Annotated in this window: 60 protein-coding genes and 2 pseudogenes (2 of these 62 running past the window's edge); 28 read left to right on the top strand and 34 right to left on the bottom strand. The window is 68.1% G+C overall.

Annotated elements, in window-relative coordinates; all coding sequences use genetic code 11:
- Positions 1–136, top strand: the final stretch of a protein-coding gene (locus ACTJLD_RS02505; RefSeq protein WP_440657894.1) for a multidrug efflux RND transporter permease subunit. It extends 3,026 nt beyond the left edge of the window; only the last 136 of its 3,162 coding nucleotides appear in the window; its start codon lies beyond the left edge, outside the window; it ends in the stop codon at positions 134–136.
- A gap of 128 nt (positions 137–264) precedes the next feature.
- Positions 265–912: a glutathione S-transferase family protein gene (locus ACTJLD_RS02500; RefSeq protein WP_060074665.1), complete on the top strand. Its 648-nt coding sequence runs from the start codon at positions 265–267 to the stop codon at positions 910–912.
- A 108-nt stretch (positions 913–1,020) separates the two neighbouring features.
- Here the strand turns inward: ACTJLD_RS02500 and ACTJLD_RS02495 are convergent, their stop codons facing one another.
- From ACTJLD_RS02495 to ACTJLD_RS02430, 14 genes are all read right to left on the bottom strand, one after another.
- Complete coding sequence (locus ACTJLD_RS02495) at positions 1,021–2,052, bottom strand: extracellular catalytic domain type 1 short-chain-length polyhydroxyalkanoate depolymerase (RefSeq protein ID WP_440657893.1); 1,032 nt, start codon at positions 2,050–2,052, stop codon at positions 1,021–1,023.
- An 86-nt stretch (positions 2,053–2,138) separates the two neighbouring features.
- Positions 2,139–2,393: a GlsB/YeaQ/YmgE family stress response membrane protein gene (locus ACTJLD_RS02490; protein ID WP_021160949.1), complete on the bottom strand. Its 255-nt coding sequence runs from the start codon at positions 2,391–2,393 to the stop codon at positions 2,139–2,141.
- Positions 2,394–2,625: 232 nt separating this feature from the next.
- Complete coding sequence (locus ACTJLD_RS02485; protein ID WP_048022765.1) at positions 2,626–2,937, bottom strand: hypothetical protein; 312 nt, start codon at positions 2,935–2,937, stop codon at positions 2,626–2,628.
- On the bottom strand, positions 2,937–3,308 hold the full coding sequence (locus ACTJLD_RS02480; RefSeq protein WP_048022763.1) for a hypothetical protein: 372 nt from the start codon (positions 3,306–3,308) through the stop codon (positions 2,937–2,939). The genes ACTJLD_RS02485 and ACTJLD_RS02480 overlap by 1 nt, the downstream gene beginning before the upstream one ends.
- 52 nt (positions 3,309–3,360) lie before the next feature.
- Entirely contained in the window at positions 3,361–3,609 is a 249-nt protein-coding gene (locus ACTJLD_RS02475; protein WP_021160952.1) for a CsbD family protein, read from the bottom strand.
- A gap of 360 nt (positions 3,610–3,969) precedes the next feature.
- Positions 3,970–4,503, bottom strand: coding sequence for a chalcone isomerase family protein (locus tag ACTJLD_RS02470; protein WP_059488456.1), 534 nt, complete (start codon positions 4,501–4,503; stop codon positions 3,970–3,972).
- Position 4,504: 1 nt separating this feature from the next.
- On the bottom strand, positions 4,505–5,722 hold the full coding sequence (locus ACTJLD_RS02465) for an SAM-dependent methyltransferase (RefSeq protein ID WP_060196334.1): 1,218 nt from the start codon (positions 5,720–5,722) through the stop codon (positions 4,505–4,507).
- A complete protein-coding gene (locus ACTJLD_RS02460; protein WP_021160955.1) occupies positions 5,719–6,573 on the bottom strand; it encodes a DUF1365 domain-containing protein in 855 nt (284 codons plus the stop codon). Before ACTJLD_RS02460 ends, ACTJLD_RS02465 begins: the two co-directional genes overlap by 4 nt.
- A complete protein-coding gene (locus tag ACTJLD_RS02455; protein ID WP_060084915.1) occupies positions 6,570–7,877 on the bottom strand; it encodes an NAD(P)/FAD-dependent oxidoreductase in 1,308 nt (435 codons plus the stop codon). The genes ACTJLD_RS02460 and ACTJLD_RS02455 overlap by 4 nt, the downstream gene beginning before the upstream one ends.
- 91 nt (positions 7,878–7,968) lie before the next feature.
- Positions 7,969–8,580, bottom strand: a complete 612-nt coding sequence (locus ACTJLD_RS02450; protein WP_060084914.1) for a lipocalin family protein — start codon at positions 8,578–8,580, stop codon at positions 7,969–7,971.
- An 8-nt stretch (positions 8,581–8,588) separates the two neighbouring features.
- A complete protein-coding gene (locus tag ACTJLD_RS02445) occupies positions 8,589–9,689 on the bottom strand; it encodes an SAM-dependent methyltransferase (protein WP_060084913.1) in 1,101 nt (366 codons plus the stop codon).
- Positions 9,686–10,519 (bottom strand): DUF1295 domain-containing protein, encoded by an 834-nt coding sequence (locus tag ACTJLD_RS02440; protein ID WP_060084912.1) that lies wholly within the window; start codon positions 10,517–10,519, stop codon positions 9,686–9,688. The genes ACTJLD_RS02445 and ACTJLD_RS02440 overlap by 4 nt, the downstream gene beginning before the upstream one ends.
- 155 nt (positions 10,520–10,674) lie before the next feature.
- Entirely contained in the window at positions 10,675–11,409 is a 735-nt protein-coding gene (locus ACTJLD_RS02435) for an anti-sigma factor (protein WP_060084911.1), read from the bottom strand.
- Positions 11,406–12,002 carry a sigma-70 family RNA polymerase sigma factor gene (locus tag ACTJLD_RS02430; RefSeq protein WP_042975896.1) on the bottom strand — a complete coding sequence of 199 codons (597 nt, stop codon included), beginning with the start codon at positions 12,000–12,002 and terminating at the stop codon, positions 11,406–11,408. Before ACTJLD_RS02430 ends, ACTJLD_RS02435 begins: the two co-directional genes overlap by 4 nt.
- A 238-nt stretch (positions 12,003–12,240) precedes the next feature.
- On the opposite strand from ACTJLD_RS02430, the gene ACTJLD_RS02425 reads away from it, so the two are divergent.
- Entirely contained in the window at positions 12,241–12,813 is a 573-nt protein-coding gene (locus ACTJLD_RS02425) for a lipocalin family protein (protein ID WP_059858425.1), read from the top strand.
- A 169-nt stretch (positions 12,814–12,982) separates the two neighbouring features.
- Here the strand turns inward: ACTJLD_RS02425 and ACTJLD_RS02420 are convergent, their stop codons facing one another.
- Both ACTJLD_RS02420 and ACTJLD_RS02415 read right to left on the bottom strand, forming a co-directional pair.
- On the bottom strand, positions 12,983–13,642 hold the full coding sequence (locus ACTJLD_RS02420) for a carbonic anhydrase (RefSeq protein WP_021160963.1): 660 nt from the start codon (positions 13,640–13,642) through the stop codon (positions 12,983–12,985).
- A 70-nt stretch (positions 13,643–13,712) separates the two neighbouring features.
- Positions 13,713–13,952, bottom strand: coding sequence for a hypothetical protein (locus ACTJLD_RS02415; RefSeq protein WP_440657959.1), 240 nt, complete (start codon positions 13,950–13,952; stop codon positions 13,713–13,715).
- Between ACTJLD_RS02415 and ACTJLD_RS02410 the strand changes: the two are divergent.
- The 7 genes and pseudogenes from ACTJLD_RS02410 to ACTJLD_RS02380 form a co-directional block, all read left to right on the top strand.
- A pseudogene (locus tag ACTJLD_RS02410) lies at positions 13,894–14,100 on the top strand (helix-turn-helix domain-containing protein); the annotation flags it as partial. The gene ACTJLD_RS02415 and the pseudogene ACTJLD_RS02410 sit on opposite strands and share 59 nt — an antisense overlap.
- A 371-nt stretch (positions 14,101–14,471) precedes the next feature.
- Entirely contained in the window at positions 14,472–15,611 is a 1,140-nt protein-coding gene (locus ACTJLD_RS02405) for an acyl-CoA dehydrogenase family protein (protein WP_440657891.1), read from the top strand.
- Between the two features lie 47 nt (positions 15,612–15,658).
- Entirely contained in the window at positions 15,659–16,561 is a 903-nt protein-coding gene (locus ACTJLD_RS02400) for an HpcH/HpaI aldolase/citrate lyase family protein (protein WP_146252748.1), read from the top strand.
- Positions 16,562–16,568: 7 nt separating this feature from the next.
- Complete coding sequence (locus ACTJLD_RS02395) at positions 16,569–17,222, top strand: pyridoxine/pyridoxamine 5'-phosphate oxidase (RefSeq protein WP_063807470.1); 654 nt, start codon at positions 16,569–16,571, stop codon at positions 17,220–17,222.
- A gap of 47 nt (positions 17,223–17,269) precedes the next feature.
- Positions 17,270–18,466, top strand: coding sequence for a cystathionine beta-lyase (metC, locus tag ACTJLD_RS02390; RefSeq protein WP_060357969.1), 1,197 nt, complete (start codon positions 17,270–17,272; stop codon positions 18,464–18,466).
- A complete protein-coding gene (locus ACTJLD_RS02385) occupies positions 18,460–19,104 on the top strand; it encodes a glutathione S-transferase family protein (protein WP_021160969.1) in 645 nt (214 codons plus the stop codon). Before metC ends, ACTJLD_RS02385 begins: the two co-directional genes overlap by 7 nt.
- Positions 19,105–19,167: 63 nt before the next feature.
- A complete protein-coding gene (locus ACTJLD_RS02380) occupies positions 19,168–19,950 on the top strand; it encodes a glutamine amidotransferase (protein ID WP_081073586.1) in 783 nt (260 codons plus the stop codon).
- On the opposite strand, the gene ACTJLD_RS02375 is transcribed toward ACTJLD_RS02380, so the two are convergent.
- The 5 genes from ACTJLD_RS02375 to ACTJLD_RS02355 all read right to left on the bottom strand — a co-directional run bounded on the left by ACTJLD_RS02375 (position 19,873) and on the right by ACTJLD_RS02355 (position 25,557).
- Positions 19,873–20,607, bottom strand: coding sequence for an autoinducer binding domain-containing protein (locus ACTJLD_RS02375; protein ID WP_080982137.1), 735 nt, complete (start codon positions 20,605–20,607; stop codon positions 19,873–19,875). The two genes, ACTJLD_RS02380 and ACTJLD_RS02375, sit on opposite strands and share 78 nt — an antisense overlap.
- An 86-nt stretch (positions 20,608–20,693) precedes the next feature.
- Positions 20,694–21,188 (bottom strand): hypothetical protein, encoded by a 495-nt coding sequence (locus tag ACTJLD_RS02370; RefSeq protein ID WP_334067127.1) that lies wholly within the window; start codon positions 21,186–21,188, stop codon positions 20,694–20,696.
- Complete coding sequence (locus ACTJLD_RS02365) at positions 21,185–22,723, bottom strand: DHA2 family efflux MFS transporter permease subunit (protein ID WP_021160973.1); 1,539 nt, start codon at positions 22,721–22,723, stop codon at positions 21,185–21,187. The genes ACTJLD_RS02370 and ACTJLD_RS02365 overlap by 4 nt, the downstream gene beginning before the upstream one ends.
- On the bottom strand, positions 22,720–24,099 hold the full coding sequence (locus ACTJLD_RS02360; protein ID WP_440657889.1) for an HlyD family secretion protein: 1,380 nt from the start codon (positions 24,097–24,099) through the stop codon (positions 22,720–22,722). Before ACTJLD_RS02360 ends, ACTJLD_RS02365 begins: the two co-directional genes overlap by 4 nt.
- A gap of 9 nt (positions 24,100–24,108) precedes the next feature.
- Positions 24,109–25,557: an efflux transporter outer membrane subunit gene (locus ACTJLD_RS02355; RefSeq protein WP_226129736.1), complete on the bottom strand. Its 1,449-nt coding sequence runs from the start codon at positions 25,555–25,557 to the stop codon at positions 24,109–24,111.
- Between the two features lie 154 nt (positions 25,558–25,711).
- Between ACTJLD_RS02355 and ACTJLD_RS02350 the strand changes: the two genes are divergently transcribed.
- Both ACTJLD_RS02350 and ACTJLD_RS02345 read left to right on the top strand, forming a co-directional pair.
- Entirely contained in the window at positions 25,712–26,548 is an 837-nt protein-coding gene (locus ACTJLD_RS02350; RefSeq protein ID WP_060317777.1) for an AraC family transcriptional regulator, read from the top strand.
- A gap of 114 nt (positions 26,549–26,662) precedes the next feature.
- Positions 26,663–28,030 carry a glutamate--cysteine ligase gene (locus tag ACTJLD_RS02345; protein ID WP_027787357.1) on the top strand — a complete coding sequence of 456 codons (1,368 nt, stop codon included), beginning with the start codon at positions 26,663–26,665 and terminating at the stop codon, positions 28,028–28,030.
- 19 nt (positions 28,031–28,049) lie between these two features.
- Here ACTJLD_RS02345 and ACTJLD_RS02340 read toward each other — a convergent pair whose 3' ends face one another.
- Complete coding sequence (locus tag ACTJLD_RS02340) at positions 28,050–29,162, bottom strand: 3-deoxy-7-phosphoheptulonate synthase (RefSeq protein ID WP_063803055.1); 1,113 nt, start codon at positions 29,160–29,162, stop codon at positions 28,050–28,052.
- Positions 29,163–29,543: 381 nt separating this feature from the next.
- Here ACTJLD_RS02340 and ACTJLD_RS02335 point away from each other — a divergent pair, with 381 nt between their 5' ends.
- The 4 genes from ACTJLD_RS02335 to ACTJLD_RS02320 all read left to right on the top strand — a co-directional run bounded on the left by ACTJLD_RS02335 (position 29,544) and on the right by ACTJLD_RS02320 (position 32,474).
- On the top strand, positions 29,544–29,954 hold the full coding sequence (locus ACTJLD_RS02335; protein ID WP_021159585.1) for an acyl-CoA thioesterase: 411 nt from the start codon (positions 29,544–29,546) through the stop codon (positions 29,952–29,954).
- A gap of 28 nt (positions 29,955–29,982) precedes the next feature.
- The gene (locus tag ACTJLD_RS02330; protein WP_060196356.1) at positions 29,983–30,630 is read left to right on the top strand and encodes a hypothetical protein; all 648 of its coding nucleotides are present in this window, start codon (positions 29,983–29,985) and stop codon (positions 30,628–30,630) included.
- Entirely contained in the window at positions 30,627–31,190 is a 564-nt protein-coding gene (locus ACTJLD_RS02325; RefSeq protein WP_440657886.1) for a shikimate kinase, read from the top strand. The genes ACTJLD_RS02330 and ACTJLD_RS02325 overlap by 4 nt, the downstream gene beginning before the upstream one ends.
- Positions 31,191–31,766: 576 nt before the next feature.
- A complete protein-coding gene (locus tag ACTJLD_RS02320; RefSeq protein WP_119337037.1) occupies positions 31,767–32,474 on the top strand; it encodes an SDR family NAD(P)-dependent oxidoreductase in 708 nt (235 codons plus the stop codon).
- Between the two features lie 31 nt (positions 32,475–32,505).
- Here ACTJLD_RS02320 and ACTJLD_RS02315 read toward each other — a convergent pair whose 3' ends face one another.
- Positions 32,506–33,471 carry a LysR family transcriptional regulator gene (locus tag ACTJLD_RS02315; RefSeq protein ID WP_060357921.1) on the bottom strand — a complete coding sequence of 322 codons (966 nt, stop codon included), beginning with the start codon at positions 33,469–33,471 and terminating at the stop codon, positions 32,506–32,508.
- Positions 33,472–33,685: 214 nt separating this feature from the next.
- Here ACTJLD_RS02315 and ACTJLD_RS02310 point away from each other — a divergent pair, with 214 nt between their 5' ends.
- Positions 33,686–34,150, top strand: coding sequence for a RidA family protein (locus ACTJLD_RS02310; RefSeq protein WP_440657884.1), 465 nt, complete (start codon positions 33,686–33,688; stop codon positions 34,148–34,150).
- A gap of 42 nt (positions 34,151–34,192) precedes the next feature.
- Here ACTJLD_RS02310 and ACTJLD_RS02305 read toward each other — a convergent pair whose 3' ends face one another.
- Positions 34,193–35,569: an alpha-hydroxy acid oxidase gene (locus ACTJLD_RS02305; RefSeq protein ID WP_371142089.1), complete on the bottom strand. Its 1,377-nt coding sequence runs from the start codon at positions 35,567–35,569 to the stop codon at positions 34,193–34,195.
- On the opposite strand from ACTJLD_RS02305, the gene ACTJLD_RS02300 reads away from it, so the two are divergent.
- Positions 35,550–36,437, top strand: coding sequence for a LysR family transcriptional regulator (locus tag ACTJLD_RS02300; RefSeq protein ID WP_060084902.1), 888 nt, complete (start codon positions 35,550–35,552; stop codon positions 36,435–36,437). The genes ACTJLD_RS02305 and ACTJLD_RS02300 overlap by 20 nt on opposite strands.
- 56 nt (positions 36,438–36,493) lie before the next feature.
- Here ACTJLD_RS02300 and ACTJLD_RS02295 read toward each other — a convergent pair whose 3' ends face one another.
- Positions 36,494–37,813 carry an MFS transporter gene (locus ACTJLD_RS02295; protein ID WP_059621064.1) on the bottom strand — a complete coding sequence of 440 codons (1,320 nt, stop codon included), beginning with the start codon at positions 37,811–37,813 and terminating at the stop codon, positions 36,494–36,496.
- Between the two features lie 388 nt (positions 37,814–38,201).
- Between ACTJLD_RS02295 and ACTJLD_RS02290 the strand changes: the two genes are divergently transcribed.
- The 4 genes from ACTJLD_RS02290 to ACTJLD_RS02275 all read left to right on the top strand — a co-directional run bounded on the left by ACTJLD_RS02290 (position 38,202) and on the right by ACTJLD_RS02275 (position 39,814).
- A complete protein-coding gene (locus ACTJLD_RS02290) occupies positions 38,202–38,621 on the top strand; it encodes an organic hydroperoxide resistance protein (RefSeq protein WP_027787366.1) in 420 nt (139 codons plus the stop codon).
- A gap of 69 nt (positions 38,622–38,690) precedes the next feature.
- Positions 38,691–39,017, top strand: coding sequence for a DUF4148 domain-containing protein (locus ACTJLD_RS02285; protein WP_301827086.1), 327 nt, complete (start codon positions 38,691–38,693; stop codon positions 39,015–39,017).
- Between the two features lie 80 nt (positions 39,018–39,097).
- Positions 39,098–39,412, top strand: a complete 315-nt coding sequence (locus tag ACTJLD_RS02280; RefSeq protein WP_440657881.1) for a DUF4148 domain-containing protein — start codon at positions 39,098–39,100, stop codon at positions 39,410–39,412.
- Between the two features lie 72 nt (positions 39,413–39,484).
- Positions 39,485–39,814 carry a DUF4148 domain-containing protein gene (locus ACTJLD_RS02275; RefSeq protein ID WP_091925411.1) on the top strand — a complete coding sequence of 110 codons (330 nt, stop codon included), beginning with the start codon at positions 39,485–39,487 and terminating at the stop codon, positions 39,812–39,814.
- A 260-nt stretch (positions 39,815–40,074) separates the two neighbouring features.
- Here the strand turns inward: ACTJLD_RS02275 and ACTJLD_RS02270 are convergent.
- Positions 40,075–40,437, bottom strand: a pseudogene (locus ACTJLD_RS02270) (phospholipid methyltransferase); the annotation flags it as partial.
- 222 nt (positions 40,438–40,659) lie between these two features.
- On the opposite strand from ACTJLD_RS02270, the gene ACTJLD_RS02265 reads away from it, so the two are divergent.
- The gene (locus ACTJLD_RS02265) at positions 40,660–41,385 is read left to right on the top strand and encodes a GNAT family N-acetyltransferase (protein WP_060084900.1); all 726 of its coding nucleotides are present in this window, start codon (positions 40,660–40,662) and stop codon (positions 41,383–41,385) included.
- Positions 41,386–41,433: 48 nt separating this feature from the next.
- Here the strand turns inward: ACTJLD_RS02265 and ACTJLD_RS02260 are convergent, their stop codons facing one another.
- From ACTJLD_RS02260 to ACTJLD_RS02235, 6 genes are all read right to left on the bottom strand, one after another.
- Positions 41,434–41,889, bottom strand: a complete 456-nt coding sequence (locus tag ACTJLD_RS02260; RefSeq protein ID WP_059682567.1) for a MarR family winged helix-turn-helix transcriptional regulator — start codon at positions 41,887–41,889, stop codon at positions 41,434–41,436.
- A 112-nt stretch (positions 41,890–42,001) separates the two neighbouring features.
- Complete coding sequence (locus ACTJLD_RS02255; protein ID WP_440657879.1) at positions 42,002–42,130, bottom strand: hypothetical protein; 129 nt, start codon at positions 42,128–42,130, stop codon at positions 42,002–42,004.
- Positions 42,127–42,498 (bottom strand): GFA family protein, encoded by a 372-nt coding sequence (locus ACTJLD_RS02250; RefSeq protein ID WP_048022703.1) that lies wholly within the window; start codon positions 42,496–42,498, stop codon positions 42,127–42,129. The genes ACTJLD_RS02255 and ACTJLD_RS02250 overlap by 4 nt, the downstream gene beginning before the upstream one ends.
- Positions 42,499–42,681: 183 nt before the next feature.
- The gene (locus ACTJLD_RS02245) at positions 42,682–43,782 is read right to left on the bottom strand and encodes an NAD(P)H-dependent flavin oxidoreductase (protein WP_440657877.1); all 1,101 of its coding nucleotides are present in this window, start codon (positions 43,780–43,782) and stop codon (positions 42,682–42,684) included.
- A 240-nt stretch (positions 43,783–44,022) separates the two neighbouring features.
- A complete protein-coding gene (locus tag ACTJLD_RS02240; protein ID WP_440657876.1) occupies positions 44,023–45,279 on the bottom strand; it encodes an MFS transporter in 1,257 nt (418 codons plus the stop codon).
- Positions 45,280–45,554: 275 nt separating this feature from the next.
- Positions 45,555–46,481, bottom strand: a complete 927-nt coding sequence (locus tag ACTJLD_RS02235) for a LysR family transcriptional regulator (protein WP_060172273.1) — start codon at positions 46,479–46,481, stop codon at positions 45,555–45,557.
- A 236-nt stretch (positions 46,482–46,717) separates the two neighbouring features.
- Between ACTJLD_RS02235 and ACTJLD_RS02230 the strand changes: the two genes are divergently transcribed.
- Positions 46,718–47,350, top strand: a complete 633-nt coding sequence (locus ACTJLD_RS02230; protein ID WP_027787377.1) for a hypothetical protein — start codon at positions 46,718–46,720, stop codon at positions 47,348–47,350.
- A 13-nt stretch (positions 47,351–47,363) separates the two neighbouring features.
- Positions 47,364–48,047, top strand: coding sequence for a hypothetical protein (locus ACTJLD_RS02225; protein ID WP_226230923.1), 684 nt, complete (start codon positions 47,364–47,366; stop codon positions 48,045–48,047).
- A gap of 72 nt (positions 48,048–48,119) precedes the next feature.
- On the opposite strand, the gene ACTJLD_RS02220 is transcribed toward ACTJLD_RS02225, so the two are convergent.
- Both ACTJLD_RS02220 and ACTJLD_RS02215 read right to left on the bottom strand, forming a co-directional pair.
- Positions 48,120–49,253, bottom strand: a complete 1,134-nt coding sequence (locus ACTJLD_RS02220) for an AAA family ATPase (protein WP_440657873.1) — start codon at positions 49,251–49,253, stop codon at positions 48,120–48,122.
- Between the two features lie 41 nt (positions 49,254–49,294).
- Entirely contained in the window at positions 49,295–50,164 is an 870-nt protein-coding gene (locus tag ACTJLD_RS02215; protein ID WP_440657872.1) for an RNA ligase family protein, read from the bottom strand.
- A gap of 737 nt (positions 50,165–50,901) precedes the next feature.
- On the opposite strand from ACTJLD_RS02215, the gene ACTJLD_RS02210 reads away from it, so the two are divergent.
- From ACTJLD_RS02210 to ACTJLD_RS02200, 3 genes are all read left to right on the top strand, one after another.
- Entirely contained in the window at positions 50,902–52,050 is a 1,149-nt protein-coding gene (locus ACTJLD_RS02210) for an RNA ligase RtcB family protein (protein ID WP_440657871.1), read from the top strand.
- Positions 52,044–52,658, top strand: coding sequence for a peptide chain release factor H (gene prfH, locus ACTJLD_RS02205; protein ID WP_021159612.1), 615 nt, complete (start codon positions 52,044–52,046; stop codon positions 52,656–52,658). The genes ACTJLD_RS02210 and prfH overlap by 7 nt, the downstream gene beginning before the upstream one ends.
- Positions 52,659–53,040: 382 nt before the next feature.
- Positions 53,041–53,721, top strand: partial view of an MFS transporter gene (locus ACTJLD_RS02200; protein WP_440657870.1) — the beginning only. The gene runs 780 nt beyond the window's last position; only the first 681 of its 1,461 coding nucleotides appear in the window; its start codon is at positions 53,041–53,043; its stop codon lies beyond the right edge, outside the window.

Raw genomic sequence — 53,721 nt, 5'->3', positions numbered from 1 at the left:
TGTGCTGGCGGCAACGGTGTTCGGGCTCGTGTTCGCGCCGGTGGCGTTTCGTGTCGTGGCGTCGGCCGGGCGACGCGGCCGGCGTGCGGCGGTGGCGACGCGCGACGATCGTCAGGCTGAGGCGGTGGGGGAGTGACGACGTGCCACGCAGTGCCGGCAGGTGGATTTCGTGCGTTGCGTTGCGTTGATTGAATGCGATCGTCGTGCGGACGTCTCGCAGACGGCGCGATGTTCAATTCGAATTCCAGGAGACGGATTCAAACGATGTCCTACGTTCTGTATTACTCGCCCGGTGCGGCAAGCATGGCCGTGCACTGGATGCTGATCGAACTCGGTGTGCCGTTCGAAACGCGTCTCGTCGATATCGATGCGGGTGCGCAGCATACGCCCGAGTACCTGCGGATGAATCCGGCCGGCAGAGTGCCGACGCTGGTCGTCGACGGCATACCGCGGACCGAATCGGCCGCCTTGCTGATGCTGCTTGCCGAACGCCATCCGCAGCCGTCGCTGGCTCCCCGTCCGGGCGCGCCCGAACGTCCCGAGTGGTTCGAGATGATGGTCTATCTGGCCAATTCGGTATTGCCTGCGATGCGAAACTGGTTTTATGCGGAAACGGATGGCGATCCGCGATGCGCCGAGATGGTGAAGACGTTTTCGCGGGGGCAAATCGAGGAGTCGATGGCGCATCTCGACAATCTGCTGTCCGACGGTCGTTCGTACCTGATCAACAATCGGTTGAGTACGGCGGACTTCCTTGCGTTGATGCTCATGCGCTGGACGCGCAACATGCCGCGCCCGGCAACGACATGGCCGCATCTTGCGAGGTACATACAGCACCTTCGCGGGATGCCGACGTTTGTCGAGTTGAACGCGCGGGAAGGGTTGACTGAGTGGATGAATCCGGTTTCTTGAGTGTTCTTGAAAAGTGAGGCAGCAGTCGATTGGGGGGCTGCTCGTCTGTTTGAGCAATACCCGCGGTCCTGCCTCGAACGACGTGGGACCGGCGGCGAATATCCGGCGTCAGGTGCCCGCGCTCGCCGGAGCGTCGCGGCGGCGGTATCTGAAAAACGACCACAACATCGCGGTCGCATCCGGGCCCTCCGCCGCGTGAAACGGCACGCGAGCGTCGCCGCCGCTCCACGCGTGACCGAGCCTGCGTACGATGCAGACACGCACGACGCAGCGGCCGCTGCGCCGATGGTCGATCACCAGCCGGTCGCCTCGATCCGACACGGTGCGCGTACCGCTGATGGGCTCACCCTCCGCGTCGATGAAACGATTGACACGCAACCACTGGCGCGCGGCCTGTTCCGCATTGATTTTCGCAACGACGCCGTCCCGTTCGCCATGCACGATCAGCGCCGGCATGCCGGGGTAGTCCCGCACGCTGACGGCCGCATCGATGAGTTGCACCGGGTCGCTGCGGCTGCCGTACTGCATCACCTTCAATGCGTCGAGCGACGAGCGGGCAGCCGCCGAAACGGCGCCCGAATGAAGCGCTACGGCCGCAAATAGCGTCGGGGCGTGCAGCGCGAGTTGCGCGGCAAGCCCGGCGCCGGCGGACATGCCCGCGACGTAGACACGGGCGGGATCGAACGCGTGCTGCCGGACGATCGCCCGGATCAGCGACGCGATTGCATCCGCGTCGGAGCCGGCGGTCGGCTCGGGCGGGTCGAACCAGTTCCAGCAGCGATGGGGGTACCTGCTTTTCGATTGCTCGGGCAAGAGCACGGAGAAGCCGAAACGATCGGCGGCACGATCGATCCGCGTGCCGAGCGCGAACGACTCGGCCGTCTGCTTGCAGCCGTGAAGCAAGACGACGAGCGGGCCATGGCGCGGCGCGTTTCGCGGACGATACAGCGAGTAGGTGACGTGATTGACGAAACGGCCGGGCGCCGGCAGCGACGAGAAGAACGAGCGGGCCCACACGCCGTCGGTGGACAGCGCGGGCTGCTTGCGGGAAGCGGGCTTCGTGCGCGGGGCCGCTGTGCGCCGCGTCGCCGTTCTCTTGGGCAGCGAAGCGAACGGATTCAATCTCAGCCAATGACTCACCGGTTTTCGCGGCATGATCGGTAAGCGGCATGCGGGGTCGCATGCCGGATGGTGACGAAGAACACGCGGTCGGCCGTCAGACCCCGTCAGACCGCGCGATTGAACAGACGGATCACGAACAGCAGGATCACGGCGCCGATGACGGCGATGACGATCGAGCCGAGAATGCCGCTGAAGCCGATGCCGAGCAACCCGGCGAGCCAGCCGCCGATCACCGCGCCGACGATGCCGACCACGATGTCGATCAGCAAGCCGAAGCCTCCGCCCTTGACGAGTACGCCCGCGAGCCATCCTGCGACTGCGCCGATGATCAGCCATACGATCAAACCATGTACATCCATGATGTTTCCCCTCTCCTTTGGATTGATAGCAGATTCGTGAAACGGGATCTGCCCGACCGTCCGCGCAACGGGACAGAACGCGAAACGGAACTGCTCGTTTTTGCACTACCCTGAAGCCGTCCAGCACGATTGAAGTGGTCCGAAGAAATCGGACCGGTCAGCCGGCCGGGCCTCTCGTGGAAGCGGCCGCTCCGGCAACTCGCCCGGACGTTTCGCGCGGGTCTGCGCCGGTTTACTTCTCCACCATGTCCCGCGTCATTCGCCCGATCAACGCGACCAGCCCGGCGCGAACGGCCGTCGTCACGATGCGCCGCGGCCCAAGGATCACGAAACCGGCCAGCGCCACCGCGACGGCCGCGACGGCCGAGCCGCCGAGGGTCGGCAGCTTCATCGCCGGATAGTCCGCGATGTCGCCGGAACGCGCTCGCCGGGCCGTTTCGACGACGTGGTTCGACGCGGACAGTTCGGCCCGGGTCGCCGCCATGCGGGCCAGCAGGACACGCCGCCTCGATTCCGGCGAACCATCGGAGATTCGTCGTTTCATCACAGGCTCTCTCTGGCGGTCTGGATGTCGCGCTGCAATTCCTCGGTCAGGACGGAAAACGTGCCGTGTTTGTCACGCATGCGCACCGCCGCAAAGGAGGCGATCGACACGCACACCCAGAACCCGGCGACGACCCATGACGTCTCGATCAAATACGGCGTTCGTGCGGCGCTGACGATCGCTGCCACGCACACGAAAGCCAGTCCGAACGTCACGCTCAGGCCGAGCAACGCATACAGCATCAGATCGCGCAGGAAGTACTTCCTGGCGAGGTCGAATTCGATTGCCGCGAGACCCGCGTAGTCGGCCAGACGCGCGACCGAGAATTGCGCGACATCCTGCCATTTCCTGATTCTCGAAAGCAAAACCATGACATGCTCCGATGATGACCTCAACGCATGCCGTCGGGCTCGTGACAGCCGATCAGCGCTTCGACCACATTGCGCCGATGATGAAACTCACCGCTGCGACGGTCGCCAGCGTCGCAATCGGATTGCTTGCGGCAACGTCGCGCACCTGCTCGAGCGCCTCGCCATAGGTTTGCTGAACCGCGCCGGCCACCTGGCGCGCTTTTCCGTCGAATTGCATGTCGGCACTTCCCGTGGCGTCACCCACCGCCTCCTGCGCTTTGCCCGCCAGCTTCTGCACCGTGCCTTCCGTCTTTTCGAACATGATCGACCTCGTCGTTCAATCGGGTTGCGTGACCATTGGGACAATGCTGGATCACATTCGTGACGCCATTCGATATCCCGGGGCTCAGTGTAGAGGGGGCGCAGCGTGCAGGGCATGTTCAAATGCACTGGGCGGCGTAGTGCATTTGAGGGGGCGCGCGGGTGCGCAGCAGGTGTGCGCCCGCGAGCAGCCCCGCACGGAACGTGCCGATCCAGCGTTGCCGGTGCGCGGTGCTCGGGACGCAGACGAGCCAGCCGGCCTGCGACAGCATGAGACAGGCGGCGGTTTCGGCGATGGCGGAATGGCTCCGGGGCCGATCCGGGAGACGCGCGGCGGTGGCGATCGTTGCGCGTTCCGCCGTCAACGTGCGGTGTCGCCGAGCAACTGGCGGCGCAACGATTGTGCACGGGTGCGCGGATCGAGCCAGATGTCGAAGAAGGCGCGCGCGAAGACCGGATCGGGGATGTCGGCCGTGAGGCGGCCGTTCGTGTAGAAGCGCGCACCCTGATCGGGCAGGTAGACGCCGCAGAGTACGTCGCCGCGCGCGACGTCGGTAAATGCCCGTGCGATGTCGGCGCGCCACGCGTCGCGGGTCGCCGCGGGCAGCGGTGCGGGCGCGAGGCGCTCGATTTCGGCCATGCCGGTGGCGACGAGCCGCGCGCCGCTCACGTCGTGGCGATACGTGAGCGAAAGTGCGAACGGCGTGTCGAATCCCGCGGGCGGGTGGGGCGCCCACAGCTGCGCGTCGTACAGACAGACGCCGAATACGCAGAATTGGCCGGCCCCGATCATCCGTGCCGACGCGACCTCGTCAACGCAACGCGCGCCGGCCTCCGGCGCCGCGGAAAGCACCGCCGCCAGCGCGAGGATCGCAGCCCGGTGTCTCGCGTTCATGTCAGCGTGCCGACGACACGACGAAATGCATCACGTCGGTGCGCCGCTCGGCGAACCCCGCCTCGCAATAGGCGAGGTAAAGCCGCCACGTTCGGATGAAGGTCTCGTCGAACCCCAGTGCACGCACGGCGTCGACGTGATCCTCGAACGCCTCCCGCCAGGCGCGCAACGTGCGTGCGTAGTCGAGTCCGAACGCGAGCACCGGCTCCGCGGCGAGACCCGCGCGGCCAGCCGCGTCGACGAAGCGCTCGGCGCTCGGCAGCATGCCGCCCGGAAAGATGAACTCGCGAATGAAGTCGCTCGAAGCCCGGTAGGCCTCGAACTGCGGCTCGGCGATCGTGATCGACTGGATCAGCGCCCGCGCGCCTGCCTTCAGATGCTGCCCGAGCGTGTCGAAATACACCGGCCAGAACGCTTCGCCCACGGCCTCGAACATCTCGATCGACACGATCGCGTCGTACTGTCCGTCGATGTCGCGGTAGTCGCGCAACTCGACCGTCACGCGATCGGACAGCCCCGCACGCGCGATGCGCTCGACCGCCAGCGCGTATTGCGCCTCCGAGATCGTCAGCGCACGCACGCGGATGCCCTGGCGTGCGGCGTACATCGCGAAGCCGCCCCAGCCGCAGCCGATTTCGAGCACGTGCATGCCGGCGCGCAGCCCGAGCGATGCGACGATGCGTTGATATTTCGCCGCCTGCGCATCGGCGAGCGAGCGCTGCTCGTCGCCGTCGAAGCAGGCGCTCGAATACGTCCACGTGTCATCGAGCCACAACCCGTAGAAGCGGTTGCCGAGATCGTAATGCGCGTGGATGTTGCGGCGGCTGCCGGCGCGTGTATTCATCCGCAGCCGGTGGCGTAGCGCATACCAAAGGCGGGCGAGCCGCCCGCCCGTCAGCGTCTGCGCGATCGCCGGCTCGTTGCGGATCGCCAGACGCAGCAGCGCGACGAGGTCGGGGGTGTCGACCTGGCGTGCGCGATACGCTTCCGCGAACCCGATGTCGCCCGCGCGCAGGATCGCGCGGCACGCCCGCCAGTCGCGGATCTGCAGCGTCGCGGCCGGCTGGCAGTGCGGATCGCCGAACACGTATTGCGCGCCTTCGGGCGTCACGAGTATCACGTGGCCGTGCCGCAGCCGCCGCAGCAGCGCGACGAACAACCGCGAAGAAAGCGGCAGCGCGGGTTGCGATGCATTCGATAACAGGCGCAGCAGGGTCATGGGCGGACCTCGTGGTCGGACACCGCAGGGCGGCAGGGCGGCGACACCCGTGCCGACGGGGGCGGCGGTGCATCGGCGCAGGACGGCCGGGCAGGGGGCGTCCTGCCGTGGAACGGCACGCGCTTGAGCCAGAGCCGCAGCGCCTGCCAATGGATCCGGACGATCACACCGATCGCGTTGAACGGCTGCCGCGCGAGCGCGCGCCACGCCCGCGCGGCGCTCAGCGGGCCGGCCTGCATGACGAGCGCCGTCCGCAGCAGCAGGCCGTCATCGTCGCGGTAGTCGATGGCGACCCGCAGGTGGTCGCCGCGCTGGCGCACGCGAAACGCGTATGTCCCGACGACGTCGCAAAACGGCGATACGTGAAACGTCTTGCGGCAGACGAGGACGGTGTCGTCCCCGATCGGCGCGTGCCGCCTCGCGCTCAGCAAGTAGCCGTGGTGCGCGCCGAACGTATTGCGCACGTCCGCGTACAGCGCGCGAAGGCGACCCGCGCGGTCGTAGCAGTACCAGAAGCTCACGGGGTTGAACGCATGGCCGAAGAGGCGCGGGATCGTCTGCAGCCAGATCGGGCCGTCGGCCGGAATGCCGGCTTCGGCGAGGCGGGCGCGCAGCCACGGCGCAAGCGGCTGTCCGTCACGCGGCCCGTAGTCGCGCGACGCGAGTCCGAACGGCCGCCAGCGATCGACGCCGAACCAGTTGCCGTCGATCTCGTGAAGCCGCTCGATATCGCAGCAGATCTGGAACAGCGGATACGTGAACGCATGGTGCACGGGCCGCAGCCGCTCGTGCATCACGTGCCCTACGAGCAGCCGCGCGGCGCTGCCGTCGCTCGCGAACGGCGCGTTCATGACGTGGCCCAGGCCGGCTTTACGCCGAAGTCGCCGGCCACGCGCAAGGCGGATTTCAGGCCGTCTTCATGAAAGCCGTAGCCTGTCCACGCACCCGCGAACCACGTGCGGCGCTGCCCTTGCAGCGCGGGCAGGTGTTGCTGCGCATCGACGGCGGCGAGATCGAGCAGCGGATGCTCGTAGTCGTAGCGGCCGAGCTGCGTGCCGGGCGCGGGCGCGTCGACGGGATTCAGCGTGACGACGACCGGAGTGTGGAAAGGCAGCGGCTGCAGCTGGTTGATCAGGTAGCTGACACACACGGGCGATGCTCCGCCGGCGGCCGGCGCCGCACGGCGGCTCAGGTAGTTCCACGCCGACCAGACGCGCCGCCGGCGCGGTAGCAACGCCGTATCGGTATGCAGCACCGCGACGTTGCGCTGGTAGCGCACGGCGCCCAGCACGCGGCGCTCGGCGTCGCTGGTGTCCGCGAGCAGCCGCAGGCTCGTCGGCGCGTGGCACGCGAGCACGATGGCGTCGAACCGCTCATGGCCGGCCGCGTCGGTCGCCACCGTGACGCCGTGCTCGTCGCGCCGAATCGTGCGGACCGGCGTGTTCACGCGTACGTCGTCGAGCGTCGCGGCGATGCGCTCGACATACTGCCGCGCGCCACCGGCGATCGTGCGCCAGGGCGGTCGGTCGTTGACCTGCAGCAGCGCGTGGTTCAGGCAGAAGCGCAGGAACGTCGCCGCCGGAAACCGCAGGATGTCGTCGGCCGCGCTCGACCAGATCGCGGCCGCCATCGGCAGCAAGTAGTGCTCCTGGAACGAGGTGCCGTAGCCGCCCGCGGCGAGCAGCTCGCCGACCGACAGACGCTGGCGGTGTGCCGTTTCGAGGTGATGCTGCGCGGACGCGTTGAAGCGCAGGATGTCGCGCAGCATGCCGAGGAACGACGGCGAGAACAGGTTGCGGCGTTGCGCGAATACCGTGTTGAGATTGCTGCCGGCCCATTCGAGCCGGCCGCCGTCGATCGAAACCGAGAACGACATGTCGCTCGGATGCGCGGCCACGCCGAGTTCGGCGAGCAGCGCGATCAGATTCGGATAGGTGCGGTCGTTGAACACGAGGAACCCGGTATCGACCGGGTGGCTCGCGCCGTCGAGTTCGACATCGACGGTGTGCGTGTGGCCGCCGAGGTAGCCGGCCGCCTCGAACAGCGTCACGCGGTGGCGACGGGCCAGCAGGTAGGCGCTCGCCAGGCCGGCGATGCCGGCGCCGACGACGGCGATCCGCCGCCCGGGCGGCAAGGCAGTGAGGGGCTGGTGCATCGCGAAGGGTCTCCGTCAGGCGGGTCGGCGGTCTCGGGAACGGTTTTTCAAGATACGGAGCAAAGCGGTCGGCGGATGCGCCGGGCCCGCTTCAGTCGCGCTCGCCGGGCGAGGCGAAGCCCGGTTGACCGATCTGTCCGGGTGTTTGCGGCACGCGCCTGAAGCGCGACGTGTCGTAGCCCATCGCATCGAGCCGCGCGAGCAGCGAGCGATACGTCGCGTCGTCCATCGTCGGCTCGCGCGAGAAGATCCATCCGAGCGTCTTTCCCGGGTAGCCGAGGATCGTGTAGCGGTAGTCGGGATCGACATAGAGCGTCAACTGCGTGACGTATACCGGCCAGAACAGCCGCACGCGCCATTCGCCGCCCCCGCTGCCGGGCTTTGCCGTATCGACGAAGCGATAGCGTTTCTCGGGTCGGTCGAAGCCGCCCTTGCGGCCGACGAACACGTCGTCGATCCGGCCGTCCTCGCGCAGCGTCCACTCGGCGCGGCTGCCCACGTAGTTGCGTTCCGCGAAATACGGGATGTTCGCGATCACGTACCAGCGGCCCATGTAGCGTGGCAGGTCGACGGCCACGCTCGACAGGGGCACGGCTGCGCGCGGATTCGTGTTCGGTGCATTGCCCGAGCAGCCCGCGGCGATGGCGAGCGCAAGACCGGCTGCGAGCATGACGGCGAAACGGCGGACGATTGGGTACGGCATGACACGTCTCACGCGCGTACGGGCCGCTTGTCGAACAGGTAGTGCGCGATGCCCCATTCCTGGCCGCCGGCATAACCGAACAGTTCGGCGACGGCCATGTAGAACATTCGCCAGCGCTGGAACCAGATCCGCGCGTCGGCGCCGTAGACCGTTTCGAAAATCGGCATGATCCGGCCGCGCGCGGCATCGAGCGAAGCGAGCCAGTGGTTGGCCGTGCGGGCGTAGGCGGTGCCGTCGATCCACCATTGGCGGTCGAGGCGGACGTCGTCCTGGAACCGCAGCAGCAGATGGGCCGACGGCATCGTGCCGCCGGTGAAGAAATGACGCGACATCCAGTCGGTGTCGTCGCGCACCGCGAAATGATAGGCGAGCAGCTTGTGCGCGAAGACGTGCACGAACAACTTGCCGTCGCCGTGCATCCAGCGTGCGATTTTCGCCAGCAGTTGCCCGTAGTTCTTCATGTGCTCGAACATCTCGATCGACAGCACGCGGTCGAAACCCGCTTCGCCGGGCGCGAAATCGAAGTCCACCACGTTGCCCGTGACGATCCGCAGATTGGTCAGCCCGCGCCGGGCCGCGCATTGCTCGATGAAGTTCCGCTGACCGTGAGCATTCGACAGGCCGACGATCCGCGCGTGCGGATAGCGCTCGGCGAGCCACAGCGACAGCGACCCCCAGCCGCAGCCGAGATCCAGGATGCGCTGGCCGTCCGCGAGGCCGGCCCGCTCCGCGTAAAGCGACAGCATGGCGTCCTCGGCTTGCGCGAGCGTTTCGTTGCCGTGCGGGTAATAGCCGCACGAGTATTTCAGCCGGGGGCCGAGATGGGCTTCAAAGAACGCGCCGGGCACTTCGTAATGCTGCGTGTTGGCCGCATGCGTGTCGATCGCGATGGGGCTCGCGTTCAGTTCGTGCACCAGCCGGTCGAAGGCGGCCGTGCGTCGCTCGCCGTCGAGCAGATGTTCGTCGCGCAGGCGCTGCCGCAGCAGCGTGCGCATGCCGGCGCGGATCAGCGGATCCGGCAGCCAGCCGCGTTCGCAGCAGCGGATCAGCCAGGTGTCGCCGGGGGCAGGCATCCGGGCGGGCGACGGTTGCGAGGCGGTGGCGGTCATGAGCGCGTACTCCTGTCTTCTGGATGGTCGGGGCGGGCAACGGGCGGTGGTGCGGCCGGCCTGGGCGGCCACGGAACGAGGGCGCTGGTCGTGAGCATGTATTCCCGGTAGCCCGGCCGCGTTCGCACGAGATGCGCCTCGAGTAGCGGCAGGCCGGAGACCCTGAGCAGCAGCCACGCCATCAGGAACGGCGGCATCAGCGTGAGCCAGCCCCACGGCATGCCGATCGCGAGCGCCGCGTATGCGCACCAGTGCAGGCATTCGAAGAAGTAGTTGGGGTGCCGCGAATAGCGCCACCAGCCCACTCGACAGACGCGGTCGCGGCGCCCGGGGGCAGCGAGGAAGTGCTTGAGCTGCCGGTCGGCGGCGGCCTCTCCGGCCACGGCGACGAGCCAGATCGAGACGGCCGCGACGGCTGCGGACCGGGACGGCGCGGCCGGACTGTATGCCGGCACGAAGAACGCGACCGACAGCAACATCGAGATCAGCGCCTGCAACTGGAACAGCCAGAACATGTTGCGCGGCGCGGCGTCGCCCCATTGCACGCGGAATTGCCGATAGCGCCGGTCCTCGGGCTGCCGGCGGTTGCGACGCCACAGGTGTCGTGCGAGCCGCAGCCCCCAGATGCCGCCGCCTGTCGCGACGAGTGCGCGGTTCAATGCCGGGCCGGTGCCGAGCCCCGCGACGAACACGGCCATGCCGCCGAGCGTCACTGCCCAGACTGGGTCGATCATCCCGGCATTCCGGGAGCGCAACTGGCTGATCCACACCGCCGTGAACGACAGAAACAGTCCGACGAAAGCGAGGAGGGCAACGGCGACGGCATGCATGCGGGCGGCTCCGGGGACGCGATATCCGTCATATACGGAGCCGAAGGCGAAACGGATGCATCGGGATGCGCCGCGACCTGCGCGCGGGCGACAGGGGCACGCACCGCGCTCACCCTCGGCGGACGGATGTCCGCCGCAGGTTGGCGCGGCGCCTGTTATGCCGCGTGCATTGCCCCGGTGGCGAGCACCGGACCCGTGGGTTGACCGCTCGGCGAGCCGCCGCGCGGCTCGATCGACACGGCGAGCACCGCCCGTGCGCTGAACTGCGCGACGATCGCGGGCGGCAGCGTCATCGACGCCGGTGCGTCCGGCGTGAATACGCCGAGCGAGATCGGCTTCGCATTCGGCGGAATCAGCCAGAGCTCGGCCGAGCGATTCGCGGCGATCGTCGGCTTGTCCGCCGGCACCACGACCATCCGGGCGCGGCGCAGGTCGACGGTGGCGGTCCAGTGTGCGACGCCGTCCGACCGTGCGATCGTGGCCACCATGTAGTTGCCCTCGACAGCTGCCACGCGCGGTGGCGCTTCGCTCACCAGGATCAGGTTGAACGCGAGCAGTCCGAGGGCGGCCAAGCTCGCGCCAAGGCCGACCCAACGCCACAGTCGCAGGCTGTTCCACCATCCGCCCGATGGCGTGGCGCCGCGCGCGGCCGGCGGAACGACGAAGCCGAGGTCACGCTGGATTCTCGTCCAGACCCGGCCAGGCGGGGCGACGCGTGCGATGTCTTCCGCGAGCGGTGCGAAGCGGCGCTGCCAGCGCTCGAGTGTCGCCTGCAACAGCGGATCGCGTGCGGCGGACTCCTCGAGTGCGTGCCGCGCATCGGCGTCGAGTACGCCGAGCGCGTATTCCGCGCAGCGCAATTCGGGATCGTGATCGGCTGGCGTATTCATTGCTCGAGACATACCTTCAGCTGCATCAGGCTGCGCCGGATCCAGCTTTTCATGGTTCCGAGAGGCACACGCAGTCGCGCTGCGAGTTCGCTATAAGTCGCGCCGCTGAAAAAAGCCTCGCGTATTGCGCGGCCCTGATCCGGATCGAGCCGCTCGAGGCACCGTTCGAGGCGTTGGCGCTCCTGGCTTGCTTCCGCGAGCGCGGCGGGCGTCGGATCCTCGTCGGGGAGATCCAGCACCTGCTCTTCGTCGAGTTGCGCCTCGCGATGCTGCCGTAACCGGTCGATCGTCCTGTTGCGCGCCAGCGTGGTCAGCCACGTCATCGCACCGCCGCGTGCCGGGTCGAACGCGTCAGCACGTCGCCACACGGCCGTGTAGACATCCTGGAGCAGATCCTCGGCTTCCCCGCGATCGTGAACCATGCGCAGGATGATGCCGAACACCCGCGACGAGGTCAGCCGGTACAGCTCGGCGAAAGCCGCCTGATCGCCGCTCGCGACCTGCGACATGACCTGATTCAGGTGCTCGCGACGCACGGCATCCGCGTCGGTTGACGGGGCGAAGCGCTCGGCACCATCCGGCGTGTCGTTCATGCTGAAGAAATGGCGAGGATCGCCATGGCGTGAATGTCGAGCGAAATATAGCACTGCCGGATGCACTTGATCGAGCAATCGACGGCGGACCCGCTGAATGTCGTGCATGGTGGCGAACCGTATGAAGACGTTGCAGCGAAATACGAACGAATCGCCCGCCGGGATGCAACCGGCCGCCGTCACTGCGGCGGGGTGGTTGCGTGCACAATGGCGTGATTTCCTGGCCGGGAGGGAGTCAATGAAGCGATCTGTCCTTTGTACGTCGTCCGTGTGGACGGCTTCCATGGCGCTGGCTGGAGCGGCGCTGTTGCTCGCGGGATGCGCGGGCCTGGCGGGAGGCGAGAGCGGCAACGCCCAGGTGCCGCAGCCGGCCAAGGCGGTCGATCTTGATCGCTATGTGGGTAGATGGTACGAGTTCGCGCGCTATGAAAACCGCTTTGAGCGCGGTTGCGACGGCGTGACGGCCGATTATGCGAAGCGGGAAGACGGCCTCGTCGACGTGCGCAATACGTGTCGCGAAGGCGGGCCGGGCGGCCGCGCACGAAGCTCGGACGGACGGGCGAAGATCGTGGCGAACAGCGGCGACGCGAAACTGAAAGTGTCGTTCTTCGGGCCGTTCTTTTTCGGCAACTACTGGATACTCGATCACGCCGACGACTACTCGTGGTCGATCGTCGGCGAGCCGTCAGGGCGATTCCTGTGGATCCTGACGCGCGTCGCCAGGCCGTCGACCGAGCAAGCCGACGCGCTTGTCGAGCGCGTGCGGACGCTCGGCTACGACACGATGATGTTGCGGCGCACTGCGCATTAGCCCGACTGCATGGGCAGCCATGCATCCGCGGCCGCGTCACGTTCGGGAGAACGTCGGGTACCGCGTGCGTTGTTGTCGGTGACGATCGTGAAGGAGAGGAGCGGGGCCCGGTCTGTTCGGGAGCGGGGGCGTGTTCGCGCCCGACTCTGGGCGCGAGCTGTCGGGGAGACTAGACCTGCCCGCGATCGCGCGAGCTCACGGCGACTACCGTAGGCGACTCGGCGAGCGAGACAAAGCTTCGGGTGACGCCGTCCAGCGCATCTATGTTGCCTGTCTCGATGTCGTAAACCCAGCCGTGCAGATTCATGCGCCCCTGTTCGAGGGCGAGCGCCACGGACGGGTGAGTGCGCAGATTGGCAAGTTGCGCGATCACGTTTTCGCGCACGAGCCCGTCGAGCTTCGCGCGAGGCGTGTCGTATTCATGCGCGGCGTTGATGACTTTAGCGGCGTCGGCATGACGCAGCCAGTTCGCGACCGCCGGCAGATGATCGAGGCAGGTGCAGCGTGAAATCGCGCCCATCGCACCGCAATCGGAGTGACCGCAGATCACGATATCGCGAACGCCGAGGACGGCGACCGCGTATTCGACGGTGGCGGAAACGCCGCCGGGCTCGGGGCCGTAGGACGGCACGATGTTGCCTGCATTGCGGATCACGAACAGTTCGCCCGGCTCGCGCTGCGTGAGCAATTCGGGCACGACGCGACTGTCCGAGCACGTGACAAACAGTGCCTTGGGGTTCTGTGATGTGGCGAGCTGCTTGAAGAGCCCAGCCCGTTGCGGATAGATGTCGCGCTGAAAACGAAGAAAACCGTCGATGACGTCACGCATGTTTGCTCCCGGGGTACAGATTCGATATACCGGCGTAGCAAAGACGGGTACGCTCGCGCGGCGGGCGATATTATGCCGGCATCAGATGAGCGAGGGAACGGCGTGGTACTTCGCGCAAATCATAGTTGACATAATCATAATTATCGTTAGTTTGTGTGTAGGTCCCAAGTTCAGATGTCGCGTTTCCGCTAAATAAAAATGTCGTGTTTTGGCCTGTAGGTTGATCGCCTGCACCCTTGGGAGCGCAGGCGATGAACGCGACTGGGACGATCACCATGACGATGCGCGAGCCGGATCGATTCAAGGTCATTCAGGACGTAGCCGACGGCAAGCTCAAACCATGGCGTGCAGCGGAACGGCTGGAATTGACGACCCGACAGGTCCACCGACTGGTCGCCCGGCTTCGGGAGCATGGGGCGGCGTGTTGGGTATCGGGACACCGAGCGAAGCCCGGCAATAAGTGAGCAATACCAACGGGATCGAGTCGAGCGTTTCCCATGGATCCGGCGCTTCTTCGCGAGAAGATGATGACCGACCGCCAGAACGAGTCGCTCCGTGAACAGCTGCTCCGATTCGATATCGTCCCGCGACGCGGGATGAAATGCGATGCCGGGATCAAACCGGCGCGCCCCGACCGAGATGCGCGCACACCGCGACGCGTGCACTCGAACGCACCCTGCGAAGCTCCACGCCCGCCCACTCCTGCCGCGACACCCCGCCCGGCAACTACCACTACTGCCAGTACCTCCGCTGTCCGCGCCCCCTTACTCTTGTCGGCATCGCTGGCGCGCCGTCCGAGGCCGCGCCGCTTCGACCGGAGACACGACAGATGCCATTTGACTGGACGCAGGAACAGCATGCGACGCTCGCGCGCTTTCGCGACATCGGCACGGAGATCGCCGCGGTGGAACGCGACGCTCGCGCGCCTGCCGGATTCGATGCAGCCGGCTGGACCCGGCTCGGCCAGGAAGGACTGTGGGACATGATCGTGCCGGAGACCTACGGCGGCGACGGTCACGGCTGGTGGCACTTTTCCGCGGCGCTGGAGGGGCTTGCATCGACGATCCGCCGCCCGGCGCTGCTGCTGTCGGTGATCGCGCAGGCCGGCATGGTGCGCGCGCTCGAACGCTATGGCACGGCAACCCAGCAGGACCGCTATTTCGGCGCGATCCTGCGCGGCGAACTGAGCGCGACGGCGATCGCCGAACCGGGCACCGGCACCGACGTGCGCAGCATTGCGACGAAGCTGGTCGAGCACGGCGACGGCTACCGGCTGACCGGCAGCAAATTCAACATCGCGCACGCGCCGCTCGCGCGCTTCATCCTCGTCGTCACGCGTGTCGAAACGCTCGGCCGGCGCAATACGGCGCTTGTGATCGTCGACCGCGACCAGCCGGGCATGACCGTCGCGGCGCCCGACCGCAAGCTCGGCCTCGACGACCTGCCCACCGGCGCGCTGCATTTCGACGATTGCCCGATCGCGCGTGGCCAGCTGCTGGGCGAACCGGGCGCCGGGCTCGGCAACCTGATCGACATCATTTCGCTCGGCCGTCTCTACTACGGCCTCGTCGCCGCGCAGGTGACGGCGCCGTACCTGCGCGACGCAATCGCCTATTGCCGCGACCGGCGCAGCTTCGACAGCACGATCGACGCGCACCAGTACGTGCAGCGTCGTCTGGTCGACCTGCAGATCGGCATCGAGCGCGGCACGTGGCTCGCGCGCGGCGCGCTCGCGCAGTTGCTGACGGATCACCCCCAAGCGCTGATGTCCTGCTCGATCGCGAAGCTGGTCGGCGCGCAGGATCTCGTCGACGGTGCGCTTGGCCTCGTGCGGCTGTACGGCAGCCTCGGCTACCAGGCCGGGCCGGTGGCCGCATTCGCGTCGGACGCGCTGGGTTTCATGAGCGTCGGCGGAACCGAGGAAATGCATCGCAAGAACATCTTCAACCAGATGATGCGCGCCGGCTGAACGCCCGCCATCGACATGCGTACGACGCACCCTACAGGAATCCAAGCATGACAACGACCCACCGACGCCCTTCCCGCCTGCGCCGCTCCTGGCTGTTCCTCGCCGGCGCCGATCACGATGCGCTCGTCGCCGGCGCCGCGAGCGGCGCGGACGTATTGATCCAGGAACTCGAGACCTTTACGCCGCCGGACCGGCGTCCGGCCGCGCGCGAACTCAGCGAGCGCGTGCTCGCGGGCTGGCGCGATGCCGGCATCCTCGCGTCCGTGCGCGTGAACCCGCTCGACGCGGGCGGCATCGACGACCTGCGCGCGGCGATGCGCGGCCGGCCGGACATCGTGATGATGTCGTACGTCGCGACGCCCGAGCAGGTCGTCGCGCTCGACGAAGCCGTCACGCGCTTCGAGCGCGAATACGATATCGCGCCCGGCTCGACGGAACTGGTGCCGAACATCGAGTCGACGCTCGGGCTCGTGAACACGATGGCGATCGCGCGTTCGAGCCCGCGCGTGTCCGCCGTGCTCGTCGCGACCGAGGACATGGTGGCCGACATGGGGGCCGAGCGCACCCGCGCGGGCCGCGAACTCGACTATGTACGTTCGCGCTTTCGCGTCGAATGCGCGGCCGTCGGCATCACCGCGATCGATTGCCCGTACAGCTATGCCGACAACGAAGGCGCGGAGCTCGACATGCGCGTGTCGCGCGGCCTCGGATACCAGGCCAAGGCGATCGTCAACGCGCAGTTCGTGCCGGTCGTCAATCGCGTGCTGACGCCGACGGCCGACGAAGTCGCCCTCGCCCGCCGCGTGATCGACGCGTTCGACACCGCCCGGCGAGCGTCCGGCGGCCGCCGCGTGGCCGCGGCCGTCGTCGACGGTTTCCTCGCGGAAGTTCCCGACTATCTCGCCGCGCACCGGCTGATCGCCCGCGCGACGCAATTCGGCATTGCCTGAGCCCGCCATGGATACGATCGCCACGCGCCTGAAGGCGCTGAAAACCCTCGCGCATGCGGCGCCGCACGTTCCGGCCGAGAACTGGCCCGACACGCCGCAAGCGCAATTCGAACGCTGGCTCGACGAGGCCGTTGCCGCAGGCGCCGTCGAACCGCAGGTGATGACGCTGTCGACGGTCCGCCCGGACGGGCGGCCCGACGCACGCTCCGTCGTACTGCTGAACGTCGACGCGCGCGGCTGGCATTTCGCGGCGAGTACGCGCAGCCCCAAGGGGCGCCAGATCGAAAACCGGCCGTTCGCCGCGCTGACGTTCTATTGGCCGGTGATCGCGAGCCAGGTCCGCCTGAGCGGCCCGGTCGAGCGGCTGCCGGCCGCCGAAGGCCGCGCCGATTTCGCGGGCCGCCCGGAGCGGTCGCGCGCGAGCATCCTGGCCGGCCGGCAAAGCGAACGGCTCGACGATCCCGCCGACCTGACGCGCGCGATCGACGCGCAGCTCGCGCGGCTGGCCGCCGACCCCGCACTCGTGTCGGAGGACTGGCACCTGTACACGCTCGCACCGGACGAAGCCGAATTCTGGCGTGCCGACAGCGCACGCCGTTTTGCGCGGCAGGCGTACCGTCGTGACGGTCAGTGCTGGGAACGGTGTGCGCTATGGCCTTGAAATCCGCCGCACTCCCGTCGCGACCGGGCGGCACCCTGCACGACGGCATGAATGACCGGATGCACGAAGACACGCGCCTCATGCACGCGGGCCGCGACAGCGCGGCCTGGCACGGCTTCGTGAATCCGCCTGTCTACCATGCGTCGACCGTGCTCAGCCCGACGGTGTCCGATCTGCTGAACCGCACGCAGCCGTATATCTACGGCCGCCGCGGCACGCCGACGACCGACGCGCTCGAGCGCGCGGTGACGAGCCTCGAAGGTGGTGCCGGTGCGGTGCTGTGTCCGTCGGGCTTGTCCGCGTGCACGCTGGCGCTGCTGTCGTGCCTGAAGCCCGGCGATCACCTGCTGATGACCGCATCGGTCTACGGCCCGGTACGCCATGCGTGCGAAGGCGTGCTTGCGCGGCTCGGCGTCGAGACGACCTGGTATGACGGCCGCACGCCCGTCGCTGCCGCATTCCGTGCGAATACGCGCGCGCTGTATGTCGAAGTGCCGGGCTCCTATACGTTCGACATGCACGATATCCCGGCGCTCGTCCGGCTCGCGCACGCACACGGCGCGCTGGTTGTCGCGGACAACAGCTGGGCCACGCCGCTCTTCTTTCAACCGCATGCGTTCGGCATCGACCTGTCGATCCAGGCCGGCACCAAGTACCTGGTCGGGCATTCCGATGCGATGCTCGGCACCGTGTCGGCCACCGAGCGCGCGTGGCCCGCGTTGAAGCAACTGCATGGCGATCTCGGACTGTGCGCGGGCCCCGACGACGTCTATCTCGCGCTGCGCGGGTTGCGCACGCTCGGCGTGCGGCTGCGGCAGCACCAGCGCAACGCACTGGCGGTCGCGAGCTGGCTCGCGACGCGCCCCGAAGTGCAGCGCGTGCTGTATCCGGCCCTCCCCGGCGACGACGGACATGCGCTGTGGCGCCGCGATTTCCGCGGCGCATCGGGGCTGTTCTCGGTCGTGCTGCAGCCGGCGCCGCCGCACGCGGTCGAAGCGTTTCTCGACCACCTCGCGCTGTTCGGACTCGGTTATTCGTGGGGCGGCTACGAGAGCCTCGCGCTGCCGTTCGAACTGGACGCGCACGGCCTTGCCGCGCGCTGGCCGGCCGGCAGCCGCGGCGTGCGCGTGCATGTCGGGCTCGAGGACCCGGACGACCTGATCGCCGATCTCGCGGCCGGTCTCGATCGTTATGCGGCGTGCGCGCGGCAGGCCGCCGCCTGCGAGGATGCCGCGCGATGCTGACCGTCTGGGGCCGCCGCACGTCGTTCAACGTGCAGAAGGTGTTGTGGCTCATCGGCGAGCTGGGCGTGCCGTACCGGCACATCGCGGCAGGCGGTGAACACGGCTCGCTGCAGACGCCCGCGTTCGCGGCGCTGAATCCGACCTGCCGGATTCCGGTGATCGACTGGGATGGCGACGTCGTGTGGGAGTCGCACACGATCCTGCGCTATCTCGCCGCGCGGGTGCCGAACAATCCGTTCTGGTGCCGCGACGCGTTCGCCCGTTCGCGCGCGGAGCGCTGGATGGACTGGTCGCAGACCGCGCTCGAACCCGACGTGATGACCGGGCTGTTCTGGGCGCTCGTGCGAACGCCGCCGGAGCGGCGCGACGATGCGCTCGTGCGCGACAAGGCCGCGCGCAGCGCGACGCATTTCCAGCTGCTCGACCGGCTGCTGTCGACCCAGCCCTTCCTGGGCGGGGCGACGCCGGGCCTGGCCGACATACCGGCCGGCGCGACGCTGTTCCGCTATTTCTCGCTCGACGTCGAGCGGCCGCCGTTGCCGCACGTCGAGGCCTGGTACGCCCGCCTGAGCCGACGCCCCGCCTATCGCGAACAGGTCATGGTGTCGTTCGACGCGTTGCGCGGCCAGCCGGGCTGACTCTGCGCGTGACGACTCACATAGCCTCGCGGTCTCACGAACTCACGACCCTCTCGACACGACATGACGCACTCCGCCCTTCGCCCGATCCTGATCGTCCTGCATCGCGAACAGTCGAGCCCCGGCCGGATCGGCCGGCTGCTTGCCGCCCGCGGCCATCCGCTCGACATTCGTCGCCCGCCGCTCGGCGACCCGCTGCCGGCGACGCTGGCCGACCACGCGGGCGCCGTGGTGTTCGGCGGCCCGATGAGCGCCAACGACGGCGATCGCTGGATTCAGGATGAAATCGACTGGATCGGCGTGCCGCTGCGCGAGGCGGCGCCCTTTCTCGGTGTCTGCCTGGGAGCGCAGATGATGATCCGCCACCTGGGCGGCCGCGTGATCGCGCATCGTGACGGGCGCGCGGAAATCGGTTATTGGCCGATCGCCGCGACGCCCGCCGGCCGGCGCCTCGGGTCGTGGCCGTCGCACGTCTACCAGTGGCATCGCGAGGGCTTCGAACGCGTCGCCGGGCTCGAGATCCTCGCGACCGGCGAGCACTTCGAGAACCAGGCCGTGCGCTACGGGCCGCGCGCGTACGGCGTGCAGTTCCATCCGGAAGTGAGCTATCCGATGATGCGGCGCTGGAGCACGGCCGCCGCGCACAAGCTGTCGGCGCCCGGTGCGCAGGATCTCGCGACGCAGGCACGCGAAGGCCGGCGGCACGACCGGGCGACGGCCGCGTGGCTCAGCGCGTTTCTCGACCGCTGGCTCGACGATGCGCCCGCATCAGGTCGGCACGGTCACGTCGGAGATGCTGATCAGCCCCCACTCGACCGCTCGCAGCACGGCTTCGTGCCGACGTGACACGTTGAACTTGCGGCGGATGTTCATGAAGTGGAAATTGATGCACGACTCGGTCACGTTCAGGATGTGGCCGATTTCCCACGACGTCTTGCCGGCCGCGTGCCAGCGCAGGCATTCGACTTCCCGCCGGCTGAGCCGCGGCACGCTGTCGGGCGGTGCATGGCAGCGCGTGCCGGCGATCGCTTCGCACGCGACGTCGCGCAGCAGCGTCAGCGCCGCAAGATGGCGGTCGCAGTGCTCGCGCGTGGCGGCGAGCTCGTCGGTGCTCGCACACAACAGCATGCCGACCTCCCCCTTCGCGCCGCGCACCGGCAGCACGACGCCGCTGCGCATGCCGTACGCGGCCGCCGCTTCGTAACACGGGCGCTGCTCCGGCAGCGCGAACAATGCGTCGTCCCAGACGAGCGGCAGTGCCGAACGGAAGCAATGCCGCAGCATCGGGTCGACGCGGTCGAACTGGCGCTGCCGGTACAGCGCCGTCCAGCCGGGCACGCCGCTGCTCCATTTGCGCGCGAGATCGAACGACGCGCCGGTAAACGGCAACACGATCAGCACGACCTTGTCGAACCCCATTCCGGCGGCCGCGTCGGTCATTCTCTGCCATGACGCGTCCGTGTCGCCGGGTACCAACCATTTCAGACAATCCAGTCCATTCATACAAGCCACCCCGTTCGTTTAGTTGGAATCTGCAGCCAGGCGGACTTGCGCAACCGGTTCGAGACGTTGCGCGTGAACGGGCCGCGCTAGACCGCCTCGGCCAGACGTCGCCGGCCTGCCTGCCTCGCGTCGTCGAGCGACGCCGTCACGTCGAACGGAATGCCGAACGCCTTTTCGATGCCGGATGCGTTCGCGATGGCCGCTTCACGCTCGGCCGGGTCCGGTTCGATCGTGATGAGCGCACGGCAGACCGCGGCGAGCGAGGCGCGGTTCTGCTTGAGCCACATGCCGCGTTCCTTGCGGTCGTCGTGCGCTTCATCCGGGCGGGCCGGCGGAAAGATCATGACAAACGGCTCGCCGTGCCGCATCAGCGCGTGCATGTCGTCGAGCCAGCGCTGTGCGTAGCCGGCGGATGCGATCGCGTCGTTGCGCACGACGACGAACGGAAATTCCGCGACGTCGAACACGGCGAGCGTCGCCAGGTCGGGGGGCATGGCACCAGCTTGGTGGGTGGGCATCGGGTCAACCTCCATCGAATTGAACAGCATGGGTCGGAACGGGCCGCGCAGCGCCCGCTTCATCGTTTCGCGGCGGCGCCGGGGCCGAACGGCGGACGGGCGAGCCAGACCACCGCGATCACGGCGAGATACACGCAGCCGAGCGCGAACGAAACGTCGTTGAACGAGATCTGGTACGCCTGCGCATCGACCAGGTTGCCCAGCAGCGTCGCCGCGCGCTGCGGATCGCCGCCGCCGAGCCGCGCGACTTCGGCGCGCACGGCGGGGTCGAACGCGCTCACGTGCTCGCTGAGCTGCGCGTGGTGCAGGATCGCGCGCCGGTCCCACAGGAACGACGTGATCGACACCGCGAAGCTCGCGCCGAGCGTGCGCAGGAACGTCGACAGGCCGGAGCCGGCGGCGATCTCGTCCGGCTTCAGGTCGGACAGCAGGATGCTGTTGATCGGCATGATGAACAGTGCGAGGCCGAGGCCCTGCAGCAGCTGGATCAGCGCGATGTGCGTGAAGTCGATGTCGGGCACGAAACCCGCGCGCAGGAACGACGACGTGCCGAGGATCGCGAACGCGCAGCACACGAGCACGCGCATGTTGAAGCGCGGCGCGTACTTGCCCATGAACGGCGTCATCAGCACCGGGATCACGCCCATCGGCGCGACGGCGAGCCCGGCCCAGAACGCGGTGTAGCCGAGCGTGCGCTGCAGCCACTGCGGCACGATCACGTTGACCGCGAAGAACGCCGAATACGCGAGCACGAGCGTCAGCGTGCCGGCCGCGAAGTTGCGATGCGCGAAGAGCCGCAGGTTCACGATCGGGTTCGGCTCGTTGAGCTCCCAGATCAGGAACAGCGCGATGCCGAACGCGGCGACCACCGACATCACGACGATGAACGTCGAGTTGAACCAGTCGGCTTCGTTGCCCTTGTCGAGCACGATCTGCAGCGCGCCGACGCCGACGATCAGCGCGGCGAGGCCCACATAGTCGACGCGCGCGGCAACGGTCGTCTCGACGCGTGCGCGCATCTGCGCGAACACGCACAGCGCGGCGAACACGCCGATCGGCAGGTTGATCAGGAACGCCCAGCGCCACGAGTAATGCTCGGTGACCCAGCCGCCGAACACGGGCCCCGCGATCGGCGCGACGACCGTGACCATCGCGATCATCGACAGCGCGAAACCGCGCCGCTGCGGCGGGTAGATCGACAGCATCAGCGCCTGCGTGGTCGGGATCATCGGCCCGGCCACCAGGCCCTGCAGCGCGCGGAACGCAACGAGCTGCGGCAGGTTTTGCGCGAGGCCGCACAGGAGCGACGCGAACGTGAACGCGAGCGTTGCCCACACGAACAGCCGCACCTGCCCGACGCGCTTGACGAGAAACCCGGTCAGCGGCAGCGCGATCGCATTGCTGACCGAGAACGTCGTGACGACCCACGCGCTCTGCGTCGTGCTCACGCCGAAGTTGCCGGCGATCGTCGGCAGCGACACGTTGGCGACGGTGCCGTCCAGCACCTGCATGAACACCGCGAGCGCGAGGCCGAAGGTCGTGAGCCCGACGCTCGATGGTCGAAAACCGCTGTCGGCGGCCGCCATCGGGCCGCTCATCGCACCGTCTCCGCGCGCGCTGCCGACGGCAGGTTCGCATGGATGACGTCGGCGATCAGGCTGTCGGCGCGGGCCAGCTCGTCGCGGTACACGTCGGTGCGGAAGACCGGCGCGCGCTGCTCGCGTCGCGACAGCATCGCGCCGCTGCGGTCGTGCTGGTCGACGCGTGCGTGCATCGACAGGCCGATGCGCAGCGGATGCGCGTCGAGCTGGGCCGGTTCCGTCAGCTCGATGCGCACCGGCAGCCGCTGCACGATCTTGATCCAGTTGCCGGTCGCGTTCTGCGCCGGCAGCAGCGAAAACGCGCTGCCGGTGCCGACGCCGAGGCTTTGCACGCGGCCGGTATAACGCACCGCGTCGCCGTACAGGTCGGCGGTCAGTTCGACCGGCTGCCCGATGCGCATGTGTTCGAGCTGCTTCTCGGTGAAGTTCGCATCGACCCACAGCTCGCGCAGCGGCACCACCGCCAGCAGCGGTACGCCGGGCGACACGCGCTGCCCGACCTGCACCGTGCGCTTCGCGACATAACCGGTGACGGGCGTGACGACGTCGGTGCGTGCATGCGCGAGGTACGCGGCGCGCAGCCGTTCGGCAGCGGCCTGCACGTCGGGGTGCGATGCGACCGCGGTGTCGTCGATCAGCGCCTTGCTCGTCTGGTGCTGCTCGCTCAACGTGGCGAGCGCGCTTTGCGCGGCCGCGTACGCGCTTTGCGCGGAGGTCAGCGTGTCGCGTGCATGCGCGAGTTCCTCGCGTGAAATCGCGCCGGAGCGGCCGAGATCCTCGCGGCGGCTGTAGTCGGCCTTCGCCTTGTCGAGCGCGGTGCGTCGCGAGTCGAGTTCGGCGCGTGCGCCGTCGATGCTGTTCGCCAGCCCGCGTTCGTTGCTGTACAGGCCGCGCACCTTGCGCACCGTTGCCGCGAGATCGGCCTGCGCGGTCGCGAGCGCGATCTGCGCGTCGCTCGGGTCGAGGCGTACGAGCGGCGTGCCGGCGCGGACGAGGTTGCCGTCGTCCGCGTCGATCGACACGACGGTGCCCGTCACCTGCGGCGTCAGCTCGACGACGTTGCCTTGCGCGTACGCGTTGTCGGTGGATTCATACCAGCGTCCGACGATCACGTACCAGATGCCCCAGCCGAGAATGCCGAGCGCGAACACGGCGACGAGCGCGCGCACCAGATGCTTGCGCCGTGCCGGCGGTGCCGGCGGCGTCGCGGGTGCGGCACCGCCGGGTGCCGGTGGCGTGCGGGTGTCCGGCCCGCCCGGCCCGCCCGGCGCGCGGGGTGCGCCGGTGTGGTCGGCCGCCGGCTGCTGGCGGGCGCTGGCGGAATCGGCGGCGGCCGGCCGCGCGGGAGTCTGCAGGGAGTTGTCGCTGCTCATGGTTCGATATCAAGGACGTTGGGAAGGAGTGGCGGCGAGCGCGACGTCGTCCGGCTCGGCGCGAAAGCCGCCGCCGAGCGCGGCGACGAGCTGCAGCGACTGGTCCGCGCGCTGCGCGCGCAGCGCGGCGACCTCGCGGCTCGCGACCAGCAGTTGCTGGCGCACGACGAGCGCGTCGAGGTAGCTGCCGACGCCGGCCCGGTAGCGCGCGTCCGCGAGCCGCCACGCATCGGTGGCGGAGTCGAACGCACGCTGCTGCGCATCGGTCTGCACAGCGAGCGAATCCAGCCGGTGCAGATCGTCGGCCACCTCGCCGATCGCACCGATCAGCGTCTTGTTGTAACCGGCGACCGCGAGGTCGTATTGCGCGTCACGCCTGCGCAGCACGCCGCGCCGCTCGCCGCCGTCGAAGATCGGCAGGCTCACGGCCGGGCTGGCGTTATAGGTGCGCGATGCCGCCTGGAACAGCGATGCGCCCCCGCGCGTCGCGAGCCCGATCAGCGCGGTGAGACTGACGTTGGGCAGGAAATCCGCACGGGCGGCCGCGACGTTGCGGCTGGCCGCCTCGACCCGCCAGCGCGCGGCGACGAGGTCGGCGCGCCGGCCGAGCAGCGCGGCCGGAAGGTCGGCCGGCACCGCGAGCGCGGCCGTCGGCAGCGGCGCGGGCCGCACGAGCGCGAGGCCGCGGTCGGGGCCGGCGCCGAGCAGGATCGCGAGCGCGATGCGCGCACTGTCGATCGCCTGGGCCGTGCGTGCCTGCTCGCGCGTCGCGGCCGCGACTTCGCTTTCCGCCTGGCGCTGTTGCGCGACGTTGTCGATGCCTTTCGTGACGCGCTGGCGCGTGAGCGTGAGCGCTTCGTCGGCGCGCGCATATTCGGCCCGCGCGACGTCCTGCTGATCGAACGCATACGCGAGATTCACGTAGGCGCGCGCAACGTTGACCGACAGCAGCACGCGTGCGGCCTGCGCATCGATTTGCGCGGCCCGCGCTTCGCCGAGCGCGGCCTCCCACGCGGCACGGCGCCCGCCCCACAGATCGAGATCCCAGCTCAGGCCGAGATTGACCTCGCGCGTGTGGCTGAAGAAGCCGCCGCCCTCGCCCGACGAAAACTGGGTACCGGACAGCCGCTCGGCCTTTGCGCTCGCGCGGCCGTCGAGGTGCGGCAGCCGCGCGGCCCGCGCTTCGATCACCAGCGCCTGCGCTTCGCGTGCGCGCGCATCGGCGGTCGCGAGATCGGGGTTGCCGGCGAGCGCCTCGTCGATCAGCGCGCTCAGTTGCGCATCGTTCAGCGCACGCCACCAGTCGGCGGCCGGCCAGTCGGCGGCGGGCACATGCGCGAGGCTGCGCGATGCGGCGAGCGTATCGGCGCCGCGCAGCGTGCCTGCGGGTGCGAGCCCGTCGCGGCTCGCGCACGCACCGAGCACGACGAGCGCGGCGGCGGCGGCGATTCGCGACATGACGCGCAGTGCGCCGGCATCGCGTGTCCAGGGAGCAAGTGCTGCATGCATCGCATTCCTCTGCTTCGTATCGGTTTGAACACGACACGCATTGTTGGACGCCCCCGGGCAAAGCTGATAATGTTGTTTAGACAAAAAATAATGAATTCCGGCCATGCCCATCCGAGACACTTCTCCACCGCGCACCCTGCAGCGCGCCGATTCCGATCCGAGCGAACGCGAGGACGGCCCGTCACTGATCGCCGTCTGGGGGGAGGACGACGGCAGCAACACGTACCGGCTCGGCACCCGCGAGGTCGACTGGCACAGCCATCTGCGCGGGCAGGTGTTCTGCGTGGAAAGCGGTTTCGCGCACGTGCGCACGCCGCACGGTTCATGGCTGTTGCCGCCGCATCGCGCGGGCTGGATTCCGCCCGGCGAGCAGCACAAGGTCAGCATCAGCGGCGCGTTGAGCGGCTGGAGCGTCGTGATCGCACCGGCCGCAAGCCGGCGGATGCCGGGGCAGCCATGCGTGATCGCGATCACCGAGCTGATGCGCGCGCTCGTGCGGCGCGCGGTGTCGTGGGCGGACCAGGACAGGCTCGACGTCGAGCAGGCTCGCATCAGCGTCGTGCTGCTCGACGAGATGCGCCGCGCGCCGCACGAGCCGCTGCACCTGCCGATGCCGCGCGACCGGCGGCTGCTGCGCATCGCCAACGCGATCCTCGGGCAGCCGCACGACAGCCGCACGCTCGAAGCGTGGGCCGAATGGGCCGGGCTGTCCGCCCGCACGCTGAGCCGGCTGTTCGTCGCCGAAACCGGCACGAGCTTCGCGCAATGGCGCCAGCAGGCGCGCCTCACGCATGCGCTCGAACGTCTCGCGAGCGGCGACAGCGTCGCCAACATCGCCGACGCGCTGGGCTATGCGACGCCGAGCAACTTCATCGCGATGTTCCGCCGCGCGTTCGGCGATTCGCCCGCGCATTACTTCGCGAAGCGCAGGCAGCCGTAGCGCGATACGGCCCTGCCCCTATCACCCCTGCCAGTACAGCACCCGCATCGACGTCGCTATAGTCGCCGTGCGACCGGCCGGTCGGTCGCTCAATGTGACTTGTGGAGGGTGTCGATGTCGAATGCCGTTGGGTCGGACCACACGCCGATCGTCTCCGAGCAGCAGCTCGCCGATCATCTGGCCGCCGGCTGCAAGCCGGCCGTGCAGTTCCGGATCGGGACCGAGCACGAGAAGTTCGTCGTCGCGCGTGCGACGCACGCAGCCGCGCCTTACGACGGGCCGTCGGGCATCGCCGCGGTGCTCGCGGGGCTGCAAGGCGACGGCGCGCCGATCGTCGATGCCGGGCGGATCGTCGGCGTGATCCAGCGCGACGGCGCCGCGATCTCGCTCGAGCCGGCCGGCCAGCTCGAACTGTCGGGGGCGCCGCTCGAAACGCTGCACGATACGCATGCCGAGCTGCATGCGCACCTCGCCGCGGTGCGCGGCGCATGCGAACCGCTCGGCCTGCGCTGCGCGCCGCTGGGGTTTCACCCTCACCTTGCGCGCGCGGCACTGCCGTGGATGCCGAAGCAGCGTTACGGGATCATGCAGCGCTACATGCCGCGCGTCGGGACGCGCGGGCTCGACATGATGCAGCGCACCTGCACCGTGCAGGTCAACCTCGATTTCGCATCGGAAAGCGACATGGCGCGCAAGATGCGCGTGTCGCTGGCATTGCAGCCCGTTGCGACCGCGCTGTTCGCGAACTCGCCGTTCGCCGAAGGCAGGCCGACCGGCTTGCTGTCGACGCGCGCACACACATGGCTCGACACCGACGAGGATCGCTGCGGGGCGCCTGCGCTGTTCCTGTCGCGCAGCTTCGGTTTCGAGCGCTACGTGAGCTGGCTGCTCGACAACGTGCCGATGTATTTTGTGCGGCGCGGCGACCGCTACGCGGACGCGACCGGATGGACGTTCCGCGATTTCATGCGACGCCGCATTCCGCATCTCGAGGGCGAGACGCCGACCCTCGGCGACTTCGCCGACCACCTGACGACGGTCTTCACCGAAGTGCGGCTCAAGCGCTACCTCGAGATGCGCGGCGCCGATGCGGGTTCGCCCGCCATGATGGTCGCGCTGTCGGCATTCTGGACCGGCCTGCTGTACGATCCGACCGCGCTGTCGGAGGCCGAGACGCTGGCCGCCGCGATCGACCGCGGCACGCTGCTGACCCTGCGGCGCGACGTACCGCGTTTCGGGCTCGGCGCGTCGGTCGACGGCCGGCCGTTGCGCGCGTTCGCGGCCGATGCACTCGCGATCGCGCATCGCGGCCTGCGCGCGCGGGCGCGCAGGGATGCGGCCGGCCGCGACGAATCCGTGTATCTCGCGCCGCTCGACGAGATCGTCGCGGGTGCGCCGACCCAGGCCGAGCACTGGCTTGCCCGCTATCGCGACGCGTGGGCCGGCGACGCGACGCGGATCTACGACGAAGCAGAAATCTGACTGCGTCGCGCGGGGCCGCTCATGCGCAGCACGCGAGGAGCGGCTCGTGCGCGAACTCGACGTCCGGCGCCGGCGCATGGCCGCGCCGGCGCGCACGAACCGCGTGCGCGAGCGTCTCGAGGAGCTGCGTGGTATCGGCGAACGAGAGGCACGCGTCGGTGATGCTCTGCCCGTAGCGCAGCGGCACGCCGGGCACGAGATCCTGGCGCCCTTCGATCAGGTTCGACTCGACCAGCACGCCGACGATGCGCGTATCGCCGGCCGCGACCTGCGCGGCAACGGCCGTGCCGACACCCAGCTGATTGCGGAACTGGCGGCGGCTGTTGCCGTGGCTGACGTCGATCATCACGCGCGGCGCGCAGCGCGCGGCCGCCATGCGTTCGCATGCGGCATTCACCGCGGCTGCATCGAAATTCGGCTCGCGCCCGCCGCGCAGCACGACGTGCGTATGCGGATTGCCGGGCGAGGCCGCCGCGCATAGCCGGCCGCCCGTGTCGACCGACAGGAAGCGATGCGCGCGCGCGGCTGCGCACATCGCATCGACGGCCACCTGGACATTGCCGTCGGTGCCGTTCTTGAAACCGATCGGGATCGGCAGCGACGACGCCAGCTCGCGATGCACCTGCGATTCCACGGTGCGGGCGCCGATCGCCCCCCATGCGACCAGGTCGGCCAGGTAGCGCGGCGACAGCGGATCGAGAAACTCGGTCGCCGCCGGCATCTCCGCGCCGTTGATGTCGCACAGCAGCGCGCGGGCCGTATGCAGCCCCGTGTCGATCCGTTCGCTGCCGTCCAGCAGCGGGTCGTTGATGAGCCCCTTCCAGCCGACCGTCGTGCGCGGCTTCTCGAAGTACACGCGCATCACGATTTCCAGCTCGTCCGCGAAGCGCGCGCGTTGCAGCGCGAGCCGTGCCGCATAGTCGCGCGCCGCGGCCGGGTCGTGCACCGAGCACGGGCCGGCGATGACCACGAGACGGTCGTCTGTGCCGTTCAACACGTCGACGATCGCGTGGCGAGCCAGATGAACCGTGCGCGACGCGCGCAACGCAGGCTGCAGCGCGCCGGCCAGATCCGCGGGGGACGGCAGGTGCAGCTCGGCGTCACGGTTCGTCGTCCAGGTATTCGCATGCATGGGGACTGCCCTCCTGTCGATAATTCGGGGGATTTTTTACTACAGCGCGACTGTATTGAATGGCGCTTTTGGTGCGCAACTAACATAGTTGCCAGTTTCTAATTCATAACCTTATGAATGAAAGAAATAAGCAAGGCGACCGGAAATTGAGGCGTTGGGTTTGCCTGATTTCGAGACGCGCTCCGGGCCGGGAATGCGTTTTTTTATTCTGGATTCTGGAGCATTTTATGACGCGCGGATGCCGATTGTTCAGCCTTTCGAAGCGGGTTGCTATTCGTTCTGATAGTGGCGTCGCGATAGGTGTTCAATTAATTTTCAGATTCCTGACAGGCCAATCAGGTTCATATATATAAATCAACCCAGTTATTGCGGAGAATCACCATGTCGAAACGTCATTACGAAACGCCGATTCACGTCAAGTATCGCGATACCGATTCGATGGGGCATGTGAGCAGTCCCGTCTATTACGACTATCTGCAGCATTCCTATCTCTGCTACATGTTCGATCTCCTCGGCCTGCCGCGGAGCGAGAAGCTGCCGCACATCATGGTGAAGACGCAGTGCGAGTACCTCGCACCGGCGCAATTCGGCGACAACCTGACGATCCGGTCGAGCATCGTGCGTTTCGGCAGCAAGAGCTTCGATCTCGAACACCTGATGGAACGCGATGACCAGACCATCGTCGCGCGCGGCATGTCGACGCACGTGATGTTCGATTACGCGAACAACACGACGCAGGCCGTGCCCGACGAGTTCAAGGCGCGCGTGCTCGAATTCCAGGGTTCGCTGTGATGCGCGCGCGCCATTTCGGGAGCGACACGTGAGCGCCGCGGTGGCGCGCGCCCGGCGCCGGATCGGTGCGATCGTCGAGCGCCGCGACGACCGTGCGATCGTCATCGTCCGGCATGCGGCGCAGGCGTTGCTCGAGCCGGCCGCGCTCGAGCGGCATCGTTCGCTCGTCAGCCGTCACGAGGACGAACTCGAGGTGCTGCTGCAGCCGTGCGGTGGCGCGCACGACGGCGTGCGCCCGCTGCTCGGGCGGCTGCGGGATGCCGGCGTGACCGTCGCGCTCGACGCGGCGACGCTCGCTCACGACGCGTCGCTGCTCGAATTCGCGAGCTGGGTCACGCAGTGCGCGACACCCGGCGACACGGCGCAGCCGCGCGACGATGCAGCCGTGCCGGGCGGCGGGCTGTTCTGCGGCCTGGTCGTGCGATGGCGCGACTTGCGCAACGGGTGGCGGCGGCCGGAACGCGACGACGCGCCCGAACGCACGCCGCAAACGATCGCGGCGGATGCGGCCGAGCACATCGCGGCCGGCGACCCGGACGGGCAGGTGCTCGGCGCGCTGCTCGACGCCGACGATGCAGCCACCGACGCGGCGCTCGACACGTTGTCGGACGCGGTACGCGCGCGGCGGATCTGCGCGGCGACGCGGGCCGGCTGGCCGCTTGCGCGGCGGTTATGAGCGCCGTCGCCACGGCGGTCGACGTGCGTGCCCTGCCCGACCGCGCGTTCCTGGTCGGCATGATGGGTGCGGGCAAATCGACGCTCGGCCGCGCGCTCGCGGCATCGCTCGGCTGGACGTTCGCCGACAGCGATGACGAGATCGCGCGGCGCACCGGCCGCTCGGTCGCCGAGCTGTTCGACAGGGTCGGCGAAGGCGGCTTTCGTCTGCTCGAAACGCAAATCGTCGACGAACTGACGCAGCGCCCGAACGTCGTCGTGGCGACCGGCGGGGGCGCGGTGCTGAATCCGCGCAGCCGCGCGCGCCTGAGCGAGCGCGGCTGCGTGATCTACCTGCATGCGGACCCCGATGCGCTGTGGCGCCGCACGCGCGATGACACGCGGCGGCCGCTGCTGCAGGTGGCCGACCCGCGGCAAACCCTCGCCGCGCTGTACCGGATGCGCGACCCGCTGTATCGCGAATGCGCACATGCGCTCGTCGATACGACGGCGCAGGACGTCGCGCGCGCGACGGCCGACGTGTTGACGGTGCTGCTGGCGTGGATCGATGCGCCGGATTGACGGCGCGTGCGACGGACGTTCGCTTCCCTGCCCCCGAAGCGATGGCGGGACGCATGGGCGTGGCGCGAACTTCGAGTATCCGACGCGTTTTCGAAACGGCGAGTTTGGATTTTCAATCATGTTGTTGTGATAAGAAAAGTTATCTCGATGATGCGGGAATGAACCGAAAAGCGCTGGGCAGGCGGCGCTGGAACGTGGGCTGTTTCATGCCGGATTTCCTGGCCGGCGCTTCGATCGGAGCGCAATTTCCGCGGCACGGCCGGATGTGCGTCGGCATGCCGCCGATACGCGTCGTTTCGTCCGCTTTCCGGAGTACCTCGGGAATGAATGGCGGCCGCCTGCCTTTACGAATTGGCGCATCGTCTCCGGCGAGCTTCGCGGGTCCCGGTTCGTCAACGACTGCGCTTCGCGCCAACGGGCGACAACTGCCCTCCGCCGCATTTGTTCCCGAGACGCAAGACTGTTGCGCCATGGTGGGTGTTCGAGATCGTGACCGGCGTGTCTACAGTGAGCCCATCGGATTCATCGATCCGTTCGGCACTGAAGCCGGGAACCCATCACCTATCGAGGCAAATCATGAGCGCATCCAAGGTCATCATCGTCACCGGCGCATCGCAAGGCATCGGCGCGGAAACGGTCAACGCATTCCGGGCTCGCGGCCATCGCGTCGTCGCGACGTCACGTTCGATCGGCCCGTCAAACGATCCGGATCTCGTCACCGTCGCGGGTGACATCGGCGATCCGGCCGTCGCGCGGCGCGTGGTCGACACGGCCATCGAGCACTTCGGCCGCGTCGACACGCTCGTCAACAACGCCGGCGTGTTCATCGCGAAGCCGTTCACGCAGTACACCGCGGACGACTATGCGCAGATCACGAGCGTCAACCTGAGCGGTTTCTTCCACGTCACGCAGCATGCGATCGCCGCGATGCAGAAACACGGCAGCGGCCACGTGGTCAGCGTCACGACGAGCCTGGTCGATCATGCGAACAGCAACGTGCCGTCGGTGCTCGCATCGCTGACGAAGGGCGGATTGAATGCGGCGACGAAGTCGCTCGCGATCGAGTATGCGAAGGCCGGCATTCGCGTGAATGCGGTGTCGCCCGGCATCATCAAGTCGCCGATGCATGCGCCCGACACGCATGCGACGCTTGCGTCGCTGCATCCGGTCGGCCGCATGGGCGAGATGAGCGACATCGTCGACGCGATCCTGTACCTGGACTCGGCACCGTTCGTCACGGGCGAGATCCTGCACGTCGACGGCGGCCAGAGCGCCGGGCATTGAGTCGCGGCGTCGAAACCGCGAGCCGGCGCGCCTATCGCGACGCGCCGGCCCGCCTGGCGCGTGTCCCGGCCGGCCGCCTGGCCGGCTCGCGCGCCAGCTGCTCGACGAGAAAATCGACGAACACGCGCACGCGCGACGACAGGAAGCGCGCATGCGGATACAGCAGCATGAAGGGCCGCGACCGGCCGCCGAGGCCGGGCAGCACTTCCACGAGCGTGCCGGCGCGCAGATCCTGCTCGACGATGAAGCGGTAGGTCTGGAACAGGCCCGCACCGCCGCGCGCGAGCGTCACACCGGCGAGGACGTCGCCCGACGTACCGTAGCTGCCGGTCGTCGCGACGTCGACTTCCTCCGATCCATCGTTGAACAGCCAGGGAATCGGCCGCCCGCTGCTCGGCAGCTCGAACTGGATGCATTCGTGCGCATGCAGGTCGTCGATGGCGGCCGGCAGGCCCGCGCGCTTCAGGTAGCCGGGCGTCGCGACGACCACGAGTTCGGCGTCCTCCAGCTTGCGCGCGACCAGGTTCGAATCGGCCGGCGCGCGCCCGCGAATCGCCAGATCGTAGCCTTCCTCCGCGAAATCGATGTTGCGGTTGCTCAGGTGGGTTTCGACGCGCACGTCCGGATACCGCTCGCGAAATGCCGGCAGCAGCGGCAGCACGCGATAGTGCCCATACGGCGTCGGCATGCTGATCCGCAGCAGGCCGGCGGGCGTGGCCTGCTGGCCGGTTGCCTCGCGCTCCGCGTCGACGAGTTGCGCCAGCGCGTCGCGGCATTGCTCGAAGTAGCGGCGGCCGGGATCGGTCAGGCGGATCTGACGAGTCGTGCGCACGAACAGCCGCACGCCGAGACGCTCCTCGAGCCGCGCCACCGACCGGCTGACCGCGGCCGGCGTGACGCTCGCCGCGTTTGCCGCGAGCGTGAAGCTGCCGAGTTCGGCGGCAAGACAGAACAGCTCGATGCTGCCCAGCAGCAGATCGTCGAATTGTCGTTGCATGGTTCCTGCGGTCTCCGGCGGATGGCGCGCGATGGCGCGACGAGTGTGCATGAATCTCGTGCGGGAAACCAGCGGGCGCGCATGGCGCGATTCGTTACACCGCGTCGTGAATCAATTGCGCGACCGACATTTACCGGCTTCGGCCGCGTGACTACAGTGCAGTGACTCGCAGGCAGTACCGATCGCCCGACCCTTTTCCCGCAAGGAGCATGACATGACCGTCGAACAGAAGCTGGCCGACCTCGGCCTCGCGTTACCCGAACCGCCGAACCCGCTCGGCAGCTATACGGCCGTCAGCGAAGCGGGCAATCTGTTGTTCGTGTCGGGACAACTGCCGCTCGTCGACGGCAAGGTCGCGTATACCGGCCGCGTCGGCGAACAGTTGAGCGTCGACGACGGCAAGCATGCCGCCCGGCTCGCGGCGCTGAACGTGCTCGAGCAGATCCGCCGGCACCTGGGCGGCTTCGAGCGCCTGAGCAAGATCGTGCGCGTCGAGGGGCACGTCAGTTCGGCCGACGGCTTTTTCGGGCAGCCGGCCGTGATCGACGGCGCGTCGGACCTGTTCGCCGCCGTGCTCGGCGACAAGGCGGGACACGCGCGCTCGGCGTTCTCCCAGCGCCAGTTGCCGGCGAACGCGGCCGTGATCCTCGTCGTGATCGCCGCGATCGATCCGGCGTGACGGTTCGGCCGCCCCGCAAGGCCGCAAACGGCCTCCCCCGCGCTACACGGCCGTCAGCGACGCCGGCACGCCGCCTTTCCGAATCAGCACGTCGGGCGTCAGGCCACTGCACCGTTCGACGCCCAGCATGGCCATGTTCCGGTCCACTTCGTCGCGCAGCAGCCCGATCGCGTGCATGACGCCGGCTTCACCGGCCACGGCCGCCGCGTAATTGAACGGCCGCCCGACGAACACCATGCGCGCGCCCATCGCGACCGCCTTCAGCACGTCCGACCCGCGCCGAAAGCCGCTGTCGATCATCACCGGATAGTCCGCGCCCAGCGCCCGAACCACGTCGGGCAGGATCCGCATCGGCGAGACCGCGCCGTCAAGCTGGCGGCCGCCGTGGTTCGACAGGATGATGCCGTCGGCGCCGGCGTCGCGGGCGATGACGGCATCGTCCACGCTGAGGATGCCCTTGATCACCAGTTCGCCCTTCCATTCCTGCCGGATCCGTTCCAGGTGGCCCCAGTCGAGATGGTCGCGGGCCGAGAAATCCCGCTGCACCGTGGACGACAGGATCGGCGCGCCGCGGGTGGCAAAGGAGTTCTCGAAATGCGGCATGCCGTGCGCGAGCAACGTCCGGGCGAAGGTGCCGGCGAGCCAGCGCGGGCGCACGATGCCGTCCCAGAACAGGCGCGGCCCGGGGCGCAGCGGCGTGGTGAAGCCGGTCCGCACGTTGTTTTCGCGATTGGCGGACACGGGGATGTCGACCGTGATCACGAGCGTCCGGTAGCCGGCACGCGCCACGCGTTCGAGCAGCGCGCCGATGCGACCTGCGTCGCCGGGCAGGTATGCCTGGAACCAGGTTTCCGGCGCGGCGGCGGCGACCTCCTCCAGTGGAATGAGCGACGAGCCGCTCATGATCGACGCGATGCCCGCGCGCTGTGCGGCACGCGCCAGCACGATATCGCCGCGATAGGCCGACAGCGCGTGGATCCCCATCGGCGCGATGCCGAAAGGCGACGCGTAGCGTCGTCCGAACAGCTCGACGCCCTGCTCCCGCTGTGAAACGTTGCGCAGCACGCGCGTCGCAAACCCGTACTCGTCGAACACGGCACGATTGTCGTCGCGCGTGCGGTTGTCTTCCGCGGCGCCGCTGACGTAGCCGAAGATCGGGCGCGGCAGCGCGCGGCGTGCCGCGGCTTCGAAATCGTGGAGACACAGCATCTTTCGCAGCACGCGCGGCATGTGCGGCGTGCGCGTATCGGCAAGGGGGCGGCTTGTTCCGGGAACGGATGAGGCGGAAGGAGTCATGTCTGAAGCCTGTTTTCGAATCGATGGCGGAATTTTAGGTACGCGCGGCATGCTTAAAAAGCGATAATCTTCCAATGAATTTGTTCGATAAAAGCGAAAGACAATGGCGACCCCGACTCTCAAGCAGCTCGACGCGTTCTACTGGGCGGCGACCTGCGCAAACTTCTCGACCGCTGCGCAACGGCTGCACCTGTCGGTGTCGTCGCTGTCCAAGCGCATCAACGAACTGGAACAGGTCGTCGAACGCACGCTGTTCGACCGGAGCGGCCATCGGGCCGTGCTGACCGACGACGGCGAGGCGCTGCTGCCGGCCGTGGTGCGGGTGCTCGAGTCCGTCGCCGCGCTGCAGGAATCGGTTGCCAGGGACGAAGGGTTGAGCGGCCGGCTGCGCTTCGGCGTCGGCGAACTGTCGGCGCTGACGTGGCTGCCCCGCTTCGTGGCGGCGGTCCAGAAGCAGCACCCGAAGCTGGCGCTGGAGCCGCATGTCGACGTGGGCGCGGCACTGGAGGAGAAAGTCGATGCCGGTGAACTGGATTTCGCGGTGATCGCCGGCCGGTCGTCGCGCAGCAGTGTGCTGTCGCAGCCGGTGGCGGAAGCGCGGTTCGCGTGGATGGCGGCGGAGGCGCTGGTCGGCCGCGAGCGCGTCCTGACGCCGGCGCTGCTCGCCAGCCATGCGCTGGTGCTGCTGCCGTCCGGTTCGGGCGTGACACGTATTCTCGACGACTGGCTGCTCGCGTGCGGCGTCAATCACGCGCGCAGGATCGAGTGCAACAACTGGAGTGCGGTGGCCGGCATGCTGGGCGAAGGCGTCGGCATCGGCTTCCTGCCGGTCGACTGGGCACGCGCGCGGCCGGGTGGCCATCTCGTGCAGCTGACGAGCGAGCCGCCGCTGGCGCCGCTTCAATATGCGTTCCAGTGGCGCCGCGGCGACGTGCGCGGGCTGATTCCGTCGATGCTGTCGCTGGTGCGGCATTACGCGGACTTCCGCTGAACCCGTGCTTGCCGCCCGGCGTCAGGCCCGGGCGATCGCGAAGAAGCGTGCCGTCGTCACGCTTCGTCGATGCGCGAGACCTGCCTGGGATCGGGCATCCACAGGTAGCACAGCAGCGACACGAGCACGCACGCCGACACGTAGTAGAAGAACCACGCTTCGTGTCCGATGCTCTTCATCCACAGCGCGACGTATTCGGCCGTTCCGCCGAACAGCGACACCGTGATCGCGTACGGCAACCCGACGCCCAGTGCGCGCACGCCGACCGGAAACAGTTCGGCCTTGGCCACGGCGCTGACCGACGAATACAGGCTGACGATCAGCAGTGCGGCGACGATCAGCGCCAGCGCGGCGCCGGTTGTCTGAACGCCGCGGAGCGCCTGGAAGATCGGCACGGTGCAGAGCGTGCCGAGTACGCCGAACGCGATCAGCAGCGGGCGACGCCCGACGCGATCGGACAGGCTGCCGAAGATCGGCTGCATCGCGACGAATGCCAGCAGGCTGATCACCGAGACCATCGATGCGTCGGCCTTGCTCATCCCCGCGCTGTTGACGAGGAATTTCTGCATGTACGTCGTATAGGCATAAAACGCGACCGTGCCGCCGAGCGTCAGGCCGGCCACGATCAGGCACTCGCGTTTGTGGTGGAACAGGTCGGCGATCGACGCGTGGCGGCGCTTGCTGCGGCGGTGCTGCTCGAACGATGCCGTTTCCTGCATGTTGCTGCGCAGGAAGATCGCGCTGCAGGCCAGCAGCGATCCGAGCAGGAACGGGATGCGCCATCCCCAGCTTTCGAGTTGCGCGGTGGTCAGGAAAAACTGCTGCAGCACGACCAGCACGCCCATCGCGAGCAACTGGCCGAGCGACAGGGTCGCGAACAGGAAGCTCGAATAGAAGCCGCGCCGGGACTTGTCGGCCATCTCGCTCAGGTACGTTGCCGAACTCGCGTATTCGCCGCCGAGGCTCAGCCCTTGCAGCAGTCGCGCGAAGACCAGGAGCACCGGCGCGGCAAGGCCGATCGTGTCATAACCGGGGGTCAGGCCGATGATCAGCGAGCCGACGCACATCGCCAGCACCGAGACGAGCAGCGCGGCCTTGCGTCCGTTGCGATCCGCGTACAGGCCGACGAGCCAGCCGCCGATCGGGCGCATGACGAAGCCGACGGCGAAGATGGCCGCCGTGTTCAGCAACTGCACGGTCAGGTTGCCGTTGGGAAAGAACGCCTTCGCGAAATACAGCGAAAACGCGGAATACACGTACCAGTCGTAATACTCGATGAGGTTGCCTACCGATCCGCTGAAGATGGATCGAAGGTTCGCGAGGGTTCCGGTCGGCCGGGAATCCGTGGCCGTTGCAAGAGGGCTGACGCGCGACACGTAATGTCTCCGTTTCGATTGTGCTCGTGATCCGTGCAAGTGCCGGCCGTGGGCGGGCCGCTTGCGATCGGGTGTGGCAAGGGTAGAAGAGACGTTGCGTTGTAGAAAGCGAAATAATGACAAGGAGCCTGTTCGCTTTCTGGAAAGTCAGGCCGGCAACTCCCCGCTTCCGTGTCTGTTTCGGCGTCGTTCCGTGTTCCCCGGTTATCAGGGATCGATCGCCGGAAAGCCTTGTCCTGGAAGGCGCTGCGCGTTCGAGATACATTGAAATACAAAATATCGCATCCGATTTAATCGAATGCGCTTGACGTGGGCGGGCGACAAGACCAAACTGCGTCGCATGCGATCGAATCGCATCTGAGACAAACCTCAACTGACGGAGCAAATGATGAGCAAGATCGAACAAGTGCTGTACACGGGCAAGACGCATACGACTTCCGGCGGCCGCGACGGTGCGGCACGCAGTTCCGACGGCCGCCTCGACATCCAGTTGTCGTCGCCGGGCAGTGCCGGCACCGGCACCAATCCCGAGCAACTGTTCGCGGCGGGCTGGTCGGCCTGCTTCATCGGCGCGATGCAGCTCGCGGCGCGTGCCGCGAAGGTGACGTTGCCGGCCGATCTCGCCGTCGACGCCGAAGTGGATCTCGGCACCGCCGGCAACGCGTACTTCCTGCAGGCCCGGCTGAACGTGAGCGTGCCGGGGCTCGATCGCGACGTCGCGCAGCGCATCGTCGATGCCGCGCACCAGACCTGCCCGTATTCGAAGGCGACGCGCGGCAACATCGACGTCGACATCCGTATCGCTTGAACGTGCGTCGGGCGGCCCGGCGCCGCCTGACCGAATGCCCGGTTCTTATTCTTTTTTTCGAGGTGAATGATGAATACCCGACTGATCGCCGCCCTTCTCGTCGCTGTTTCGGCCTCTGCTGCCGCACCGGCGTTCTCCAGCGAAACCACCGTGACGCGTGCGCAGGTGCGCGCCGAACTCGCCCAGCTGCAACACGCCGGCTACCCGCTGAATCGCGCGACCGACGCAACCTATCCGGACGATCTCCAGGCCGCACTCACGCGGATCCAGGCGGCCGATGCGGTCGCCGGCAACGATCAGGCGTCCGGCTACGGCGGCAACGTCGATGCGGCCACGCAATCGGGCCGCCGGCATGCAGTCAGCGTGGCCGACCGCTCGGTGTATTTCGGACATTGAGCGTGCTTGCGCCGTCCGTCGAAACGCGAACCCTGAATCCCTTCCATCCCTGTTCTGTCGAGGTAAATGATGAAACCCAATTGATCGCCGCCCTTCTCGTCGCCGTGTCCGCCTCCGCCGCCGTACCGGCGTTCGCCGATGAAGCCGTCGTGTCCCGCGCGCAGGTGCGTGCCGAGCTCGTCCAGCTGGAACAGGCCGGTTATCAGCCGGGCCGCGCGAACGATCCGCACTATCCGGTCGACCTGCAGGCCGCGCTGACGCGCATTCACGCGAACGACGCCGTGATGGCCGATGCGGCGACATCCGGCTACGGCAGCGAAACCGTCGCCGCGACGCAGTCGGGCCGCCGGCCCGCGACACGCGTCGCCGAACGCTCGATCTACTTCGGTCATTGAACGAAACCGCGAACGGCGCCGGCTGCCGGCGCACGATGCGCAACCGCTGAATCCATTTTTTTGTCGAGGTGAATGATGAAGACCCCACTGATCGCCGCCCTTCTTGTTGCCGTGTCGGCCGCCGTTGCCGCGCCGACGTACGCTGGCGAAAGCACCGTGTCGCGTGCGCAGGTGCGTGCGGAACTGGCCGCACTGCAAAAGGCCGGCTACCTGCCGAACCGCCCCAACGACCCGAACTATCCGGACAATCTGCAGGCCGCGCTGCGCCGGGTTCACGACAACGATGCGGTCGCGGTCGGGTCGCAAGCGTCCGGTTACGGCGGCGATGCCGTCGGTGCAACGCAGTCGGGAAACCGCAGCGTGATTCGCATGGCGGAGCGCTCGATCTACTTCGGCCATTGAGCATGCGTCGCCGGAATCGTTACGCCCGTCCGGGCGGCGCGGTACGACGTGCGGGGAACGGGGGCGCGCGACCACGACGCGCTCCTCGTCGGCCTTCGGCGGCAAGCGGCGATGCAGGCTGACGTACATCCGTTACTTGCGTCGGCCCGGGATTCGATCGCGCGCGGCACCGATGCGGCCGCCGGTTCTCGCGACCCGCGCGCATGCAAGAAGAGACAGCATTCGTGGCAGGCCGAACAACACCCCATTCCCAAGCGCGTTCACGATGATGAACGCACGTCTGCCGATGGCCCGGCGCCGCTCGAATCGAGTGACGGCGTATGGCGCAACCGGGTGATATCGACGCCGTGCAGGATCGTTGCTTCCGCAACCGCATCCCGCTGCGGCGGTGCATCAGTCCATTGACGGCCGATTGCATCGACCCGACGCTCGAAGCGGTACACGACGGCGGGCGGAAAGTTCATCCACGCGATGCCGATCCGGATGGCGCGAATGTGCATCGCCTCCAGGTAGCGCGGCACGTAGGTGAACGGGTAGAACACGCCATCCGCGGCCAGGTGGCGCACGAACGCGCAGTGAACGATCGCGACGGCCTGTTCGGCCGGCATCGCGACAAGCGGCATCTCGTCGAGGTGATTGCCGGTACCGGAGGGGATGGGCTGGCGGTGATCCTGTCGTTTCCGGTCTGGGTGGATGCGGCGCGCGGGCAACGCTAGCCCGGGCTTCGGCAACACGTGCCGCGCATCCCGCACCGTGCCGGTGACACGATCGATGTTGCGCCGCGCGCTGCCTCTCCGGTCCCGGTCTATGCTGTGCAACCGAAACCTTCAATCGAGGAGCAGCCGATGTCCGATGCAACGACCGGAAACGCGACAGGCGCAACAGGCAGTACGCACCCGCTCGACCATGTGGTGTGGAACGCGCTGACCGGCAGGCAGCGCCGCTTTGCGCTCGGCGACGGCCGTGCATGGCGGTTTCCGGCCGCCATCGCGCCGTTTGCCGCGATCGAGGATACCGGCGCGGCATCGTTCGACGCGTTGCGCGCACTGGTCGCCGCACACGGACCGGCGGCACTCGTCATGCCGGACGAGATCGAATTGCCGGCGGGCTTGTCGGCGATCCGGCGCGCGACCCTGTTGCAAATGGTCTGGCAAGGGACGCCCGCCCCGGCACCTGAAGCGGGCCACGTCACGCTCGCCGAAGCCGACGTGCCGGACATGCTCGCGCTGACCACGGCCGCGCAGCCCGGCCCGTTCGGCCCGCGCACGTTCGAGCTCGGCCGCTACATCGGCATCCGCAGCGAAGGCAGGCTGGCCGCGATGGCTGGCGAGCGGATGCAGGTCGACGGGTATACCGAGATCAGCGCCGTGTGCGTGGATGCCGCGTTCCGGCGGCAAGGGCTGGCGGCACGTCTGATCCGGTCGTTGATCGCGGCCATCGACGCGCGCGCGGAAACGCCTTTCCTGCACGTCCTCACGTCCAACCGGGTCGCGATCGAGCGTTATCTCGCACTGGGTTTTGTCGTGCGCCGCGAGATGCACCTGCTGGTGCTGGGCGACGGGCACGCATGACGACGCGGCCGGCACGATGCACGTGCCGGCCGCTGGTAGCCCGTGGGCTTATTCGTCGGTCGAGCGGATCAGGTTGCCGCGCAGCGTGACGATCGCCTTCTGCATCTTCGCGAATTCGTCCGGCTTCAGCCCGGTGGCCTCGACGAGGTTCATGTCGAGCCCCTTCTCGCGCACGCGGCGCCCGCTCTTCGTCAGGCTGACGAGCACCTGGCGTTCGTCCGACGGATCGCGATGCCGCTCCAGGTAGCCCATTGCCTCGAGCTTCTTCAGGATCGGCGTCAGCGTATTGGATTCGAGGAACAGCTTCTCGCCGAGCTGGCCGACCGTCTGGTTGTCCTGCTCCCACAGCGCAATGATCGTGATGTATTGCGTGTACGTGAGGCCCAGCTCTTCGAGGATCGGCTTGTAGGCCTTGCCGAACGCGAGGTTCGTCGAGTAGATCGCGAAGCACAGGAACTCGGACAGCTTCGGCGCGGCGGTGGATGGTGCTTCGGTCGGTTTCATGAACGTCCTCCAGCGACGCGAACGGCCGCAGATGGACGGATTATATATCGCGTGCGATCTTATCGGAAGCATGATAAATCGGTCTCGATGAACCAACGGGCGCCGCGCGCCGTCAAGGCGGCGTGCGGCGCTTGCCGGTCTGCACACGGCTGGCCGACAGCAGCGTGCATTGCACCGGATGCGCGATTTCGGTCGCGACCCCGCCTGCCGCAAACAGCAGGATCATCAGCCAGCGTTTCATGCGTCCTCCACGACCGAAAGGCTCGCGCCGTCGGCGACCGTCGCGTCGAGCGCATACGGGTCGATACCGTCAAGGCAGCCGAGATTGACGCGCCAGCAGGCCGGGTCCTTGCGGGTCTGATGGAACGGATAGACGCCGCAATGGCTGCAGAAATAGTGGCGTGCCGTGTGTGTGTTGAAGCGGTAGCACGTCAGCGCGCCCTCGCCTTCGACGATCTTCAGTTCGCTCGCGGCGAACATCGGGCTCATCAGCGCGCCGCGCCGGCGGCACAGGCTGCAGTTGCAGCGAACCGCCGGCGTCACGGCGGCTCGGACTTCGAATCTGACGGCCCCGCAATGGCAGGACCCTTTGAGCCAGGTTGCAGACATGGTGCGCTCCAGAAGAGGTCATGCCTGCTTTATAACGGACGCCCGAACCTGCGATGTATCGCGATGTATCCGCGGTTCGCGCAGATACAGGACGTTTCAAATCGGCGGCGGGCAATCGGGTTGCATTCTCCGATCGCCGGCATGCGCATGCGGCCCGCCGCGTGTGGAGCGCGGATCGCGCGATCAATCCAGCACGTGCTGCATCCGCTCGATCGCCGCCCGCGTCTCGCGTTCGAGTGCGGCGAACAGCTCGGCCGCCGGCAGCTGCCGCACGAGCGGCGCCGCCTGCCCGGCCCACTGCGCGCCGTAGCCGAATTCGCCCTTTGCCTTCGCGGCTGCATGCAGCGCCTTGCCGGCGTCGTAGGCGATCGGGTACGCGGGCGTGGCCGGCGCCTGCGGGTCGTCGCCGAGCGCGGTCAGCCGGTTCGCGATCCCGCGCGCGATCCGGCCGGAGATCGCGGCCGTGAACGTTGTGCGCCGTGCGGCGCCACTTAGCAGCGCGCGGCGATAACCGTCGTCGATCGCTGTCTCCGGGCACGCGACGAAGGCCGTGCCGAGCTGCGCGGCCTGCGCGCCGAGCGCGAGTGCGGCGGCGATGCCCTCGCCGTCCATGATGCCGCCGGCGGCGATCACCGGCAGCGCGCATTCGCGCACGATCAGGCGCGTGAGCGCGAACGTGCCGAGGCGGTCGTCACGGGCGGTCGAATCGAACACGCCACGGTGGCCGCCCGCTTCGATGCCCTGCGCGACGATCGCGTCGATGCCGGCGGCGGCGATCCGGCGTGCCTCGTCGAGATTCGTCGCGGTCGCGAACAGCGTGACGCCCGCGCGCTTCAGCGCGTCGATTACGTCCGCGGACGGCAGCCCGAAATGGAAGCTGACGACGGCCGGCTTCTCTTCGACGAGCAGCGCCTGCATCGCGTCGTCCGCGACGAAGCTCGTATAGATCTCCGACAGCGATGCGGGCGGCGTCGCGCCGTATTCGCGGAACGCCGGCGCGAGCCAGTCGAGCCAGGCGCGTTCGACGGCCGCGTCGGCGCGTGCCGGCTGGTGGCAGAACGCGTTGATGTTGAACGGCCGGTCGGTGAGCGCGCGCGTGTCGCGGATCATCCTGCGGGCGCCTTCGGCGTTCGTCGCGCCCACGCCGAGCGAGCCGAGCCCGCCCGCATTCGACACGGCGGCCGCCAGCGCCGGCGTGCTGACGCCGGCCATCGGCGCCTGGACGATCGGTGTGCGCACGCCGAGTGTGCGCAACAGCGTCCGGTTGTCGGTCGATTGATTCATGGCGCTGGCCTCCTGCAAGATCCGCAATCGAAATGCCTCGACCGGATGCGGGCCGAAGCGCGTGGGTCGTGCCTTGCGCGCAGCCGGTCGCATGAAAGTTCTGTCGAAAAGGCGCGCAGCCGTGCGGTGCGGTGTTTGCCGTCGCGGCGACGGCGTACGACATCGCGCGTTGCGCGGCGCGGCACCTGCTGCTGCGCCCATCCTACGCCCGCCCGTGACCCGTCGGCCAGCGGCTATCGGCTATCGGCCGCGCGCCCAATGCGCGAGCCCCGCGCAAGCCGCCAGCAGCGCACCCGTCACGAAGAACACCGAATGCAGCCCGAGCGCGACGCCGATCTGCCCGCCGATCACCGGGCCGATCACCTGCCCGCTGAACTGGGCGGACTGCAGGTAGCCGAGCATCTGCCCGGTCGCGCGCTCGTCGACCGATTGCCGCACGAGCTTGCCGATCGACGGCAGCAAGCCCGCGAGGGTCATGCCCATCAGCGCGCGCAGCGCGGCGAGCTGCCACCAGTGCGTGACGAACGCCTGCGGCACCATCGCGAGCGCGGTCAGCAACAGGCAGCCGATGATCACGTTCCAGCTGCCGATCCGGTCGGCCAGCGCGCCGAGCCGGGCGGCGGTCAGCATGCTGCCGAGCGCCGAGCACGCCATCACGACGCCGGCGATACGCGCGAGATGATCGCCACCGACACCGAGGCCGCCGATATAGACGGTGATGATCGGCTCGATCGACATGTTCGCGAGCAGCACCATCATCGCCGTCACCAGCAGCGCGGCCACCGCCGCACGATTCGTGCCGCGTGACGTGCCGGCCGTCGCGCTCGCGGTGCGCGGTTTCGCGTCGGTGCCCGCGTGGAAATCCTCCTTCACGACGAAGATCGTCAGCAGCGCGGCGACGGCGATCATCGCGCCACCGGCGAAGAACGTGCCGCGAATGCCGAGCCAGCCCGGCAGCAGCCCGCCGACGAGCGGCCCGACCAGGTTGCCCGCGAGCGCGCCGGTCGACAGGATGCCGAGCGCCCAGCCCGCGCGTTCGCGCGGCGCCTGCGTGCCGACCATCACGGTCGAGGCCGACGCGTAACCGCCGACGAGCCCCGCGAGCAGCCGCAGCACGACGAGTTCGACCACGTTGTGCGCGACGCCGATCAGCGACATCACGATCGCCATGCCGATCGCCGCGCGCACGAGCATCGGCTTGCGGCCGAAGCGGTCCGCGAGCCGGCCCCACAGCGGCGCGGTGACGGCCGTGCCGAGAAACGTCGCGCCGAACGCGACGCCCGACCACTGGATCACGGCCGACTGCGCTTCGACGCCGAGTTGCCGCACGTACAGCGGCAGGAACGGCAGCAGCATGCTCAGGCTGACGAGCGTCGTGAACGACCCGAACACGCACACGGCGAGATTGCGCCGCCAGTAGCGCGCGTTGCGTTCGGCGTAGCCGGCGGAGGGCCGTTCGGCCCGTGCCGCGGCAGGGGCTTGCGAGATCGTGCTCATTGCGCCCTCGCCGTCGTGGTCGTCGGTGCGGCAAACCCTTGGGCTACGAAATTTGCCGGCAACGGCACGAAGGCGAAACGCGCAACGCCGATGCCGGATCCGGCGCGGCGCGCGCCGAACGCACGGGCGCGGGGCCGGCCAGGAAGCGCTCGATCCATGTTGACCTCCATTCGCTGAACGGGCGCCATGCGCGTCCGTTGGTTGAAGGAAGTCTAGATTGAGCCGATTGCCGAGTGAATCGCCGTCACTCGAAAGCCATTCTTCCGTATCCCGGTTCAATCGCCGTCGGTGATGGCCGCCAGCCGCGCGAAGTGCTCGCGCAGGCGCGGCGCCGCGAAATCGACGAACGCGCGCACCTTCGGTACGGAAAGGCGCCCGTAAGGCGTGACGAGATGGATCGGCAACGGCGCGTGTTCGCTGTCGCGCAGCACGATCCGCAGCGTGCCGTCCCGCACCGGTTCGGCGACGTGGTAGGAAAAGAGCCGCGTGACGCCGTGGCCGGCGACGGCCGACGCGACCGCGCCGCGGATCGTGTTGATGATGAAGCGCGGCGCGAACTGGACGACCTGCGGCAGCGCTGCCGGCGCGGACGGCGGGAAGCTCCACGAATCGAGGCCGAAATGCGTCATCGAGATGATCCGGTGCCGGGCGAGATCGGCCGGCGTCTCGATGGCCGGATGCGTGGCCAGGTAATCGGGCGACGCCACGACGACCCGCCGCACCGCGCCGACCGGAATCGCGACCAGCGTCGAATCGCTCAGGTGCGCGATCCGCAGCGCGACGTCCATGCCTTCGTCGATTAGGCTGACGGGACGGTCGAGTAACTGCAGGCGGATCGACACGGCGGGATGGCGTTCGATGAATTCGTCGAGCAGCGCGCGCAGCACGTCCTCGCCCGCGGCGACCGGCGCGGTGACGGTAAGCATGCCGCGCGGCGCCGAGCGTTCGTCGGCGACCAGCATGTCGGCTTCCTCGAGATCGGACAGGATGCGGCGGCACGCGGCGGCGTAGCGTTCGCCGGCTTCGCTGAGCCGGATCGTCCGGGTCGTGCGGTACAGCAGCGCGGTGCCCGTGTGCGCCTCGAGAAACGCGATCGCGCGGCTGACCGCCGCCGGCGACCGGCCGAGCTTGCGGCCCGCGCCCGCGAGGCTGCCTTCGTCCAGCGTGGCGACGAACACCTTCATCGCGTCGATTCGATCCATGGTTTGAGCGGGCCGGGTGCGAACGGCCGTGTGATGGGCGGCAGGCAAGCGAGCGAGCAGTCTACCGCACACCGGTGCGATGCCCGGCCCGGGGGATGCTGCACTTGCCGCTTTGGCCCTACAATGCGCAGGCGAAAAAACCGCACGAACGGCCGTCAGGGCGCCGCGTTCATCGAACGCAGCGTCCGACATTCAAGCGGTTCCGCTGAATAACGAACCACAACCAACCCGCACTCATGAAAAGAAGAACATTTCTCGCGCTGCCCGCCGTGGCCGCGTCCGGCATGCTTGCCGGCTGCTCCAATTTCGGCCCCGTCACCAAGGCGTGGATGAGCGATTCGAAATACGACGAAACCCTGTCGACGTTCCTGATTACCGCGGACGGCAAACAGCTCGTCGTGCTAGGCAAGAAGTATCACTACATCTTCGAGATGCCGCCGAGCCTTGCGACGGTGCTCAACGCCCCCTATCGCCCCAAGATTCACACGGCGTTCAGCGATTTCGAGGCGCACGGCGACGCGATTACCGGTCAATACACGATGAGGCTGGACTACGCGGATGCGCCGACCGGCTCCGACGTGCGCGAGCGTGCGCTCGCGGACGGTTTCAAGAAGGACGGCGCCTACCTGGAGTCGGAAGGCAGGATCAGCGGCAAGCGCTATCTGCCGAACGATGTCACGTCTTCGTCAGTCCCGCAGGCGTTCAATCGGCCGTACGAGGTCACGGTGACGGACAAGCTGACGGCTGTCGGCCGCGGCGCGAAGCTGGCCTTGTCGCCGATCGCGATGGCGGCCGATGGCGCGTTGGGCCTGCTCGGCCTCGCGCTGTTTCCGATCGCGCTCACCACCTTCATCATCGTGGCGAGTTGAGGTGCGATCGGCGATGAAATCTCCTGTCCGAAACCTGTTCCGCATCGGCTGCGCGGCGGCCTGCCTCGCGTTCGCGCAACATGCCGCTGCCGAAAGCGACTGGGACGCCGCGCGCCATGTCCGTACCGACTGGGTGTTCGCGTCGATGAAGGAAAGCGACGTGCGGCCCACGCTCGATCGCGCGCTGAAGGACCAGGCGCGCTGGGCCGGTCTGCCCGGCAACGCACCGGATGCCGGTGCGTTCAGCTGCACGAAGCTCGCGCTGCCGCCGCCGTCGGCCGAAGCGCAGGCCGCGTTCGACGCGGCGCCGTCGTCGCGCGGCCGCGACGCCGACAAGGCCTACGCGAAGGCCGCATCGCTCGGTTCGTGGCGAGCGGCCGCGCGCCTCGCGAGCAGTTCGCTCGACGACGAGGATTGGGAAGGCGCGCAGCCGGCGATTGCGTGGCTGCTCGTTCATCACGTGCCGGCCGGCTACAACAAGCTTGCGGATGTCTTGCAGGCGATGTCGGGCTACGACGGCGAAACGCCCGGCGAGGGCATGAGCGGGATGATCGCGTCGCTGCGCTGGCGCGCGGCGCGCGAAGGCGATCCGGTCGCGCAGATGGAAATGGCCGACCTGTTCGAGAAGCTCGGCCAGCCCGATCTCGTCACCGCGTTGCGCGCGTGTGCGACGCAGCAGAATCCCGCGCTGAAATGATGCGAGCCGGTATGCCGCAATGACGGGCGGCATACCGGCTCGTGCGGTGACATTTGCCGTGACGCCGCCGCATCAGACTTCGTACCGCACCGCGTGCGCCTCGGTGGGCAGCGGCGGATCCCAGCGCGGCAGCATCGCCTCGAGCGCGCGGTTCGTCAGCGACGTGTCGCGCCGCGCGTTACGGCGCAACAGCTCCGCGCGCGGCTGCTCGAGATAGACGAGCGTCACGTCGGCGCCGTACGCGAACAGCAGGTCGAGCGTCTTCTTGCGCATCAGCGGCGACAGGTTCGTCGCGTTCCACACGAACGGCCGCTTCTCCCGCAACAGCGCTTTCGCGGCGTCGACCGCATGGTGCGCGACGGCGCCCTCGTTTTGGCCATGGCGCAGCCCCAATGCATCGCGTGCATCGTCGAACGACACGACGGGCAGGTCCGGATGATGCCGCGCGACCCACGTGTTCTTGCCCGACGCGGGCAGGCCCGACATCACGACGACCCGCGAGCCCGGCGTGCGGAACAGCGGATAGTCGGGATGCACGTCCGCGCCGCGAAAGTAGCTGAGCGCGGTGTGCGCATCGGCGAACGCGCGCGGCTGGCCATAACACCCCTCTTCCCGCGCCAGTTCGCGCAACAGTTCGATGTTGTCGAGCACGCGCTGCGTATCGCTGCAGATGCGCCCGCGCATATCGGCTTCGGCGAGCAGGCACAGCAGCGGCAGGCTCACCTGCCACGACAGTTCACGCGCGATGAACTCGGGCGTGCCGCGGCGCGACCCGCTCATCGCGAAGAACGGCACCTGGTGCACGGCGATCATCCGGCAGATCGCCTCGCGCACCGCGAACGGCACGCCGGCATCCCACAGCGCGATACGCGCATCGATCGCTCCCTTGCGCGAGTGGCCGGGATGACCGATCGCGCCGGTGACGGGATCGACGACCGTCGTGCGGTACTTCGCGATGTCGTGCAGCAGCGCGGCCAGGAACACGATTTCCTGGTCGGCGCGCGATGCGGCCTGATAAGCGGGCAACGCGAGCAGCGCATCGATCACCATTGTCGTATGCGTCCACACGTCGCCTTCGCCGTGATGCGCAGGCTCCTGCGGTGTCGTCTTCGCCTGTTCGAGCGCGGGAAACGCCGCGATGCATGCGCGGTAGTCCGGCTGCCGTCCAGGCGCGGGCACGAGTGCCTGCAGTTGTTCGTACTTCATGATCAAGACTCCTCTCGAAACGGCGCACGGCCGTTCCGCATTCATGGGTGCGCGCGCGTCGCGGCGATCGATCGCCACGTGACCGTCGGCCGCGGCGCATACAGGTCGACATCCGGTGCGAGCAGGTTCGGGATGAACGGCTGCTCCGAGTGATGGCGCGCCGATTCAAGAATCGCCTGCACGAAATCGTGGCGGACCCACTTCAGGCGCGCGGTCGTCGTGTCGTCCGTCTCGACCTTCACGTAGAGCCCTTCCGCGCGGGCCGACTTGTCGCACTGCTGCCATGCGCGTGCGAGGTCGAGCCCCTGCCGCCGCACCGTTTCCTCGAACGCGCGACGCCAGTCCGGCGTCTTCGCGAGCGACGGGCCGAGCAGTGCCTTCAGGTCGGCGAGCTGCGCCGGGGCGATGCCTTCGTACAGCACGGGCACCGACAGCACGGGCCCGTCGGCAAGCAGCGCGCGACGCGCGCACGTCGACAGGAAACGGCCCGTCGTGCGGTCGAACACGTCGAATTCGAAGAAGTGATGCGGCAGCGCGTCGTAGAACACCGCGTGCTTCTTGCTCATCGTCTCGCCGTACATCACGTAGCGATCGCCGAGGCGGTCGAGCAGCCAGCCTGCATGGGCGGCGGCCCACGTCTTCACGAAACCGAACTGCCGCTCGCGGCCGCCGCCGGCCAGGTAGTGGCCGCGCGACTGCAGCAGCAGTTCGCCCGCCGGGCCGAAGCTGATGCCCGTGTTTGCGCCGTCGAGCTTTTCCTCGACGACGATGTGTGCGCCCGCGAGGGTGCGATAGGGAACGTGTTCGCGACCTTCGTCGCCGTCCTGCAGGCGCGAGCCTTCGAGATGCGGCGTGCGCGGGTAGCGGGCGAGGTCGAGCGATTGCGCGTATGCGCGAAAATCCAGCGTCATGGTCTTTCTCCGGAAACAGGGGAAAAAGCCGACGACGTGAACGAACGGTCTGGTGTGCGTTGCGGTGTCAGTGCTTGTCCGGGCGCGTTCCTGCAGTCGACGTTCCGGCGCCGCGAGGCGGGCGGAAACGGGCAGGACGACACGCGGCCGGGACGGCAGTCGTCGGCGTATCAGGCGAAGGGACGAATGTTTGCGGGCACTTGGATCACCGGTTCGATGAGGGTTCAGGGATGAAGCAGGCGGATGCTACGAAACGGCTTTTGCACTGTCAAGCGCTGCCGGAGCCCGCTGATGCAGCCGCCTGCATGCGTTGAGTGCCTGCTGTGGCGTGCCGCACGCGCCATCGGCACGAACATTGTCAGGATGTCTATATGTGTGTTTTTCGCCACATCGAGCGACGATTCGGTAGGCGCCGCCGCGCTACCCGCTTGCTGCGCCCGCTGCGTGCATGCTAGAGTCGCCGCCATTCCGATCAACCCCTCACTCGCAAGGAGAAGAACATCATGACGTCACGCCAACGCTCCTCCCGTCGCGGGTCGTAGTCCGGGTTTTTCGCGTCCGTCCGTTTCATCGTTCACGCCACGCAGCCGCACACCGTATCGCCGTCACGGCGATGAGCCGGGTCGTTCCGATCCGGTCGTGCCGCCCTCTTCCCGACTTCCGATGTCAGGCAGCGCATTCGAGCGCTGCCTGCGCCATGGCCCGCCGTTCTACCTTTTCATCGAACGGAAACCTCCATGGGCAATTCCATGCAATACCTGGGCGAGCGCGTCACCTTGTGCGCTTGCGCCACCACCTGGATCGAAGGTGAGGCCATCCGGCAGCTCGAACACGCTGCCACCCTCCCCGGCATGCGGCGTGTCGCCGGCATGCCCGATCTTCACCCCGGACGCGGCTACCCGGTCGGCGCCGCGTTCTTTTCGACGGGCCGGCTGTACCCGGCGCTGATCGGCGGCGATATCGGCTGCGGAATGGCGCTGTGGCAAACCGCGCTCGATGCGCGGCGCGTCAGCCCGTCGAAGCTCGCGAGCCGGCTCGGCTCGATCGACACCACGCCCGATGCAAGCTGGCAGCCGCTCATCGCGGCCGCCGGGTTCGAGGATCACGCATTCGCGGCATCGCTCGGCACGATCGGCAGCGGCAATCATTTCGCGGAAGCGCAGCGGATCGACGCGGTGTACGACGCCGATGCCGTCCAGGCGCTCGGCATCGATCGCGACCGCCTGCTGCTGCTCGTGCACAGCGGGTCGCGCGGTTTCGGCCAGTCGATCCTCGAACAGCACATGCGCGAGCACGGCTACAACGGGCTCGACGACACGGATGCCGCATGCACGGCATACCTTGCGCGCCACGACGCGGCGTTGCGCTACGCGATCGCGAATCGCGACCTGATCGCGCGGCGCATGCTGGCGCGCTGGCGCAGCGACGGCCGGTGCGTGCTCGACGTGAACCACAACCTGGTGAGCCGCGCGCGCGTCGACGGCGAGCCCGGCTGGCTGCATCGCAAAGGCGCGACGCCGGCCGATGCGGGGCCGGTCATCATTCCCGGGTCGCGCGGCGACTACAGCTATCTCGTCGCCCCCGTGCGGCCCGACGATGCGGCCAGCCTCGCGTCGCTTGCACACGGCGCGGGCCGCAAGTGGGCGCGCGGCGATTGCAAGGGGCGTCTCGAACGGCGCTTCACCCCGTCGCAGCTCACGCGTACGCCGCTCGGCAGCCACGTCGTCTGTGAAGACCGCGAACTGCTGTACGAGGAAGCACCGCAGGCCTACAAGCCGATCGACAGCGTCGTCGACGCGCTCGAGGCGGCCGGCCTGCTGCGCAAGCTCGCGCGGCTCGCGCCGGTGCTGACCTACAAGACGTCCGGGGAGGCTGGCCGATGCTGATGCAGATTTCTTCGGCACACGGGCCGCTGGAGTGCCAGCTCGCCGCGGCCAATGCGTTGCGGCGCCTGCAGGCGGAAGCCGATGCGCAGCGCGTCGTCGTCACGGTGCTCGATGTGCAACCGGGCGAACGGCCCGGCACGTTGCGCTCGGCGCTGCTCGATCTCGACGGTGCCGGCGCGCAGGCGCTGGCGGACCGCTGGACGGGCACGCTGCAATGGATTTGCGCGAGCCCGTACCGGTTGCGCCATCCGCGCAAGAACTGGTTCATCGGTGTCACGCGCTGCGCCGACGCGCAGCCGCTGCCGGATGGCGACGTGCGGTTCGAAGCGATGCGCGCACGCGGGCCGGGCGGCCAGCACGTGAACAAGACGAGCTCGGCGATTCGTGCGACTCATGTCGCGACCGGCCTGTCGGTGCGCGTGGAAAGCGAGCGCAGCCAGCACGCGAACAAGCGCCTCGCGCTGCAGTTGCTGCAGGTTCGACTGCAGCAGGAAGCCGACCGTCACGCGTCCGACGCGCGCCGGCAGCGGCGGATGCAGCACTTTGCGCTCGAGCGCGGCAACCCCGTGCGCGTGTTTCACGGGGCGGCGTTCGTGCCGGCCGACTGAGCATGACGGCCCGACTGCCGGCGGTTGTTTCGCCGGCAGTCGCGCAACGGGCCTCATGGTTTTCCCGGCCAGCCGGTTGCGTGAGCGCGCCGGCGGTTCCGGTGCGCGACCGCACGCCACGCAGGCTGCACGGGCCTCACGCGCGGATGCCGGCTGCCGCGTGTTCCGCACCCTTTCTGCGCGGGAAAGGATGCTTGAAACATCCGCAATTATCACGTGCCGCGGATTTACCCACCATGTGCCTGACGATCGGTACAGCCCGCCTGTCCGGCCCTTTCAACGGCCTTGCGGTGCCTGCCGCCACGTCGTGCGACCGGATGCATCGCGCCGGTCGCGAACGGCCGGGCTTCGCGCCACGGCGTACCGATAATCAGGAGACACGATGAACAGCCATTCCCTCGATCTCGGCGGCAACGCGGGCGAACCCGCGCCCGCACGACCTGCGTCCGCCGCCGGCACGGGCGCTGCCGGGTCGGCCCTCCCCGCCCGCCGCGTCACGCTCGGCGATTTCATGGACGACCTGCCGGTTGGCGCATTGCACCGGTTCGTTGTCTGGGTGATCGGTATCGGGCTGTTTTTCGACATGTACGAGATCTTCCTCGTCAGCACGATCGGTTCCGCGTTGCAGAACGAATACGGGCTGAGCCGGCAGAGCACCGATTTCAAGCTGCTGCTGGCCTCGGCGTTCATCGGCATGTTCGTCGGCGCGATGTGCCTCGGCAGCCTCGCCGACCGCATCGGCCGGCGCAAGGCCTTCCTGCTGACGCTCACGTGGTACAGCGCGTTCTCGCTGGTCGGTGCGTTCTCCGTGAACGCCGACATGCTCGTCGCGTGCCGGTTCCTGACCGGCATCGGCGTCGGCGCGATCTATCCGGTTGCCGACAGCTTCCTGTCCGAGATCCTGCCGAAGGAAAAGCGCGGGCGGCTCGCCGCGTGGGCCTATACGACTTCCTATGTCGCGGTGCCGCTCGTCGGTTTCCTCGCGCTGTGGCTGAATCCGCTGCACGTGGGCGGCGTGGCCGGCTGGCGCATCATCCTCGCGATCGGCAGCCTCGGCGCGGTG

Origin of the sequence: Burkholderia sp. 22088 (genome assembly GCF_052045915.1) — a bacterium.
GTDB classification, from domain to species: Bacteria; Pseudomonadota; Gammaproteobacteria; order Burkholderiales; family Burkholderiaceae; genus Burkholderia; species Burkholderia cepacia.
This window is presented reverse-complemented; position numbering and strand designations above follow the sequence as displayed.

What these genes read in the sequence shown, in the direction of transcription:
- ACTJLD_RS02500 (WP_060074665.1), top strand. Translation starts at nt 265, where the DNA reads ATGTCCTACGTTCTGTATTACTCGCCCGGTGCGGCAAGCATGGCCGTG.
- ACTJLD_RS02490 (WP_021160949.1), bottom strand. Translation starts at nt 2,393, where the DNA reads ATGGATGTACATGGTTTGATCGTATGGCTGATCATCGGCGCAGTCGCA.
- ACTJLD_RS02485 (WP_048022765.1), bottom strand. Translation starts at nt 2,937, where the DNA reads ATGAAACGACGAATCTCCGATGGTTCGCCGGAATCGAGGCGGCGTGTC.
- ACTJLD_RS02480 (WP_048022763.1), bottom strand. Translation starts at nt 3,308, where the DNA reads ATGGTTTTGCTTTCGAGAATCAGGAAATGGCAGGATGTCGCGCAATTC.
- ACTJLD_RS02475 (WP_021160952.1), bottom strand. Translation starts at nt 3,609, where the DNA reads ATGTTCGAAAAGACGGAAGGCACGGTGCAGAAGCTGGCGGGCAAAGCG.
- ACTJLD_RS02470 (WP_059488456.1), bottom strand. Translation starts at nt 4,503, where the DNA reads ATGAACGCGAGACACCGGGCTGCGATCCTCGCGCTGGCGGCGGTGCTT.
- ACTJLD_RS02465 (WP_060196334.1), bottom strand. Translation starts at nt 5,722, where the DNA reads ATGACCCTGCTGCGCCTGTTATCGAATGCATCGCAACCCGCGCTGCCG.
- ACTJLD_RS02460 (WP_021160955.1), bottom strand. Translation starts at nt 6,573, where the DNA reads ATGAACGCGCCGTTCGCGAGCGACGGCAGCGCCGCGCGGCTGCTCGTA.
- ACTJLD_RS02455 (WP_060084915.1), bottom strand. Translation starts at nt 7,877, where the DNA reads ATGCACCAGCCCCTCACTGCCTTGCCGCCCGGGCGGCGGATCGCCGTC.
- ACTJLD_RS02450 (WP_060084914.1), bottom strand. Translation starts at nt 8,580, where the DNA reads ATGCCGTACCCAATCGTCCGCCGTTTCGCCGTCATGCTCGCAGCCGGT.
- ACTJLD_RS02445 (WP_060084913.1), bottom strand. Translation starts at nt 9,689, where the DNA reads ATGACCGCCACCGCCTCGCAACCGTCGCCCGCCCGGATGCCTGCCCCC.
- ACTJLD_RS02440 (WP_060084912.1), bottom strand. Translation starts at nt 10,519, where the DNA reads ATGCATGCCGTCGCCGTTGCCCTCCTCGCTTTCGTCGGACTGTTTCTG.
- ACTJLD_RS02435 (WP_060084911.1), bottom strand. Translation starts at nt 11,409, where the DNA reads ATGAATACGCCAGCCGATCACGATCCCGAATTGCGCTGCGCGGAATAC.
- ACTJLD_RS02430 (WP_042975896.1), bottom strand. Translation starts at nt 12,002, where the DNA reads ATGAACGACACGCCGGATGGTGCCGAGCGCTTCGCCCCGTCAACCGAC.
- ACTJLD_RS02425 (WP_059858425.1), top strand. Translation starts at nt 12,241, where the DNA reads ATGAAGCGATCTGTCCTTTGTACGTCGTCCGTGTGGACGGCTTCCATG.
- ACTJLD_RS02420 (WP_021160963.1), bottom strand. Translation starts at nt 13,642, where the DNA reads ATGCGTGACGTCATCGACGGTTTTCTTCGTTTTCAGCGCGACATCTAT.
- ACTJLD_RS02415 (WP_440657959.1), bottom strand. Translation starts at nt 13,952, where the DNA reads ATGACCTTGAATCGATCCGGCTCGCGCATCGTCATGGTGATCGTCCCA.
- ACTJLD_RS02405 (WP_440657891.1), top strand. Translation starts at nt 14,472, where the DNA reads ATGCCATTTGACTGGACGCAGGAACAGCATGCGACGCTCGCGCGCTTT.
- ACTJLD_RS02400 (WP_146252748.1), top strand. Translation starts at nt 15,659, where the DNA reads ATGACAACGACCCACCGACGCCCTTCCCGCCTGCGCCGCTCCTGGCTG.
- ACTJLD_RS02395 (WP_063807470.1), top strand. Translation starts at nt 16,569, where the DNA reads ATGGATACGATCGCCACGCGCCTGAAGGCGCTGAAAACCCTCGCGCAT.
- metC (WP_060357969.1), top strand. Translation starts at nt 17,270, where the DNA reads ATGAATGACCGGATGCACGAAGACACGCGCCTCATGCACGCGGGCCGC.
- ACTJLD_RS02385 (WP_021160969.1), top strand. Translation starts at nt 18,460, where the DNA reads ATGCTGACCGTCTGGGGCCGCCGCACGTCGTTCAACGTGCAGAAGGTG.
- ACTJLD_RS02380 (WP_081073586.1), top strand. Translation starts at nt 19,168, where the DNA reads ATGACGCACTCCGCCCTTCGCCCGATCCTGATCGTCCTGCATCGCGAA.
- ACTJLD_RS02375 (WP_080982137.1), bottom strand. Translation starts at nt 20,607, where the DNA reads ATGAATGGACTGGATTGTCTGAAATGGTTGGTACCCGGCGACACGGAC.
- ACTJLD_RS02370 (WP_334067127.1), bottom strand. Translation starts at nt 21,188, where the DNA reads ATGAAGCGGGCGCTGCGCGGCCCGTTCCGACCCATGCTGTTCAATTCG.
- ACTJLD_RS02365 (WP_021160973.1), bottom strand. Translation starts at nt 22,723, where the DNA reads ATGAGCGGCCCGATGGCGGCCGCCGACAGCGGTTTTCGACCATCGAGC.
- ACTJLD_RS02360 (WP_440657889.1), bottom strand. Translation starts at nt 24,099, where the DNA reads ATGAGCAGCGACAACTCCCTGCAGACTCCCGCGCGGCCGGCCGCCGCC.
- ACTJLD_RS02355 (WP_226129736.1), bottom strand. Translation starts at nt 25,557, where the DNA reads ATGTCGCGAATCGCCGCCGCCGCCGCGCTCGTCGTGCTCGGTGCGTGC.
- ACTJLD_RS02350 (WP_060317777.1), top strand. Translation starts at nt 25,712, where the DNA reads ATGCCCATCCGAGACACTTCTCCACCGCGCACCCTGCAGCGCGCCGAT.
- ACTJLD_RS02345 (WP_027787357.1), top strand. Translation starts at nt 26,663, where the DNA reads ATGTCGAATGCCGTTGGGTCGGACCACACGCCGATCGTCTCCGAGCAG.
- ACTJLD_RS02340 (WP_063803055.1), bottom strand. Translation starts at nt 29,162, where the DNA reads ATGCATGCGAATACCTGGACGACGAACCGTGACGCCGAGCTGCACCTG.
- ACTJLD_RS02335 (WP_021159585.1), top strand. Translation starts at nt 29,544, where the DNA reads ATGTCGAAACGTCATTACGAAACGCCGATTCACGTCAAGTATCGCGAT.
- ACTJLD_RS02325 (WP_440657886.1), top strand. Translation starts at nt 30,627, where the DNA reads ATGAGCGCCGTCGCCACGGCGGTCGACGTGCGTGCCCTGCCCGACCGC.
- ACTJLD_RS02320 (WP_119337037.1), top strand. Translation starts at nt 31,767, where the DNA reads ATGAGCGCATCCAAGGTCATCATCGTCACCGGCGCATCGCAAGGCATC.
- ACTJLD_RS02315 (WP_060357921.1), bottom strand. Translation starts at nt 33,471, where the DNA reads ATGCAACGACAATTCGACGATCTGCTGCTGGGCAGCATCGAGCTGTTC.
- ACTJLD_RS02310 (WP_440657884.1), top strand. Translation starts at nt 33,686, where the DNA reads ATGACCGTCGAACAGAAGCTGGCCGACCTCGGCCTCGCGTTACCCGAA.
- ACTJLD_RS02300 (WP_060084902.1), top strand. Translation starts at nt 35,550, where the DNA reads ATGGCGACCCCGACTCTCAAGCAGCTCGACGCGTTCTACTGGGCGGCG.
- ACTJLD_RS02290 (WP_027787366.1), top strand. Translation starts at nt 38,202, where the DNA reads ATGAGCAAGATCGAACAAGTGCTGTACACGGGCAAGACGCATACGACT.
- ACTJLD_RS02285 (WP_301827086.1), top strand. Translation starts at nt 38,691, where the DNA reads ATGAATACCCGACTGATCGCCGCCCTTCTCGTCGCTGTTTCGGCCTCT.
- ACTJLD_RS02275 (WP_091925411.1), top strand. Translation starts at nt 39,485, where the DNA reads ATGATGAAGACCCCACTGATCGCCGCCCTTCTTGTTGCCGTGTCGGCC.
- ACTJLD_RS02265 (WP_060084900.1), top strand. Translation starts at nt 40,660, where the DNA reads ATGTCCGATGCAACGACCGGAAACGCGACAGGCGCAACAGGCAGTACG.
- ACTJLD_RS02260 (WP_059682567.1), bottom strand. Translation starts at nt 41,889, where the DNA reads ATGAAACCGACCGAAGCACCATCCACCGCCGCGCCGAAGCTGTCCGAG.
- ACTJLD_RS02255 (WP_440657879.1), bottom strand. Translation starts at nt 42,130, where the DNA reads ATGAAACGCTGGCTGATGATCCTGCTGTTTGCGGCAGGCGGGGTCGCG.
- ACTJLD_RS02250 (WP_048022703.1), bottom strand. Translation starts at nt 42,498, where the DNA reads ATGTCTGCAACCTGGCTCAAAGGGTCCTGCCATTGCGGGGCCGTCAGA.
- ACTJLD_RS02245 (WP_440657877.1), bottom strand. Translation starts at nt 43,782, where the DNA reads ATGAATCAATCGACCGACAACCGGACGCTGTTGCGCACACTCGGCGTG.
- ACTJLD_RS02240 (WP_440657876.1), bottom strand. Translation starts at nt 45,279, where the DNA reads ATGAGCACGATCTCGCAAGCCCCTGCCGCGGCACGGGCCGAACGGCCC.
- ACTJLD_RS02235 (WP_060172273.1), bottom strand. Translation starts at nt 46,481, where the DNA reads ATGGATCGAATCGACGCGATGAAGGTGTTCGTCGCCACGCTGGACGAA.
- ACTJLD_RS02230 (WP_027787377.1), top strand. Translation starts at nt 46,718, where the DNA reads ATGAAAAGAAGAACATTTCTCGCGCTGCCCGCCGTGGCCGCGTCCGGC.
- ACTJLD_RS02225 (WP_226230923.1), top strand. Translation starts at nt 47,364, where the DNA reads ATGAAATCTCCTGTCCGAAACCTGTTCCGCATCGGCTGCGCGGCGGCC.
- ACTJLD_RS02220 (WP_440657873.1), bottom strand. Translation starts at nt 49,253, where the DNA reads ATGAAGTACGAACAACTGCAGGCACTCGTGCCCGCGCCTGGACGGCAG.
- ACTJLD_RS02215 (WP_440657872.1), bottom strand. Translation starts at nt 50,164, where the DNA reads ATGACGCTGGATTTTCGCGCATACGCGCAATCGCTCGACCTCGCCCGC.
- ACTJLD_RS02210 (WP_440657871.1), top strand. Translation starts at nt 50,902, where the DNA reads ATGGGCAATTCCATGCAATACCTGGGCGAGCGCGTCACCTTGTGCGCT.
- prfH (WP_021159612.1), top strand. Translation starts at nt 52,044, where the DNA reads ATGCTGATGCAGATTTCTTCGGCACACGGGCCGCTGGAGTGCCAGCTC.